Consider the following 57,671-nt stretch of genomic DNA (forward strand, 5'->3'; position numbering starts at 1 on the left):
GGTCGCGGGTTCGAGTCCCGTCCGCTCCGCCACTTATTCCAGACCTCAGCAGAAATGCTGGGGTCTTTTTGTTTTTATCCGTGTCTGTTTTTCATCGACCAACGCGTTCCGAAGACTTGCCGTCCTGACCGTCCGCCTCTGATTCACACAGCCCAGCCTGACGCTAGGCTTTGGTCGTTTTAAAAGCCCGTCGCTTACGCCACGGGCTTTTTGTGTATTAGGGGGCAGGAGTGCTTCTCGTGTGGAAATCGGGTGCGTGCTATGGATTACGTGCTTTGAGAGGGAACTAATATTCTAGTTTTTCTCTCTTCAAACAAAAAGGGTTGACGCTTTCACGTCAACCCTTCGAGCTTTTCTCTCTTCTCGCTTAAAGAATAATATCTCTCACTTCAGCATCTTTGCGCTCTAGATAGTGGATAGATTTAATACGGCGGATAGTACGACAGCGGCCACGGATTAATAGCGTCTCCGTTGTTGCGATATTACCTTGGCGTGTAATGCCTTCTAGAAGATCACCTTTAGTGATACCAGTGGCTGAGAACACGACATTGTCGCTGCGAGCCATATCTTCCATAGTGAGTACGACATTCGCCTCGACGCCCATTTCTTCACAGCGTTTAAGCTCTGCTGCGCCATAAATGCGGTTTTCTTCTGTATCCCCTTTCACTTCATGGCGAGGCAGTAGACGACCATGCATGTCGCCGTCTAGTGCGCGGATCACTGCGGCAGATACTACCCCTTCAGGTGCACCACCAATGCAGTACATGACGTCTACTTCACTGTCTGGCATACATGTAAGAATCGATGCTGCCACATCACCATCAGGGACGGCAAATACACGCACGCCCATGGCCTGCATTTCAGCGATAACGCCATCGTGACGAGGCTTAGCTAGCGTAATTACAACCAGAGTATCTAGGCTTTTACCCAGCGCTTGTGCGACGTTCTCTAGGTTTTCTTTCAGTGGCTTGTGTAAGTCGATGCAACCTTTTGCGCCTGGACCTACAACGAGCTTTTCCATATACATATCAGGTGCTTTTAAAAAGCTTCCCTTTTCGCCAGCAGCGAGCACCGCTAATGCGTTAGATTGGCCCATCGCCGTCATGCGCGTGCCTTCGATAGGGTCTACTGCGATATCGACTTCGTCGCCACCTAGACCGACATTTTCACCGATGTAGAGCATAGGAGCATCATCGATCTCGCCTTCGCCGATAACGATTTCGCCACTGATCTCAGTTTTGTTGAGTAAGCTACGCATTACTTCTACAGCGGCACCGTCGGCTGCATTCTTATCGCCACGGCCAAGCCATTTATAGCCTGCCAGTGCTGCACCCTCGGTAACTCGAGAAAATGCCATTGCTAAATCGCGTTTCATGATGACTCCAAGTAAAGGATAAAGAGAAAAAACAAAAACGGCAGGATTTTACCATATCAAAAAGGAAACGTTTGCTTTTTTGCCTATATGGTCATTGAACAGGATCAATTTAGTCGCTTAAATAGAGCACATTTCGTCGCTTTTGGCTCAGATGTAAAGCTATTGTCAATTTGCGCTGTTTTTTTAAGCGAATGATGAAAAATATCCAAGATAGGGCGTGTCTATCAGCGCTCGGCTGAGTAGAATGGAACAAAACGGGTTTGGATCATCGATGACCAAAACCTTTCCCCGAATAACAAATAGGTAGGCCAAGATGTCTTTTGAAGTATTAGAACAGCTAGAAGCAAAAATCCAAACTGCAGTTGATACTATTGCCCTTCTGCAAATGGAAGTAGAAGAGCTTAAAGAAGAGAAAGAGAAACTTGCGACAGAAGCAAACGAACTACGTAGCAGTCGTGAAGAGCTAGAGCATAAAGCACAACAAATGCAGCAAGAGCATTCAGCGTGGCAAGAGCGCATCCGCAACCTACTTGGTAAAATGGACGATGTAGAGTAATAGGATAGAACCTATACTTTTCGTAGCAGGCTGGACTAGATGTTCAGCCTTTTTTGTGTCCAACGAAAACAATAAAGGCCGATAAGATTATCGGCCTTGGGAATGGGAGTTTGGTTGTGGTTAGTTTTGAGGACGTACGCCAAGTGTATGGCACAGTGCATACGTCATTTCTGCACGATTCAGTGTGTAGAAGTGGAAATCTTTAACACCTTCACGACTTAGGATTCGAACCATATCAATTGCGTGGCTAGCGCCGACAAGCTGGCGAGTTGTTGGGTCATCGTCTAGCCCTTCAAACTGCTTTTTCATCCAACCTGGAACTTTCACTGCATTCTGTGCAGCAAAGCGAGAGGCTTGCTTGAAGTTGGACACAGGTAAGATGCCTGGAACAATTTCTACGTCGATACCCGCTGCCACACAACGGTCGCGAAAACGCAGGTAGCTCTCAACATCAAAAAAGAATTGCGTAATAGCGCGGTTTGCACCGGCATCAACTTTGCGTTTTAGGTTGAGAAGATCCGCCTGAGCACTCTTTGCTTCAGGGTGTACTTCTGGGAATGCTGCGACTGAGATGTCGAAGTCATGGCGAGCTTTTAACAACTCCACTAAGTCAGACGCATACATTTCAGGTTTACCACCACCCGGTGGGATGTCACCACGAAGTGCCACGATGTTGTGAATGCCGTTTGCCCAGTAGTCATCTGCAATTTGGATCAGTTCTTCGCGAGAGGCGTCAATACACGTCAGGTGTGGGGCTGCGACTAAGCCAGTTTCTGCCTTAATCTCTTTAATGATGGAGTGAGTTCTATCGCGTTCACCTGAGTTTGCACCGTAAGTCACAGAGACAAATTTTGGCTTAAGATTTTTTAGACGGTGTACAGAATTCCACAGTGTTTCTTCCATTTTTTCACTGCTAGGTGGAAAAAATTCAAATGAAACATTGATGTTGTCAGAAAGCTCAGCGACATTCTGATTTAAGGCGTCGATATGACTAGCGTGTGTGTATCCCATCTTACTCTCTCCCAATGGCCATCCATGCCAAAAAACTCATAATTCCCAATCGACGTTTAGACGTCTATATGTCTACAGAATGAATTGAATACGATTTAATGTCAACTCTGTAACTATGAATTTTTCTCAAGTTCATTATGAGTGGGTTTCAAGTTGATTGGCAACCCATGATTTTGTTTGCTATTTGGAATAGAGAAAGGGCGCTAAATCATTTAGCGCCCTGGAGGTTAAAGTAAACTGGATAGTAGATTTAGGTCGGATTGAATTGCGCCTGCGGTGACCTCTCGGCCTGCACCTGGTCCACGTATCACCAATGGGTTGTCTTTATACCATTTACTTTCAATGGCGAAGATGTTGTCACAAGGAAGTAAATTAGCTAACGCATGCTCTTTGTTGAGTGCCTCAACACCGACGGTTGCGGTGCCGTTTTTCTCAAGTCGAGCAACATAGCGCAGTACTTTATCTTCTCTTTGTGCCTTTTTAAGGCGTTCAGCCAGCAGTTCACTGAGTAACTGGCTTTGATCAAAAAACTCATCAATAGTTAGCCCAGTGAGCTCTTGAGGCACGAGGCTTTCGACTTTTACTGATTCTGGCTCAATGACAAGCCCTGATTCACGCGCAAGAATAACCAGTTTGCGCATGACGTCAGAGCCATCGAGATCGTGGCGAGGATCGGGCTCAGTTAACCCTTGCTGCCATGCCAGATCGACGAGCTCTGCAAAGGGTACGCTGCCATCGTACTGTTGGAAAAGCCAAGAGAGCGTGCCTGAGAAAATGCCAGACAGCGCTATGATGTCGTCACCGCTTTCACGTAAGTCTCGAACGGTGTGATTGATCGGTAATCCTGCGCCAACGGTAGCATTGTAAAGCCAGTGACGGTTGATCTTGGCAAAGGCATCTTGTACTTGATGGTAGTATTCGCTGGAAGCGGACCCTGCTACCTTATTTGCAGAGATCAAATGCATCCCTTGCTCTGCGATCTCTAAGTATCTTTCTGCCAGCGTCTTACTTGCGGTGACATCTAAGATGACAAGGTCATCATAGCCTTGAATTGAACCGAGCACCTTAATCCAATCACTGCCCTCGTGACTGATCGCTTCTTCATCAAAGTGAGTTGCGACTTGGGCTGCATCAATGCCATTTGGGTTAAACCAATAAGTCTGGCTATCGATAACAGCAACTAACTCAAAGTTCATTCCATGGCGTTTTTCTAGCTCAGTTTTCTGTTCGGAGAATAGTGCTAGCCAGCTGGAGCCGATATTGCCTTTGCCACACAGTGCAATAGCGACTCTTTTTTGCGCTTGGAAAAGCTGACTGTGAATCGATTTGACCAGTAGTTTAGTGTTTGCTTTACGTAGTACAGCAACAAGGCTAAGGCCTGATAAGGATTCAGAGATAAACTCAACTGGCGAGTTCTTTAGCTGTTGGTAGAAACCATAACAATGATTGGCATTCTTTGTCACACCGGCACCAACGGCGGCGACCATCGAATAACCTTCTTTCAGTTTGATTTCCGCTTCAAACGCTGCGTCTTGTAAATGCTCTAAAGCACCGCCAACAATTTCACTTGTATACGCTAAGCGAATAGTGTGTTGGTCTGGTTGAACCTCGTAGGTAAGAGGTTCAAGTTGGGCACGTTTGAGGCTAGCAAGTACTTCTTTTTCAATACGTTGGAAATCATGTCGAGAAGAGAAGTAAAGTTCGATCAATAGCACTTCATCGAGAGATGAAATGATTTTAGCCCCTCTTCCTGATGCCAGTACACGTTCAATACGAGTTGAACCTGACTCTGGCTGATAGCTACAGCGAAGGTGCAAATCCATTGCGCTTTGAGCGACAGGTTGTAAGGTTCTGCTGTGGAGAACTGGCGCTGCTAGTCGTGCCAACTCGCTTGCTTCGTCTAAGCGTAATAGTGGTAAGAGACAGGCGTCGGAGACCAATCTTGGATCTGCGCTATAAACGCCCGCAACATCGCTCCAGATTGTTACACGGCTTGCTTCGGCGAGAGCACCAATCACGGTGGCAGAGTAGTCAGAGCCATTTCGTCCTAAGAGAACAGTGTGTCCTTGCTTATCTTGTGCCATGAAGCCTGTAATCACGATACGGTGATGGGCATGTTGCGCAAGCACTTCTTTAATTAATGGATAAGAAGCGCCAAAATCAACTTCAGGCTGAGTTCCTGCTTCTGCACGAAGGAAGGCGCGGGCATCTTGCGCGACTGCAGGTAAATTAGTTTGGCAGAGCAAGGCGGCAAGCAGGCGAGACGACCAGACCTCTCCATGACCAAGCACCGCCGCTTTCTGTGCTTCGTTGAGAGGGAAAGTTAATTCCCCCAAGGTACTGAACTCATCCTGCAGAGTCGCGAGTAGTTGCTGTTTAGTTTCGCCTTCAATCAACTCTTCAACGAGTTCAGTTTGAAACACTCGTAAGGATTGGAGTTCTTCATGAGCAATGCGCCCATCAGTTGCGAGCCCTTCAAGAAACGCGATAAGTCGGTTAGTTGTTTTACCAGCCGCAGAGACAACGATGAGATCATCCGGTCTTGAGTACTCTTTTAAGATCCCCACCACGCGGCGATAACATTCAGGATCCGCTAAGCTACTTCCGCCAAATTTATGTAGCTGACGTTCATGAGACATTATTGAGCCTCCGCTGTTTTAGCAAATGCTTGCTCTAAATCTGCAATTAAGTCGTCTGCATCTTCAAGCCCGACAGAGATTCGTAGCAGTTGTTGTGACACCCCAGCTTCCGCTAGCGCCTCTTCTCCCATTGCTCTATGGGTCATAGATGCAGGATGGCAAATTAGGCTTTCTACGCCACCTAGAGATTCAGCCAATGAAAATAGCTCTAGCTCGCCAACAAAGTATTTAAGCTGTTCGAAAGTACCTGCAAACTCGAAACTGAGCATCGAACCGAATCCGGTTTGTTGCTTCTTAGCAATGTCATGACCTGGATGATCAGGCAGGCTAGGGTGATAAATTTTACCTACAAGTTGTTGAGTCTGAAGGTGGCTGAGAATTTTGCTAGAACTCTCTTCATGAACTTTCATTCGAGCACCGAGTGTTCGTATGCCACGTAGTGTCATGTAACTGTCGAAAGGAGTGCCGGTGGCGCCGATACAGTTACCCCACCACGCTAACTCTTCCGCATGTTGTTCACTTTTGGTAATCACCACGCCACCAATAACGTCTGAGTGACCATTGATGTATTTAGTCGTTGAGTGAATGACAAAATCCGCACCAAGCTCAAGAGGTTTCTGGAATACAGGGGTCAAAAAGGTGTTGTCGACCGCAACCAATGCGCCGACCTTTTTGGCTTTTTGGCAAACACTAGCGATGTCAACGACTCGAACCAATGGATTTGACGGTGTTTCTAAGAGGATCAGTTTAGGCTTTTGCGCCAATGCCTCTTCGAGGGCTTGCTCGTTTGATTGGTCAACAAACAGGACTTTGAAATCCCCTTTGTTGGCACGAGTGTTAAATAGGCGGTAGGTGCCCCCGTAGCAATCGTGAGGTGCGACAATGATATCGCCAGGGCTCAAGAAGGCTGACACCCATAAATTGAGGGCGGATGTCCCACAGTTAGTGACCACAGCCCCTTTTCCTGACTCAAGTTCATATAGGGCGGTTTCTAATAGGCCTCGGTTTGGGTTTCCAGAGCGAGTGTAATCGTACTTAGGCACTTCTCCGAAAGCTGGGAACCCATAGTTGGTCGAAAGGTAAATGGGTGGAACAACTGCGTGATGTTGAGTGTCAGACTCGATACCAGTACGTACCGCGATTGTGGCTGGTTTGCGGGTGCTCATAAATGTTTCCTTTCGACCTTAAATGACTTTTTCAATGGAATAGGCTATAAGCTCTTAAGAGCCATATCGTGGCCATCCCAATCCTTTATTCAATTTACTTTACTTGCCATTTTATAGGACGTCAATACTTCTAGACGTCTATATGTCTTTGCTTGTGGCTATAAATACCGCTAAAATTGGGGTTTCTATTTTCAAACATAAAAATTGATAAAAGGTGCGCAATGGCAGATTGGAATGGCGAATACATTAGCCCATATGCTGAGCATGGAAAGAAAAGCGAACAAGTAAAGAAGATTACTGTTTCTATTCCATTGAAAGTATTAAAGGTTTTAACAGATGAGCGTACACGCCGTCAGATTAATAACCTACGCCACGCAACAAATAGTGAGCTATTGTGTGAAGCATTTTTGCATGCTTATACAGGGCAACCGTTGCCTACAGATGAAGATTTACGTAAAGACCGCCCTGACGATATTCCTGCTGAAGTGAAGAAACTGATGACGGAAATGGGTATTGAGTTCGAAGCGTTTGATGACGAATAACAAAAAATATTAGCACCTTAATTTTTCGCTGAAAGCCGATAACATCATCAAAAATAAAAAAACCGCTGAATATGACAGCGGTTTTTTTGTGTTTATCACATCAGCAACAATGGATTATTGTTCCATGTAGTTTGCTGGCATTTCAATGCGAGCGACACCTGAGTCTACCGCAGCTTGAGCTACCGCTTTTGCAACGCGCGGTAGTAGGCGAGGATCCATTGGTTTAGGAATGATGTAACCTGGGCCAAAAGACAGAGCGTCAACACCTGCTGCAGTGAGTACTTCAGCCGGCACTTCTTCTTTAGCTAGCTGACGAATTGCGTCGACTGCTGCTAACTTCATCTCATCGTTGATTTCACTTGCACGCACGTCTAGTGCACCGCGGAAAATGAATGGGAAGCACAGTACGTTGTTGACCTGGTTAGGGTAGTCGCTGCGACCTGTACCCATAATTAGATCCTGACGTACTTGGTGAGCTAGTTCAGGTTTGATTTCTGGATCTGGGTTAGAACATGCAAATACCACTGGCTTGTTCGCCATTAAAGCAAGCGCTTCAGGAGAAAGTAGGTTTGGACCTGATACACCTAGGAACAGATCAGCACCTTCAATCACGTCTTCTAGAGTGCGCTTGTCAGTATTGTTAGCAAACAGTTGTTTGTATTCGTTCAAATCATCACGGCGAGTGTGGATGACGCCCTTACGGTCAAGCATGTAGATCTTCTCACGCATAGCGCCACATTTAATCAGTAGTTCCATACATGCGACAGCCGCAGCGCCTGCACCTAGACAGACAATCGTTGCGTCTTCCAGTTTCTTGCCTTGTAGCTCGATAGCGTTAAGCATGCCAGCCGCAGTAACAATCGCAGTACCGTGCTGGTCATCGTGGAAAACAGGAACATCACAGCGTTCAATCAGCTGCTTTTCAATCTCAAAACAGTCAGGTGCTTTAATGTCTTCTAGGTTGATGCCGCCAAACGTATCCGCAATGTTCGCAACCGTATCGACGAACTCTTCGATAGTGCGGTGTTTGACTTCAATATCAATAGAATCTAGTCCTGCAAAGCGTTTGAATAGAAGGGCTTTGCCTTCCATTACTGGCTTAGAGGCAAGAGGACCTAAATTACCAAGACCAAGAATCGCGGTGCCGTTAGAGATAACAGCGACCATGTTGCCTTTAGAAGTGTATTTGTAAACGTTGTCTGCATTTTGTGCGATTTCACGTACTGGCTCTGCTACGCCTGGGCTGTATGCCAAAGCAAGGTCTTTAGCAGTTTCTGCTGGCTTTGTAAGTGCAATCTCAATTTTCCCTGGAGTAGGGACTGCGTGGTAATCCAATGCTTGTTGACGAAATTGTTCTTCAGGGGATAGTTCTTGGCGATTGTCGTCTGACATAGGTGTAGGTACTCGTTAATAATTATATGGAAAGGGGGAATCCATTCTAGAGTAACTAAGTCAAGCTGCCTAGGTGAGAATGCGAGCTAAAGCAAGAAAAAGTAGTAAATGACTGGAGATAAGACCAGATGAATAGAGATATAGCTAGCGAATATCGCCAATTGTAATAGATTTGTCTGAAAAATGAGTAGCGAGCAAATAGCAGAGAACAAAAAAGGACGCCTGAGCGTCCTTTTTCTAATTCGGTAACAAGGAAGTTATTACTTCTTGCTTGATAGAGCACCGAAACGCTTGTTGAAGCGATCAACACGGCCGCCTGTATCAACGATACGTTGCTTACCAGTGTAGAATGGGTGACATTTGTCACATACGTCTAGGTGGATAGAATCTTTGTCTAGAGTTGAGTTGAACTCAAAAGAGTTACCACAAGAACAAGTCGCTTTGATTGCTTTGTATTCTGGGTGGATACCAGCTTTCATGGGAGAACCTCTGTATATAGGCCGTGTCGCCATCCGAATCTAAGCCGGACACCACACGTAGTTAATAAAAAATAATCTAGGATACCGCTGCATATCAGCAAGCCATATCTCTAAGGCGCGATATAGTAATGAATACATCGGTTAGGATCAAGCCGTTTCAACATAAAGTTGCTACTTTTTTAGCCTGATTAGGTTGAATGGTGCTGGTGTTGTTCTCTTTCAACCAATGACCTTTTCCCTTAGACTAATTAACCTCTTCTCTTACTGAGCTTTAAAGCCTATATGCGACCAACTATTGCCCGTGTAGCTCTGCCTGTTCCACTGGATAAACAGTTTGATTATCAGATTCCCAGCCATATGTTTCCAATCATAGGTGGGCGTGTATCTGTGCCATTCGGCCGTCAGACATTAGTGGGCATAGTAACGGCATTGGTTAATGAATCGGAGTTTGGTCTCGATAAGTTGAAACCGATTAAGCAAGTGCTTGATAGCCAGCCTGTTTGGTCGCAAAGCCTCTACTCTTTGCTGGTTTGGTGCAGTCAGTTTTATCAGTATCCACTTGGCGACACCCTGTTCAATGCGATGCCGAGTGCCTTGCGTAAAGGAAAAGAGGCAGACTTTGCCACGTTAGTAGAGTGGCAGCTCACGGCAAAAGGTCGCGATCAGCTAATGCAGGGGTTTGGTCGTGCAGTAAAACAAGCAAAAGTAATGCGTATGCTTGAACATGGTTCGGTGGCACATCAAAGGTTTTTGGATGAAGAAGTCTCTTCGGCTGTTTTAAAATCCTTAGCGGAAAAAGGCTGGATAGAGTCCATTGAGAACAAACCTGTGATTCGAGATTGGCGTCAAGATGTTGAGGCCAAGGTCGATAAACCCAAACTGAATTCAGAGCAAGCTATTGCAATCGCGACAGTGAATAGCGGTGAAGGCTTTGGTTGTTATCTACTTGAAGGGGTAACGGGATCGGGTAAAACCGAAGTTTATCTTAATTTGATCAAGCCAGTGCTAGAGCAAGGTAAACAAGCGCTCGTGTTGGTACCTGAAATAGGCCTGACGCCACAAACCATCAACCGCTTCAAGAAGCGATTTAATGTACCTGTAGAAGTCATTCACTCAGGTCTCAATGATACTGAACGCCTTAATGCGTGGTTGAGTGCCCGTGATAATGCATCGGGTATTGTAATTGGCACCCGCTCAGCGTTATTAACCCCTTTCGCTAACTTGGGCATTATTATTGTTGATGAGGAGCATGATGCCTCATACAAACAGCAGGATAGCTTGCGTTATCACGCTCGTGATGTGGCAGTGATGAGAGCCAATAAGGAGCAAATCCCTATCGTATTGGGGTCGGCAACACCTGCATTAGAGACACTACACAATGCATTGGCGGGTAAATACCATCACTTGATCCTCTCTTCTCGTGCTGGAAACGCGACGCCGACAACGAACAAAGTCCTCGATGTTAAGGGGCTCTATTTAGAAAGTGGATTGTCTGCTCCGCTGATTGCTGAGATGCGCAAACATCTCAAGCAAGGTAATCAAGTGATGCTGTTTCTCAATCGGCGTGGTTTTTCTCCGGCACTGATGTGCCACGAATGTGGTTGGATTGCAGAGTGTAAACGTTGTGATGCGTATTACACATATCACCAATTTAGCAACGAAATTCGCTGTCACCATTGTGGCTCACAGCAACCGATTATCCACCAGTGCCAAGGATGTGGTTCAACGCACTTAGTTACCGTTGGGGTGGGGACAGAGCAGCTAGAAAAACAATTGGCAGAACTTTTTCCTGAATACAAAACCATTCGTATCGACCGAGACAGTACACGTCGAAAAGGTAGTCTAGAAAGTGCGTTAGGTGCCATTCGCAAGGGAGAATACCAAATTCTGATTGGTACACAGATGCTCGCAAAAGGTCATCACTTTCCTGATGTGACGCTGGTGGGGCTTTTGGACGTAGATGGCTCTCTTTACTCCAGTGACTTCCGTGCCTCTGAACGTTTAGCGCAACTCTTTATACAGGTTGCCGGTCGAGCAGGGCGAGCGAGCAAACCCGGCGAGGTCGTACTGCAAACACATCATCCTGAACACAGTTTGCTGCAAGCGTTACTGACGAAAAGTTACCGCCACTTTGCGGAAACAGCGCTACAAGAACGAAAACTGGCTCAGTTACCGCCTTATTCGTTTTTAACTCTATTTCGAGCCGAAGCCAATCAATCTGAAACAGTTGAAGAATTTCTGCGTCAGGTTCGCCATACCTTAGAGGCACATCCGCTGTTTGATGATCTGTGCCAAGTGCTTGGCCCTACACCCGCTCCGCTAGCCAAAAGAGCAGGAAAGTATCGTTGGCAACTACTACTGCAAACGCAAAGTCGTCCTGTTATGCAGAAATTATTGGCCAGTGCTAAGCCGGCCATCGCACTATTGCCATTGGCCAAAAAAGTGCGTTGGAGCCTCGATATTGAACCTCAAGATTTAAGTTAGCCTGCCAGAAAGCTTTGCTCTAAATGGGCATGTTTTTGCTTAAATAGATCATTGATGAGTTATTGAGAAAAATAATATTCACACCTTTTTCATTTATTTGTGATCGAAATCTCCTCTCAGGCGCCAATTTTGTTAAATCTCCCGTAACTTTGTGTTTTGAAATGAATAAACTAGGTCGTGTGCAATGTGTTGCTCTCAAACTGTTATTTGTGAGTTAATCGTTTGCTCGAGGCATATTAATGAGAAGATAGGTATTTAGCCTACAAATCGACATCATTTTAGCCGTTGAGGCTATGAGATAAATTCCAACTAGAAGCTAAGGTGGCAACCGAGCTACCGTTGAAGGAAACGAAGAGGGTAAATTTTATATGGCGACAATGAAGGATGTTGCCCAGCTTGCGGGAGTATCAACAGCGACTGTTTCAAGGGCGTTGATGAATCCGGAAAAAGTATCATCAGCGACGAGAAAACGAGTTGAAGATGCGGTATTGGAAGCTGGTTATTCACCAAACTCGTTGGCGCGCAATTTGCGCCGCAATGAATCAAAAACAATTATCGCGATCATTCCGGATATCTGTGATCCTTACTACACCGAAATTATTCGAGGTATTGAGGATGCAGCTATGGAGCACGGTTATATCGTGCTACTTGGCGATAGTGGTCAGCAGAAAAAACGAGAAAGCTCATTTGTGAACCTTGTGTTTACTAAACAAGCTGATGGTATGTTGTTACTTGGTACCGATCTCCCCTTCGATGTCAGTAAACCTGAACAGAAGAATTTGCCGCCTATGGTGATGGCGTGTGAGTTTGCGCCAGAATTAGAACTCCCAACAGTACATATCGATAACCTGACTTCTGCTTTTGAGGCGGTAAACTATCTCACGCAGATGGGGCATAAGCGCGTCGCTCAGATCTCGGGACCGCAATCGGCGGTGTTGTGTCAATTCCGCCATCAGGGCTATCAACAAGCTCTACGTCGTGCGGGCATTACGATGAATCCTAATTACTGTACTTATGGGAATTTTTCGTTTGAGGATGGTGCCAAGGCGGTGCGTCAGCTGTTGGCGTTGTCTGAACCTCCAACAGCGGTCTTTTGTCATAATGATGCAATGGCTATCGGCGCGATTCAGGAAGCGAAAAAGCTCGGTATCCGAGTGCCACAAGATTTATCCGTGGTTGGTTTCGATGATATCCACTTTGCACAGTACTGCGATCCACCGCTAACTACCATTTCACAGCCTCGCTATGAAATCGGTCGTCAGGCGATGCTAATGATGCTTGAGTTATTGCGTGGCCATGACGTTAGAGCAGGATCGAGACTATTGGAAACGAAACTGGTTGTCCGTGAAAGTGCGGCTCCTCCGCGAGTGCTTTAAAACATACCTCTCAGCGGCACATTTTGATGTGCCGCTTCCATTTATACTCTGTCATCAAGTGGCGATCTGCATTAACATATCGGCAGTAGTAAACAAAATTATTGATGTTAAGTAGTGGCGAATCGAGATTACGTTAAAAGAGGTCGTGGCGGAAACAGCCGCAAGCCGACCAAAAAAACATCTGCACCACGTCGTAAACCATGGCGCAGTGGCCTGTTAGCTATTTTGCTGGTGGGCGTGTTTGGTTATGGTCTGTATACCCTCAGTAATGATCCTGAGCCACCACCGCCAGTTGTTGAACCGGTTAAACCAAAACCGAAGCCAGCAACGCAAGCCAAACTGCCACCACCTCCAGAAGAGAAGTGGGATTATGTCGATTCGTTGCTAAGCCGAGAAGTCGAAGTCAAAGCTAAAGAGCAGGTGGTATCTGAGATTCCATATATCATGCAGTGCGGCGCTTATAAGACCGCTCAGCAAGCTGAAGCACGTAAGTTGGATATCGCTTTTCAGGGCATCAATAGTAAGATCCGCAAAAAAGAAGACAGCAGTTGGTATCGTGTAGTGCTTGGACCTTATAAGTTCAAGCGAGATGCGGAACGAGACAAGCATAAGCTGCAACGCGCTAAAATCGAACCCTGTGCGATCTGGAAAGAAGCGCAGTAGAAGTTTTAAAAACGAACCCTATGGGTTCGTTTTTTTCGTTAAGAGAGCGGGCTGCGCGATGCTAGAACGCTTCGCTCTGAGAATGGAGACCAGACTTCGTCTTTTTAGAGGCGAGGAGGGTGGTCAGTTAATAGCACTCTTGAGATTGCAGTGGTTGGTAGGGCTTATTCTCACCTCTCGACTGCCCCTTGAATTTCCAATCCCTAAACCTCATATAATCTCTAACATTGAGATTAAAATAACTATGAGGCCCTGCTCGTGACTACCATTGTATCTGTACGTCGTAATAACAAAGTCGTCATCGCTGGTGATGGCCAAGTATCACTAGGTAATACCGTGATGAAAGGCAATGCACGGAAAGTGCGTCGTCTGTACAACAACAAAGTGCTAGCTGGCTTTGCGGGCGGTACCGCAGATGCCTTTACGCTGTTTGAAAAGTTTGAAAGTAAACTGCAAATGCATCAGGGTCATCTAACTAAAGCTGCGGTAGAGTTAGCGAAAGATTGGCGCAGTGACCGTGCCCTACGCAAACTTGAAGCTCTATTGGCTGTTGCTGATGAAACGGCTTCTTTGATCATTACTGGTAACGGTGATGTTGTTCAGCCAGAGAACGATCTGATCGCAATTGGTTCGGGCGGTAACTTTGCTCAGGCTGCGGCGACGGCTCTGCTAGAAAATACAGAATTAGATGCTCGTGAAATCGCAGAAAAGTCACTCAAGATTGCAGGTGATATCTGTGTGTTTACGAACCATTACCACACTATTGAAGAACTAGAAATTCCAGCTCAACAAGCAGCTGAATAACCAAAGATAGTGGCTAACTAATTTAAGGAAAAGATTATGTCTGAAATGACACCTCGCGAAATCGTCCATGAACTTAACCGCCATATCATTGGTCAGGACAAAGCTAAGCGATCTGTAGCGATTGCATTACGTAACCGCTGGCGTCGCATGCAGCTTGATGAAAGCCTGCGTGTAGAAGTGACGCCGAAGAACATTCTGATGATTGGCCCAACGGGTGTGGGTAAAACTGAAATTGCTCGCCGTCTTGCGAAGTTGGCGAACGCACCTTTCATTAAAGTTGAAGCGACGAAATTTACCGAAGTAGGTTATGTCGGTAAAGAAGTCGAAACCATCATCCGTGACCTAACGGACGTGGCGATTAAGATGACTCATCAACAGGCAATGGAAAAAGTGAAATTCCGTGCCGAGGAGCAGGCTGAAGAGCGTATTCTTGATGCACTGCTACCGCCAGCGCGTGATGCTTGGGGGCAAAATGAGCAGCGTGACGAAACTTCGTCTAACACGCGTCAGGTTTTCCGTAAAAAACTACGTGAAGGGCAGCTAGACGATAAAGAGATCGAAATCGATGTCGCAGCACCACAAATGGGTGTTGAAATTATGGCACCTCCTGGCATGGAAGAGATGACGAATCAGCTGCAAGGCATGTTCCAGAATCTAGCGGGTGATACGAAGAAAAAACGTAAGCTAAAAATCAAAGATGCTATGAAAGCTTTAACTGAGGAAGAAGCGGCCAAGCTTGTTAATCAAGAAGAGCTAAAAGAGCAGGCGATTTTCAACGTAGAAAACAACGGTATCGTATTTATCGATGAAATCGACAAGATCTGTAAACGTGGTGAGAGCTCGGGGCCAGATGTTTCTCGTGAAGGTGTTCAACGCGATCTCCTACCACTGATTGAAGGCAGTACGGTGTCAACTAAGCACGGTATGGTTAAGACAGACCACATTCTGTTTGTTGCTTCAGGTGCATTCCAAGTGGCAAGACCTTCAGATTTAATCCCTGAACTTCAAGGTCGTCTGCCTATTCGAGTGGAACTTGAAGCGCTGTCTAGCGATGACTTTAAACGTATCCTAACTGAGCCTAAAGCGTCTCTGACGGAGCAATACGTTGCGCTGATGAAGACAGAAGATGTCGACATTGAGTTTACGGAAGAAGGGATCATTCAAATTGCACAAGCAGCATGGACAGTGAATGAAAGAACTGAAAACATCGGTGCGCGCCGTCTGCATACTGTGATGGAGCGATTAATGGATGATATCTCATTCGAAGCGACCGATAAAGCGGGCTCTAAGCTAACAATTGATGCTGAATATGTGAAAGCGAAACTGGGTGAAACAATCGAAGATGAAGATCTAAGCCGCTTTATTCTTTAATCAAGCCACATAAAAAAGCCCGCTAACTTAGCGGGCTTTTACTTTGAGTGCTGATTAAAGCATAAAGATAAAAATGACAGCTAGAGCAGAAATAAGACCTGCAAACGCGTAGCACGCAACTTTACCAACAATACCTGTATGGAATTTAAGATCGTGCATGCCGTGGTGAACACGGTGCATCGCATGCCACATTGGTAGTGCCAGTGTCGCGATGATAAATAGCGCGCCAATGATGCTGGTTGCAAAGTCTACAACACGGTCATAGCTTAGTGCGTCAGCACTGATCACACCGAGCGGTACCAGTACACCTAGCACCAAAATTGTGATTGGTGTGATCATTGCGAACCAAGTACCGCCTGCACCAAACAGACCCCACCAGATTGGCTCATCAGAACGTTTAGGTGCTCTATCTACAGAGAAATTCGGTTTCATCGTTAAAGCTCCTTAAACTACGATCAAGACAATAAGTGAGATGAAAGCTACCGCTGCCCACTGAGTCAGTACAATGATCTTCTTGTCGACAGGTTTGCCTTTCAAGCGAATCGGCATCACTTGCGGCATCATACTGAAGAAGGTTTGAGCATGCAGTAGGCTGCCCGCTAGCGCCACGATGTTAATCGCGACCACGACTGGATTCGCCATAAAATCAAGCCAAGTTTGCCAAGCGTCAGGGCCTTTTACCAATGAACCTAAACCGACAGTTAGGAATAGAGTAAACAGGATTAGCGGTAATACTGTTGCTTCACGAAGCATGTAGAAGCGGTAAAAAGGATGATCTTTCCACCAAGTGCGTTTTACTTCACGAACGTAAGGTTTACGGTTACTCATCCTTATGCCTCCTCTGCTGTTTTCGCTGGTGTGCCATCCGGCTTCAACATCGCAATAACGAAATCCATCGAAGATTCGACTTTGCCTTGGTTCACTGCCGCGGCAGGGTCAACGCTCTTAGGACAAACCTCAGAACAATAACCAACAAAGGTACAGCCCCAAGCGCCGTTTTCACCATTGATGAGTGCCATACGTTCAGCTTTACCGTTGTCACGGCTATCGAGGTTGTAGCGGTGAGCAAGCGTTAGTGCTGCTGGACCAATGAACTCTGGATTCAGACCAAATTGAGGACACGCGGCATAACATAGACCACAGTTGATACAACCAGCGAACTGCTTGTACTTCGCCATCTGTTCAGGAGTTTGGATGTTAGTCCCATCTTCTGGCTTGCGGTCGTTACCGATAATGTATGGTTTGATCGCTTCAAGGCGCTCAATGAACGGCGTCATATCAACGATAAGATCTTTCTCAATCGGGAAGTTCGCTAGTGGCTCAATCTTCACACCGTTCGGGTAATCACGTAAGAAGCTCTTACACGCTAGCTTAGGTACACCGTTTACCATGATGCCGCATGAACCACAGATAGCCATACGACAAGACCAGCGGTATGACAGATCTTTGTCTAGGTTATCTTTGATGTAGCCTAGCGCATCAAGCGTAGACATGGTTTCATCAAACGGTACTTCAAAGGTTTGAAAGTGCGGCTCTGCGTCATGCTCAGGGTCATAGCGCAGAATCTCGACTTTTTGGATGCGATTGCCTGACATTATGCTTGCTCCTCTGCATTCTTCTCTGCTGCTTTAGCAGCTTCTTCAGCCGCTGCTTTCTCTGCTGCTTCACCGTATAGACGAGCTTTTGGCTGTGACTTAGTGATTGTCACTGTGCTGTAGTCGATCTCAGGTGCTGCATCTTCTTTGTAGAAGGCCAGAGAGTGCTTGAGGAAGTTCACATCGTCACGCTCCGTACAACCGTCATCTAGACGCTGGTGAGCACCACGAGACTCTTTACGTAAGATTGCTGAGTGAACCATAGCTTCTGCTACTTCTAGGCCATAACCCACTTCGATAGCGTATAGAAGGTCAGTGTTAAACACTTTGCCCTTATCTTTGATGCTGATGCGCTTGTAACGCTCTTTTAGTTCAGTGATTTTTTCGATCGTCGCTTGCATCAGATCTTCTTGGCGGTAGATACCACAGCCCGCTTCCATGGTGTGACCCATCTCAGTACGGATTGTTGCCCAGTTCTCATCACCTTCTTGGTTCATCAGAGCGGCAATACGTTCTTCAACCGCTTTAACTTGAGCTGCGATGGACTCTTCGTTCCAGCCTTTGAATTCAGCCGCACGTTTCACGGCTTGCTCACCCGCAACACGACCGAATACCACAAACTCAGCCAGTGAGTTTGAGCCTAAACGGTTCGCACCATGCAGACCTACAGACGCACATTCACCAACTGCAAACAGACCTTTAATGCGTGTTTCACATTCGCCGTTCGTCTCAATACCACCCATGGTGTAGTGCACGGTTGGACGAATTGGGATTGGTTCTTTTGCTGGGTCTACGTTTACGTAAGCTTTAGCCAGTTCACAGATGAACGGTAGACGTTCTTGAAGGTACTCTTCACCCAAGTGGCGAAGGTCTAGGTGCACCACGTCACCCAGAGGGTGCTTGATGGTGTTGCCTTTTTGTTGTTCATGCCAGAAAGCTTGAGAAACTTTGTCACGTGGACCCAGTTCCATGTATTTGTTCTTCGGTTGACCAACTGGAGTCTCAGGTCCCATACCGTAATCTTGTAGGTAACGGTAGCCGTTCTTGTTAACGATAATACCGCCTTCACCACGACAGCCTTCCGTCATTAGGATCCCTGTACCCGGTAGACCGGTTGGGTGGTATTGAACGAACTCCATATCACGTAGAGGTACGCCGTGGCGGTAAGCCATTGCCATACCATCACCCGTAACGATACCGCCGTTCGTATTACAGTGGTAAACGCGGCCAGCACCACCAGTTGCTAGAACAACCGATTTGGCTTTGATCGTAACCAATTCACCTTCTGACATGTGAATCGCGATAAGACCTTGAACCTCGCCTTCATCGACAAGAAGGTCTACCACAAAATATTCATCAAAACGTTTGATGTTTTGGTACTTCATCGAGGTTTGGAACAAAGTGTGAAGCATATGGAAGCCGGTCTTATCCGCAGCGAACCATGTACGTTCAACCTTCATACCGCCAAAGCGACGAACGTTAACTTCACCGTTCTCTTTACGGCTCCATGGGCAGCCCCACTGTTCCATTTGAATCATTTCGCGAGTTGCGTTCTTCACGAAGTACTCAACAACATCCTGTTCACAAAGCCAGTCACCACCACCAACGGTATCGTTGAAATGGTTGTCTAGGCTATCTTCATCCTTGATAACTGCGGCTGAGCCACCTTCTGCAGCGACCGTATGGGAACGCATTGGATAAACTTTAGAAATCAGTGCAACTTCTAAGTCAGGGTTTGCTTCAGCTGCTGCAATAGCAGTGCGAAGACCAGCGCCGCCTGCGCCGATCACTGCGATATCTGTGGTGATAATTTGCACAGTTATCCTCCAGTGTGAAAATGCGGAATAGTCCGCTTGTTATAATTAATTGGGGAATGCCCCAAAAGTGGTAGGGCTAGTGTAGAAGAGCTACATGGCAGAAAAATTGATGTATTTGGGTTTTTGCTCCGGTAATGCATATAAGAGCATAAAATTTATAGGTTATGTGATTGCAATCACGGCAAAGAAGGTTTGCTCTTCTTAGATTGCACCGCGTTTTGTTAAGTGACTGTTGCGTAACATTTGTTTGATTGATAACAGGCTGGTGGCGGATGTTTTCTGTGCTGTAATACGATAAATGCTTGCTTCAAAAATAGACAGAGTGGTGTGTTGTGCAGAATATATATGCTCACGTTTATTGCTAGGAAAAGTTGGATAAACTTGATACTTTCTCGCCAGATTAACCCAAAGAGAGTTTTCCAATGAACCACGACTGGCAGCCAACTGCTTCAATTGAACAGCTTCGTCAACGTGCTGACCTAGTGAGTCAGATTCGTCAATTCTTTAGTGTTCGAGATGTATTGGAAGTCGATACACCCGCGATGAGTCATGCCACCGTCACCGATATTCATCTGCATACTTTTCAAACAGAGTTTGTCGGCCCTGGCTATGCCGATGGTAGCAAACTCTATTTTATGACCAGCCCAGAATTTCACATGAAGCGCCTGTTGGCCGCGGGCAGTGGCTGTATCTATCAGATTAATAAAGCGTTTCGCAATGAAGAAAACGGTCGTTACCATAATCCGGAGTTTACTATGCTGGAGTGGTATCGCGTTGGTTTTGACCACCATAAATTGATGGATGAGATGGACGATCTGCTACAACTTGTTCTCAAGTGTGGACAAGCTGAGCGTCTGACCTACCAGCAAGCCTTCATCAACGTACTTGGAGTATGCCCTTTAGAAAGTACAATGGGTGAGTTGAAGGAGGTTGCAGCCAAGTTGGGTTTAAGGGATATCGCAGAACCAGAACAAGATAGAGATACGCTTCTCCAACTGCTGTTCAGTGTGGGTGTGGAAGCTAAGATTGGCCAAAATGTCCCTGCTTTTGTTTACGACTTTCCTGCGTCACAAGCGGCATTGGCAAAAATCAATGCGAAAGATCCAAGAGTGGCGGATCGTTTCGAGGTTTACTTTAAAGGCATCGAACTGGCGAATGGCTTCCATGAACTCGATAATCCGAGTGAACAACTAAAACGCTTCGAATCAGACAATGCTAAGCGAATAGAGATGGGGCTCAGTCCACAGCCGATCGACTACCATCTTATTGCCGCTCTGAAATCGGGGCTGCCAGAATGTGCTGGAGTCGCCTTAGGCATTGATCGCTTAATTATGCTTGCGATCGGCTGTGATCATATTGATCAGGTGACGGCATTTCCGTTTCCAATTGCGTAGCGAAAAGTGCAACAGATTCTTATTCTGAGTGTAATTGGCTCGCTTAGGCATCTTAACCTCGCTATACTTCCAATCTGAATTTTTAGCCTAGGGCAGTCACACATTGTTGGAAATGTGGGCGGTTCTATCATCAAAGAGCACAGGACATGCAAGAGTACATCGCATTTTTTCAAGAGAACATGATTCTATCTTTGGTATGGGTGGGTCTATTAGTCGCCCTTATCATGAACATTGTTAAATCATCTACTGCCGCTTACAAAGAGATTACAGCTGCACAAACGACACAACTTATGAACCGTGAAAATGGTGTAGTTGTTGATATTCGTAGTAAAGATGAGTACCGCAAAGGGCATATTACAGATGCAGTTCACATTTTGCCGTCTGATATCAAGGCTGGTAACTTGGGTAGCCTTGAAAACCACAAATCAGCCCCAATCATTGTAGTATGCAAGACAGGTCAAACGGCTCAAGAGAGTGCTAATCTTCTTGCCAAAGCAGGCTTTGAAAACGTCAACCTGCTTAAAAATGGTTTGATTGCTTGGAGTGAAGCAAACATGCCTTTGGTTAAAGGTAAAAAGTAAATTAACTCGCTAATACCTTAAACGCTGATTGAAAAATCAGCGTTTGTCTTAGAGAGATGTGAAGAGTTCCACGAAAATCATTGGAAACCTAGTCATTCCCAACTCTCTCGGTTAACCTCCAAGCAGATATTTTATTGCAGGATTAAAGGATTTTTAAAATGGCTGAAGCAGCACCACAACAAGAAGCGCAAAACTTCGCAATCCAACGCATCTTCCTTAAAGATGTTTCTTTTGAAGCTCCAAACTCACCTAGCATGTTCCAAAAAGACTGGAACCCAGATGTTAAACTGGATCTAGATACTCAAAGCCGTGAACTTGGTGAAGGTGTTTATGAAGTGGTTCTTCGTCTAACAGTGACTGTGAAGAACGCAGAAGAAACAGCGTTCCTATGTGAAGTTCAGCAAGGTGGTATTTTCACTGCTGAGAAAATGGAAGCAGGCCAGCTAGCACATTGTTTAGGTGCATTCTGCCCGAACATCCTATTCCCATACGCGCGTGAGACTATCTCAAGCCTAGTCGTTAAAGGTACGTTCCCTCAACTAAACTTAGCACCAGTTAACTTTGACGCTCTGTTTATGAACTACCTACAGCAGCAAGCTCAGCAAGAAGGCCAAGCTGAAGCATAATCAGTGATACCTCTGATCAGTCAGAGGTATGGTATAAAATGCACAGAGTGTCTTGCACAAGATACGATGTGCATTTTTTGTTTTAAGTGCGAGTTACTGGGCTTTTGTTACTGATTTCTAAACGCTAGAGAGTAGTAACAAGATTCTAGTCAACCTAATGACAATCAGGCGGAACAATGAAAGACAACACCAACAATGCTTACGGTAAAGAAATTGCAATGACAGTCCTAGGTGCTGGCTCATACGGCACTTCACTTGCAATCTCACTCGCGCGAAATGGTGCGAACGTAATCATTTGGGGCCACGAACCAGAACATATGGCTCGTCTAGAAGCCGACCGAGCTAATCACGAGTTTTTACCTGGGATTGAATTTCCAGATTCACTGATCGTTGAATCCGATTTAGAAAAAGCGGTTCAAGCGAGTCGCGATCTTTTGGTGGTCGTTCCAAGCCATGTGTTTGGTATTGTGCTGAATAACGTCAAGCCATACCTGCGTGAAGACTCGCGAATTTGCTGGGCGACGAAAGGTTTGGAGCCAGAAACAGGTCGACTACTTAAAGATGTAGCAAATGAAGCGCTTGGTGAAGGGTACTCGTTAGCGGTCCTTTCAGGTCCTACCTTTGCTAAAGAATTGGCGATGGGGATGCCGACTGCCATTTCTGTGGCTTCTCCTGATGCTAATTTTGTTGCCGATCTTCAAGAGAAAATTCACTGCAGTAAAACGTTTCGAGTTTATGCCAACAGCGACTTTATCGGCATGCAATTAGGTGGTGCGGTTAAGAACGTGATTGCGATTGGTGCTGGCATGTCTGATGGTATCGGCTTTGGTGCCAATGCGCGTACAGCACTCATCACCCGTGGTCTTGCTGAAATGACACGTCTTGGTGCAGCGTTAGGCGCTCAACCAGAAACCTTTATGGGTATGGCTGGTCTTGGTGACCTTGTGCTGACCTGTACTGATAATCAGTCGCGCAACCGTCGCTTTGGTTTAGCGTTAGGTCAGGGTAAAGATGTCGATACGGCACAGCAAGAAATTGGTCAAGTAGTGGAAGGTTACCGCAATACCAAAGAGGTCTACTTACTGGCTGAGCGTATGGGCGTAGAGATGCCGATTGTTGACCAAATTTATCAAGTATTGTATCAAGGAAAGGATGCCAACTTGGCGGCAAAAGATTTACTTGCCCGAGATAAGAAAGCGGAAGCATAAGAGAACGACAGCAACACTGGATTTGTATCTAGATACTAGGGATTCAGTTCTAGGAAACGACATGAAACAATGTGAGAAACAGAAGGTATGGCACACCATTGTGAAGGAAGCTCGTGAGCTTTCTGAGCAAGAGCCAATGTTAGCCAGCTTTTATCATGCGACCATCATCAAGCATGACAGCCTAAGCGCAGCGCTTAGCTATATTTTGGCTAACAAGCTAAATACGGCTTCTATGCCAGCAATGGCGGTTAGGGAAGTGGTAGAAGAAGCTTTGAATGCTGATCCGAGTATCAGCTCAGCAGCGGCCTGTGATATCTGCGCTACTGTTACTCGAGATCCTGCTGTTGCTATGTACTCAATGCCACTGCTTTATTTAAAAGGCTACCATGCGCTTCAGGGGTACCGAGTTGCCAACTGGCTGTGGAAGCAGGGGCGTATCGCTTTAGCAACCTATCTACAAAATCAAATTTCTGTTGCGTGTCAGGTTGATATCCACCCAGCGGCTAAGATAGGCCATGGCATCATGCTTGACCATGCCACGGGGATCGTCATTGGTGAAACTGCGGTTGTTGAGAACGATGTGTCGATTCTTCAGGATGTAACCTTGGGCGGTACCGGTAAAGAGTGTGGCGATCGCCATCCTAAAATCCGTGAAGGTGTTATGATTGGCGCGGGTGCCAAAATACTGGGTAATATTGAAGTGGGCGAAGGGGCGAAGATTGGTTCTTGCTCGGTCGTGCTTCAACCAGTGCCAGCCCATACAACCGTTGCAGGTGTACCTGCTAAGATTGTGGGTCGCCCAACAACCGATAAACCGTCGCTGGATATGGATCAGCAATTTAACGGCAGGTCGCAAAGTTTTATCGGTGGCGATGGGATATAGCGTTAAGAACGTTTCGTTCCGAGTTTGGGCTTGATTAATTAAAATATAAAAAAGGGTTGGCACTAGGTGCCAACCCTTAAATTTTTCTAACTTCTCGGTTACGCTAGCGAATCCAATTCAGTCAGTACTTCTTGAGCCCACTCAACCCATGCTTGGCGAATCAGTAGGTTTCTGCGAAGCGTTAGACGCTCTAGACGTTGCTGCTTATCAAGTGTTGATGGTGTTGAGTAGTAAGCGTTTTCAATCTCTTGATAGTGAGCTACGAGCTTACGTGACTCTTCAACAAGTTCACCTAACTGGGTACGGAATGGCGCAGAAGGTTGCACGGCACAAGCCATCAGCTTTGCAGAGAACTCGTCACGAACCGTTGGGTGTGCGGTTGGTTGGTCGAACCATTCACCAAGAGCGGTGCGGCCCGAATCAGTAATTGAGTAAACCTTACGGTCTGGTTTTCCTTCTTGGGGTTCAAGAACACAAGTAACAAGATTGTTCTGAGCCATCTTATTAAGCTCACGATACACTTGCTGGTGGCTTGCCTTCCAGAAGTAACCAATAGTCGCTGAAAATTCTTTAGTGATATCGTATCCAGTAGCGTCGCGCGTGCTTAATACGGTCAAGATAACGTGTGGTAATGACATGTCTTCAATCCAAATGGTCAATAAACTACAAAACGTAACCACTTCTTACTGTCGTGCTTCTAAAGGCACTCATTATCAGTATTTAAAGTGGCACCAACAAAGTTGGTCATGTCACCTAAAAAAGCCGTTTATCACCTAGGATCGATAAAAAGATTATCGAAAGCTGCAGTCTGTAGATTATATATAGTTAACCGCAGCGATTGAGTAGTATATCTAAATAATAAGCATAAAGTAGAATAGAAGGACAAAATATCCCAAAAAAGTTACAAATGACTGATCTGAGTTTGTTTTGTGGAATATTTATCTTTGTTGTGGTTTCTAATGTCTCTCGGGTGACATTATTTACTACCAAAGAGAAAGGTTGGTGTGATAACACCAACCTTTAACTGTGAGGGTTAGCCCGTGTTTCGCATACCCGCAGCAATACCCGCTATCGTAACCATCAGCGCTTCTTCCAGTTCTGGAGCGGCTTCTTGATCTTGACGAGTGCGGTAAAGCAATTCTGCTTGCAACATGTTCAATGGTTCAACATAGATGTTACGTAAGCGGATGGACTCTTGTCCCCAAGGGTCACTTTGCATCAGGTTCTCGTTGTTTTCTACATTAAGCACTGCTTTGATATCTTTTTGCAGTTGTTCACGCAGACGATCACCCAGCGGCAGTAGTTTAGGGTCTACCAAGCGTTCATCATAGTAGCGAGAAATTTCCATATTGCACTTAGTGTAAACCATCTCAAGCATACCAAGACGTGTAGAGAAGAATGGCCATTCGCGACACATTTCCTCTAATAGCGCTTGATGTCCTTTGTCTACGGAGTATTGAATTGCCTCACCTGCGCCTAGCCATGCAGGAAGAACAAGACGGTTTTGACTCCAAGAGAAAATCCATGGAATCGCACGTAGGCTTTCTACGCCACCGTTAGGATTACGTTTAGCTGGTCGAGAGCCAAGCGGTAGCTTACCAAGTTCCAACTCTGGCGTTGCTTGACGGAAGTAAGGCACAAAATCTGGCTCGCCACGAACGATGTTTCGGTATGCCTCACAGCTGACCTCTGACAAGACGTTCATCAAATCACGCCATTCTTGTTTTGGCTCTGGTGGTGGCAGTAGGTTCGCCTCAAGGATTGCACTTGCATAGAGGCTAAAGCTATTGACTGCAACTTCTGGAAGTCCAAGCTTGAAGCGAATCATTTCGCCTTGCTCTGTCACACGCAGGCCGCCTTTTAGACTCTTTGGTGGCTGAGAAAGTAGTGCTGCATGCGCTGGTGCGCCACCGCGACCAATAGTACCGCCTCGGCCATGGAATAGGGTCAGTTCGACGCCCTCATCTTCAGCCACTTTTACAAGAGATTCCATGGCATGGTATTGAGCCCAGCCAGCAGACATAACACCTGCGTCTTTAGCCGAATCTGAATAACCGATCATGACCATTTGATGGTTTTGAATAAAGCCACGGTATAGGTCGATGCCCATCAATTGTTTGATGACATACTCTGCGTTGTTTAAGTCGTCTAAAGTTTCAAACAATGGACAAACGTCCATACGGTAAGGACAACCCGATTCTTGTAGCAACAGGTGAACGGCGAGTACATCGGAAGCGGTACGAGCCATCGAAATAACATAGGCACCGAAGGCTTCACGAGGTTGAAGGGCGATGATATTACAGGTGTCCAAAACCTCTTGAACGGCTTCAGACGGCTGCCAATCGCGTGGTAGTAGTGGACGTTTAGAGGCTAACTCGTTAGTTAGAAAAGCAATCTTGTCTTGCTCGCTCCAATGGTTGTAATCACCAATGCCTAGGTAGCGAGTCAGCTCAGACAATACATCTGAATGACGGGTACTTTCTTGACGAATATCGAGACGAACTAGATGGACACCAAAAGCTTTGATTCGGCGTAGGGTATCGAGTAATGAACCGTCAGCAATGATACCCATGCCACATTCGTGTAGTGATTGGTAACACGCGTAGAGAGGTTCCCACAACTGTTCGACACGTTGCAGCGGCGCTTTGACGGCCAGTTTTTGACCATGAATCTTGGCGTCGAGAATCTCTTTGGTTTCGTTTAACAGCTCTCGAAGTTGCTTCAGTACAGCACGGTAAGGTTCATGTTCATCATCACCCGCGAGTGCACGAACCGCGTCGTTGCATTTGGTCATCGATAATTCGCTAACCAGTTCGTTGATATCGCCTAGGTAGAGATCGGCCGCTTTCCAACGCGAGAGCAGTAATACTTCACGAGTAATGGTATGGGTGACAAATGGGTTACCATCTCGGTCACCACCCATCCATGATGAGAAGTGAACTGGTCGCGCATCAATAGGTAGCCCTTCGCCTAGATAGCCTTCCAAACGTTGGTCTAGTTCTCTTAAGAAATCAGGTACCGCTTCCCATAATGAGTTCTCAACCACAGCAAAGCCCCATTTGGCCTCATCAAGTGGTGTTGGGCGCTGTTGGCGGATGGTATCCGAGTGCCAGCTTTGTGCGATTAGCTGCTCAAGACGACGTTCCGTTTTTTGGCGCTCTTTAACGGATAGATCACTCAGTTCAAGTTTAGAAAGGCACTTGTTGATCTTAATCAGCTTGTGAATCATGGTTCGACGAGTGATTTCAGTTGGATGCGCGGTTAGTACCAACTCAATGTTTAGATCGCGTACAGCTTGGGCTGTATCAAGTTTACTGATGTCGTTTTGAGCCAGCTTTGAGAAAAGCGTATTAATAGCGTCTGGTTCGCACACATGAGCATCGCAGTGACGTGAAATCGTATGGTACTGCTCTGCCATGTTAGTTAGGTTTAGAAATTGGTTGAATGCATGAGCAACTGGAGTCAGTTGATCATTTGGCAGGCTTTTTATTTCATCAATCAAGCTTTTTCTATCTTGTTGATTGCCTGCGAGGGCGGACTTGGAAAGTTTACGAATGGTTTCTACTTTCTCTAGAAGTACGTCACCATGTGCGTCCTTGATGGTGTTGCCGAGCAAGTGTCCTAGCATGCTCACATTGCTTCTGAGCGCAGAGTATTTCTCGTTCATTATCTTCCTGCCTTGTAAAAAAATTACATCCAATGTTTCTTTGTTAGGTAGACAATCTAGCGAAAAATATCGCTGCGAGTCAAATACTGTAGGCTAAGTTTGCAAATATTGTGCAAATGAATGTAACGCCCAAAGATGCATGCTATTGACTAATTATGTTGAAAATTTATTACAAAAACGGACTTTCTCCTTTAAATTGCTAGAACGCTTCGCTCCGATAATCCGGTTCGAAGCGTTCACAAACAAAAAGAGTTGGCGTAACACGCCAACTCTTCAATTTATCCGCATCCATCATTCAATCGCGATGGTTTCTGCTCTGCCTCTAAAAACAATACTTATGCATCGCTTTTGACAAAACATCGATCGTTGGATCAATAAACTCGAACGCGAGGAACTCATCCGGTTGGTGCGCTTGATCGATTGACCCTGGCCCTAGAACGAGAGTTGGGCAGAGTTGTTGCAGGAAAGGTGCTTCTGTGCAGTAGTTGACAGTTTGAGATTCGAGCCCACAGATCTCTTCCACACCACCAATAAATGGGTGGTCATGCTGACATTCATAACCCGGAATGGGTTCATGAAGTGGAGTAATGCTGATTCGACCAGGCCACTTAGCTTCAACCTCTTTAAGTGCGCCGCGCAACATGTTGTCCAAACCGTCTAAACTGATGCCCGGTAAAGGGCGAACATCATAATGCAGTTCGCAACAACCACAGATACGGTTCGCACTGTCGCCACCATGAATATGACCAAGGTTAAGAGTGGGACTAGGAATAGCAAAACCTGGGTGGTGGTACTCTTTGATCAATTTATCGCGTAGCTGCATTAATGCAAACAGAACTTCATGCATGATCTCAATCGCATTCACGCCTAATGAAGGATCTGAAGAGTGCCCAGATTTCCCCGTAACTCGCACGGCATTAGCGACATGGCCTTTGTGACCACGAATAGGCACTAAGCTGGTTGGCTCACCAATAATGCAGTAGTCCGGTTTAAACGGTGCATTCTCAGTAAAGTGGCGTGCACCCAGCATGGTTGTCTCTTCATCGCAGGTTGCCAGTATATAAAGAGGCTTGGTCTGTTTACTCCAATCGACTTTTTTTACGGCTTCTATAATAAAGGCGAAAAAGCCCTTCATATCTGCCGTACCTAAACCATAGAAGCGATTGTTTGCTTCAGTTAATGCGTGAGGTTCAAAATTCCATCTCCCTTGATCGAATGGCACGGTATCGCTGTGACCCGCGAGTAGCAGTCCACCTTCTCCACTGCCTTTCTTGGCAATTAGATTGAGTTTACCTTCTTCGACGGTTGTGACTTCGACGCTGAAGCCGACATCCTTTAGCCATCCTGCTAATTTTTCAATGACTTTGGCGTTGCCTTCATCCCAACTTGGGTCTGTCGAGCTAATAGAAGAGGTGGAAATCAGGCCGCTGTAGACCTCAAGAAAACTTGGTAATTTCATATTTAGTTTACATTCCCTGTTGACAGAGTACGGTTAAGAAGGTAAAACACATATTAAATCACTTTTATTGAATAAAAAACCAATAAAAGCGAAATTAATTAAATTTATAGTCACTCGTTGAGTGGTGATTTTAGGTCGAATTGGATGTCTCAGATGCTTAAAACCACAATCATAGGCGCAAGCGGTTATACCGGAGCAGAGCTTGCTCTGATGGTGCACAAACACCCTGAACTTACGCTATCAGGTTTGTATGTTTCCGCCAATAGCTTAGATGCGGGGAAATGTATCTCGCAATTACACGGTAAGTTAGCTGGGATTATTAGTCAGTCTGTGCTTCCTCTTACTGATGTTGAAGCTGTCGCAAGTGAAAGTGATGTGGTGTTTTTAGCTACCGCGCATGAAGTCAGCCACGACCTAGCCCCTCTTTTTCTTGCTCAAGGCTGTCAGGTCTTCGACTTGTCTGGCGCTTTCCGTGTAAAGAAAGAAGGGTTCTATAACCAGTTTTACGGTTTTGAGCATCAGCATGAATCTTGGCTAGATAACTCGGTTTATGGCTTAGCGGAATGGAACGATGACGGAATCAAGCAGTGTCAGCTTATCGCTGTTCCTGGTTGTTACCCAACAGCGTCTCAATTGGCAATTAAACCGTTATTGGAAGCGGGTCTTGTTGATGAAAGTCAGTGGCCGGTGATCAATGCGACTAGCGGTGTCTCCGGAGCGGGTAGAAAGGCTACCATGACCAATAGCTACTGTGAGGTGAGCTTACAGCCTTACGGTGTATTTAATCATCGTCATCAGCCAGAAATTGCTAGCCACTTGGGTCGTGAGGTGATTTTCACACCGCACCTTGGCAACTTTAAACGCGGGATACTTGCCACGATCACGCTCAAACTTGCTCAAGATGTGACAGAGCAGCAGGTCGCTCAAGCATTTCATTCAGCTTATGAAAATAAGCCGGCAGTGCGTCTCACCGTTGACGTGCTACCAAGTATTCAAAATGTAGAAAATACACCTTTCTGCGATATCGGCTGGAAGGTTCAAGGTGAGCATATCATCGTAGTCTCTGCGATTGATAACTTACTGAAAGGTGCATCAAGTCAAGCGATGCAATGTTTAAACATCCACTACGGATTTCCAGAGTTAACTGCCCTTATTTAGGCAAATACGCTTAAGCAAGTAGGTAAAGGGACGAGTAATGACAGATAACAAATCAACTCCATTAGTGATCAAATTAGGCGGTGCTGCACTGTCTTGTACTGAGACTCTTAGCCAGGTATTTGGCGCAATTGCGAATTATCAAAAGCAGGCTCAGCGACGAATTGTGATCGTCCACGGAGGGAGTTATCTGGTGGACGATCTAATGGCTGCCCTACAACTTAAAACAGTGAAAAAGGACGGTCTAAGAGTCACTCCTTACGATCAAATTGGAGTGATTACCGGTGCTTTAGCAGGCACGGCAAACAAGATGCTACAAGGTCAGGCGATTAAAGATGGGCTGAATGCGGTCGGTCTAAGCCTTGCGGATGGCGGGCTATGCCATGTTGAAGAGCTCGATCCTGAGTTGGGTGCGGTTGGTAAAGCAACCCCAGGTGACTCAACCGTGCTTCAAGCTGTTCTTGCCGCTGGCGCTTTGCCAATCATTAGCTCGATCGGCTTAACAGCAAATGGTCAGATGATGAATGTGAATGCAGACCAAGCGGCAGTGGCTGTCGCAGGTGCTCTCGACGCTGAGTTAGTTCTGCTATCAGACGTGAGTGGTGTTCTCGATGGAAAAGGCCATTTGATCAAGAGCCTCGATGAAAAGCAAGCACAGAGCTTAATTCAAGGGCATGTGATCACTGACGGTATGATCGTCAAAGTGAACGCTGCACTTGAAGCTGCGAACGATTTAGGTCGCCCGATTCAAGTTGCGACTTGGCGTTACCCAGACAAGCTGGTTGATCTGTTTGCCGGACAAAGCATCGGAACTCAGTTCTTACCTAAGCAATAAACCAATGAATTAGCTGCAACGCATGTAGCGGTGCAGCCAAAAAAACAATCAGGATGTAACCCGTAGCACTGACCGCCAAGCGCAGAGCCGGGATTTTGGAGAAAAGAAAGATGAGCAAAGTTCAAGTAAATAAAGTCGTTGTCGCATACTCTGGCGGTCTGGATACTTCAGTCATTATTCCGTGGCTAAAAGAGAACTATGACTGTGAAGTTATCGCATTTGTTGCAGATGTTGGCCAAGGTGCAGAAGAGCTAGAAGGTATCGAAGCAAAAGCAAAAGCTTCTGGTGCATCTGAGTGTTATATCGCGGATCTAAAAGAAGAGATGGTCGCGGAATACATTTATCCAACGCTTAAAACGGGCGCTTACTACGAAGGTAAGTACTTACTAGGAACCTCAATGGCGCGTCCGATCATTGCTAAGGCTCAGGTAGAAGTAGCACGTAAAGTAGGTGCGGATGCACTGTGTCACGGTTGTACTGGTAAAGGCAATGACCAAGTTCGTTTTGAAGGAGCATTTGCCGCTCTAGCACCGGATTTGCACGTTATCGCTCCTTGGCGTGAGTGGGATCTTGTTAGCCGTGAAGAGTGTCTTGACTACCTTGCTGAGCGTAATATTCCGTGTACCGCATCATTAACGAAAATTTATTCACGTGATGCAAACGCATGGCATATCTCAACCGAAGGTGGTGTTCTTGAAGAGACTTGGAATGCGCCGAATGAAGATTGCTGGGTTTGGACCGTTGATCCAGAGCAAGCGCCAAACGAAGCGGAATATGTCACGCTAAAAGTTGAAAAAGGCGAAGTGGTTGCTGTTGATGGTGAAACAATGACACCATACAACGCACTGGTTTACCTAAATGAAAAAGGTGCTAAACACGGTGTTGGGCGTATTGATATTGTCGAGAACCGTTTAGTTGGTATGAAGTCGCGTGGTTGTTACGAAACTCCAGGGGGCACTATCATGATGGAAGCACTACGTGCAGTAGAGCAACTGGTGCTGGATAAAACATCATTTGAGTTCCGTGAAGAGCTAGGTCTAAAAGCATCTCATCTAGTGTACGACGGCCGTTGGTTCACACCGCTATGTAAATCGATTCTCGCTGCATCAGAAGAGCTGGCTCAGGACGTGAACGGTGAAGTAGTGGTTAAACTCTACAAAGGTCAAGCGACAGTGACTCAAAAACGTTCAGACAATAGCCTATACTGTGAGAAATTTGCGACCTTCGGTGAAGACGAAGTGTACGATCAAAGCCACGCGGAAGGCTTCATTCGTCTTTACTCGCTATCAAGCCGTATTCGTGCGTTGAATAGCCAGAAAAAATAATTGAGATATGCATTAACAGTTAGAGCCCATTTGGTATCCAAATGGGCTTTTTACGTATATGTTCATCGCAGATGAGTGATAGATTTATCTGTGAATAAATATGTAAAAATAATGAATTAATACTTTATTTTTATCGGATTTTGCCGTAACTTTGATTCATCATAAAAACTGAATCAGATTCAGAGTCATTTTAAGCAATATAGCTACTAGCACAAATAGTGAGCAAGGTAATCAGGAGAAACGCGATGGCATTATGGGGCGGAAGATTTACCCAAGCGGCAGATACGAGATTCAAAGACTTTAACGACTCATTGCGCTTCGATTACCGACTAGCTGAACAAGATATTGTAGGGTCAATCGCTTGGTCTAAGGCTCTGATGTCTGTTGACGTGCTGAGTGAAGAAGAGCAGCAGAAACTCGAACTGGCATTGAATGAACTCAAGCTAGAGGTGATGGAAGACCCACACCAAATTTTGCGCTCAGATGCGGAAGATATCCACTCTTGGGTTGAGCAACAGTTGATTGGCAAAGTGGGAGACTTAGGTAAAAAGCTCCACACTGGTCGTTCGCGTAATGATCAGGTCGCAACCGACTTAAAGCTTTGGTGTCGTCAACAAGGGCAACAGCTGCTTATGGCGCTTGATCGTCTTCAAGCCCAGATGGTATCGGTAGCGAAACAGCATCAGGATACGGTTCTTCCTGGCTATACCCATCTGCAACGTGCTCAGCCAGTGACCTTTGCTCATTGGTGTTTGGCGTATGTTGAAATGTTCGAGCGTGACTACTCGCGCTTGCATGATGCGATTACCCGTCTTGATACCTGTCCATTAGGTTCAGGTGCGCTAGCAGGGACGGCTTATCCGATCGATCGTGAAGTGTTAGCACATAATCTGGGTTTCCGCAGAGCGACACGTAACTCTCTCGATTCAGTTTCCGATCGTGACCATGTTATGGAGCTGATGTCTGTCGCCTCTATTTCGATGCTGCATTTGTCTCGCCTTGCTGAAGATATGATCTTTTACAACTCGGGTGAGTCTAACTTTATCGAATTGGCTGATACCGTCACCTCTGGCTCATCACTGATGCCACAGAAGAAAAACCCTGATGCTCTTGAACTGATTCGTGGCAAAACTGGTCGTGTTTACGGTTCATTGGCAGGCATGATGATGACGGTTAAAGCTCTGCCTCTTGCGTACAACAAAGATATGCAGGAAGACAAAGAAGGCTTGTTCGATGCGCTCGATACGTGGAACGATTGTATGGAGATGGCTGCACTCTGCTTTGACGGTATTAAAGTAAATAAAGAACGTACGCTTGAAGCGGCCAAGCAAGGCTATGCTAATGCGACTGAGTTAGCTGACTATTTGGTCGCGAAAGGGATCCCATTCCGTGAAGCTCACCATATCGTTGGTGTGGCTGTCGTGGGTGCGATCGCTAAAGGCAGTGCTCTAGAAGAGCTTTCTATCGCTGAGCTCAAGGAGTTTTCAGACGTTATCGAAGAGGACGTATACAGCATTCTGACCATCGAATCGTGCTTAGAAAAACGCAGCGCTTTAGGTGGGGTTTCACCTAAGCAGGTTGCCTATGCGGTTGAGCAGGCCGAAGGACGTTTGATTAAACGTGATACCTCCGCGGTTAAGGTTAGACCGGCACGTCTAACGGATATTGAAGCATTGGAAGGTATGGTGGCTTACTGGGCGAATATGGGTGAAAACTTACCGCGTTCACGTAGCGAGCTTGTGCGTGATATTGGCTCATTTGCTGTCGCGGAACATCATGGGGAAGTGACCGGTTGTGCATCCCTTTATGTGTATGACTCGGGTTTAGCTGAAATTCGCTCATTAGGTGTTGAAGCTGGTTGGCAAAAACAGGGACAAGGCAGTGCGATTGTTCAGTATTTGGTAGAAAAAGCCCGCTTGATGGCAATCAAAAAAGTGTTTGTTCTAACGAGAACACCAGAGTTCTTTATGAAGCAGGCCTTCTTACCGACATCTAAGTCACTATTGCCTGAGAAGGTACTAAAAGATTGCGATCAATGTCCAAGGCAACACGCTTGTGACGAAGTGGCACTTGAAGTCAATCTGGTTGAGCAAGCCATTGCACGTGTCAGCGTCGCGTAAGTGATTGAATCTGAATGTATCAAAAAAAGATCAAAAAAGATCGTTCTTTTTTGGAACTAATAAGATTAAGCAGAGTCTATAAAAGTACCACTGCTTTTTCTTAGAAGAATCTAAGAAGGCCCCAAACCAGATATTGGTTTTGGGGCTTTTTCTTTTTTAGCGTCTCACTAAATTTGATTGGCTCGAACACTTCGCTGTTATGGCGCTACTCTTTGCCATTTCGTTTTCGCCATGGAAGGATCACAAAGCGCATCCAAAGGTGTAGGAAGAGTAGGCCGTTGAAAGCAAAACCAGCCAAAATAAGCGCGATCGATTCGATAGTTTTCGGGTTATCTTTAAACGCAAACCACCATACAATCCAACATAAAACAGAAAGCACAGTGAGTTGATCCATACATCTTTGGCAGCGGCCAAGTTTTTTCCAAAACCATTGGCTGTTTTTACAATACTGGCATGTCATGCTGGTGGCTTATTAGTGAGCGCATTGAGTGGTTTATATCCTAACCTAGAGAGAACGTTCTCTTCCACAACCTGATACAAAAAAGCGAGCTATTTGGGCTCGCTTTTGATTTTGGATTAGCAGCCTGGGCCGCAATCTAGACAGTGTTTAATCATCTCTGGACCTAGATGTAGTTTAGCGTTTAGGTCACGTAAGGCTGTGCGTACACCCTCTTCGATCACCGGATGATAGAAAGGCATATCTAACATCTCAGACACAGTCATTTTATTCTGGTGTGCCCAGGCTAGCAGGTGAGCTAGGTGCTCTGCATTCGGTCCCATCATCTCTGCACCGAGGAAGCGACCCGTACCCTGTTCACCGTATACGTGAAGGATGCCTTTATTGCGCAACATAACGCGAGATCGACCTTGGTTTTCAAATGAAACTTCACCCGTCGCGAAACAGCCACAATTACCTAAACGTGTGGTTAGCTGCTTATAGGTCTCACCAACCATTGCGATTTGCGGGTCAGAGAAGACGGCTGATATTGGCGAACGACGCAGGCCTGCACGAATATCTGGGAAACGACCTGCGTTATCCCCAGCGATACGCGCTTGATCTGCAGCTTCGTGTAGCAGCGGAATTTGATTGCTGGCATCTCCGGCAATAAAGATGCTCTCTACTGACGTTTGCAGCGTGTAATATTCAGCGGTTGGAACGCCGCGCTCATCAAGCTCTAGAGAGGTATTCTCCAAGCCTAGTTTATCAACGTTTGGTCGACGTCCAGTGGCTGCCAATACATAGTCAACGATAAAGCTTTCCAATTCACCATCTTGATTAATAAAGAGAATTTCAACTTTGTCAGTGCCGTCAATACGCTTCATGCTTTCGATTTTAACGTCCGCATCCAAGTAGAACTCTTGCTTGAAGGCTTTATCTGCGTAAGCCATGACTTCAGGGTCTGTGATTGGGCCTACTTGACCACCAAGGCCAAACAGCTTCACATTTACACCTAAACGATGCAGCGCTTGTCCAAGTTCAAGGCCAATAACACCAGGGCCAAATACGGCAACAGATTCAGGAAGATCATCCCAGTCAAACACATCGTCATTAATGATGAGACGATCACCGAGTTCGTTCCAAACCGCAGGGTACGCTGGACGCGAACCCGTCGCAATAACAATACGTTTAGCGTGGATCTGAGTATGGTCATCCACAATCAAGGTGTTGTTGTCGATAAATTTTGCGTAACCAGCAATCTTGTCTTCTGCTGGGATCTCATCGACACCTTCCAGTACAAAACCTACAAAACGGTCACGTTCACGTTTAACACGATCCATTACTTCGCGGCCGTTAATCACGATTTCGCCTTGAGGATGAACACCAAAACCTGGTGCTTTTTCGATGTGGTGAACGCTTTCAGCCGCAGCAATCAATAGCTTCGAAGGCATACAACCTACGCGAGCACAAGTGGTGCCGTATGGGCCACCTTCAATCATCACAACACTGTTTGTATGTGCTTTTGCTGCGCGATATGCGCCTAAACCTGCTGTACCACCACCAATAACGGCAACATCGACATTTAACTGTTTCATAACTGGGTCTCGCTGTTTACTCCAAGCGTTTCCGAGTGAGAAAGCTTGAGGATTTGAATCTATGTTTGTATCAATCTGGATAAGTCGTGGGACTGCCCTGAGACAACGACTTATCAAGACTGGGGAGGAGTAGAATTTAGGTGTCCCCCGCACCGCAGTGGCACGGGAGACTGAGGGTTTATTAGCCTAGGTAAGCTTCTAGCTCTTCGCTGCCACCGATGTGTTTACCACCGATGAAAACTTGAGGAACTGTAGAACGACCAGTGACTGCACGTAGACTTACTGTTGTCGCATCTTTACCCAGAACCACTTCTTCATACTGAAGACCGTGGTCAATCAGGTTTTGTTTCGCTTTCGCACAGAATGGGCAGCCTGGTTTAGTAAACACAGTGATAGATTCTTGTGTTTTGTAATCAGGAGCGATGTACGCAAGCATAGTGTCAGCGTCAGATACTTTGAACGGGTCACCTGGTTCGTTTGGTTCGATGAACATTTTTTCTACTACGCCATCTTTAACTAGCATGCTGTAGCGCCATGAACGTTTGCCGAAACCAAGGTCGTTTTTGTCAACGAGCATACCCATACCGTCAGTGAACTCGCCGTTACCGTCAGGAATGAAGGTAATGTTTTCTGCTTCCTGATCCTGTTTCCATGCGTTCATAACGAATGTGTCATTGACCGATACACATAGGATTTCATCAACACCATGCTCTTTGAATACAGGGAACAACTCATTGTAACGAGGTAGGTGGCTTGATGAACAAGTCGGAGTAAACGCACCAGGTAGGCTGAATACTAAAACAGTCTTACCTTTAAACAGCTCATCAGTGGTTACGTTAACCCATGCATCACCTTGACGAGTTGGGAAAGTAACTTGTGGTACGTTTTGACCTTCTTTAGATGCAAACATATTTGTTTCCTTTTGATTTTATGTAATTTGGTGGTGAGTCTTATCAGTGCTTTCACTGTGCTCCGTTTCGATGAAGCTATTATTAAAAAAATCCTTTGATAGCTCTAATCGTTTAATGCTATGGTTTTGATAGATGATTTCTATCTACTAGGGTGGGGAAACAACCAATTATGAATATTCGAGATTTTGAGTATTTAGTCGCGCTCGCTGAGCACAAACATTTTCGTAAAGCTGCTGAGGCGTGTTTCGTCAGTCAACCTACGTTGAGTGGTCAGATCCGCAAACTAGAAGATGAATTAGGAACGGCCCTACTGGAAAGAAGCAGCCGCAGGGTACTGTTTACCGACGCGGGGTTGCAGTTGGTGGATCAGGCAAAACGAATTCTCGCAGAGGTGAAAACCTTTAGAGATATGGCCAGTGGTCAAGCTGGTGAGATGGTCGGGCCAATGCATATCGGTTTTATTCCGACAGTAGGACCTTATCTGCTCCCTAAAATCGTCCCTATGCTAAAAGAGCGTTTTCCGGATTTAGAACTGTTTCTGCATGAGGCTCAAACGCATCAATTGGTGCGCCAGTTAGAGGATGGCAAACTTGATTGCCTTGTTCTGGCGGCGGTGACAGAAACGGCGCCTTTCAAGGAGATTGAGATCTACAATGAGCCACTGAGTGTCGCTGTTCCTTATGGCCATGAATGGGCTAATCTTGATGAGCTCGATATGTTGGAACTCAATGGCAAAACTGTACTGGCATTAGGCGATGGCCATTGTCTTCGTGATCAGGCCTTGGGCTTTTGTTTTGCTGCAGGCGCGAAAGATGATGAGCGCTTTAAAGCAACCAGCTTGGAGACTCTGCGAAACATGGTTGCCGCAGGTGCGGGAATTACACTCTTGCCTGAGCTGTCATTGCCAAAAGAGAAGCAGAAAGATGGCGTTTGCTACGTTAAGGCGATCAATCCTGTGCCTTCACGTAGTATCGTCTTGGCTTACCGCCCAGGATCTCCCTTAAGAGCTCGTTTCGAGCAGCTTGCTGAAGCCATCTCGCATCAGTTAGCGCAATCGCAAGAGTAGAATATTGAGATAAAAAAAGAGGTTGATGTCTGCACATCAACCTCTTTTTTATTGGTTAGAACAACTCTTCACCACCATCTTCTGAGGTATAGATGCTGTTTGAGATCTCATTGGTGACAAACTCTGTTGGTTCTGTTCCTTCAAGGAAATATTCGAACATGGAGCTTGAATCAAACTTATTGGTAAGTAGACCTGAGTCTCTGTCGATGCGAACACGGACAATGTTTTCAGGGATGACTTTCGCTTGTTCAGGTACCCCAACTAAAGCGGTGTGCATAAAGTCTACCCACGCTGGTTGAGCGGTTTTGGCTCCGGCTTCTGCACCTGAAATCTGATTTTTGTCCAAGTTGCTGTTTGGCTTGGTTGTCCCTAGATTACGATTGTGGTCATCAAACCCAACCCAAGCGATTGCAACCATACCTGGGCCATAGCCGTTGTACCAAGCATCCTTAGAGTCGTTTGTGGTACCGGTTTTACCACCTATATCACGACGTTCTAACGATTGAGCTCGCCAGCCAGTGCCGTTCCAGCCAGTACCGTCACGCCAGTTACCGCCACCCCAAATATTGCTGTACATCATTTCGCGCATTAAGAATGCAGTCTGCTCAGAAATAACTTGAGGTGCATACTGAGGTTGCTGTTGTTCAGTTACGTCTTGCTCAGCAAATTGGCCGCTAATGCTTTCCGCTGACTCACAGCCCTGACGGCAGATGGTTTTAGGGGCGGCTTCGAATTCTAGGTCTCCGAATGGTCCTTCTACGCGACTAATATAGAAAGGTTCCACATAGTAACCACCGTTGGCGAAAACAGAATAGCCTTGCGCCATTTTGATTGGCGTTAAGCTGCCAGCGCCGAGTGCAATTGTTTCCGAGCGTGGTAACTGATCAAGTTCAAAACCAAAGCGCGTTAGGTACTCACGGGTCTCATCAAGGCCGACTTCACGCAGTACGCGCACTGCCATGACGTTTTTCGATTGAGCTAAACCAATACGTAGACGAGTAGGACCAATGTAGGTTGGTGGTGAGTTCTTAGGACGCCACGCTGTTCCCTGACTTTGATCCCATTGGTTAATCGGTGCGTCATTGACCAGCGATGCTAGGGTCATTCCTTTATCGATCGCGGCAGAGTAGATAAATGGTTTAATACTTGAACCTACCTGACGTACCGATTGTGTCGCACGGTTAAATTTGTTGTGGACAAAGTTGAAGCCACCCACGAGGGAAAGTACCGCGCCATTTTCAGGATTCATAGCAACGAAAGCCGTGTTGGCATTTGGAACCTGACTTAGGTGCCATGCAAATGTTGCTTCATCGTTATCTGAGTTGATTTTGACTTGGCGTACCCAGATTTGTTCACCAGCTTTGAGCACATCTTTTGCGTTTGATGGTGACTGACCTTGGCGATCATCCGTTAGGAACTTACGTGCCCATTTGATGTTATCCCAAGTTAAGGTTTGAATGCCTTGCCCTTTTACTGAGATGGTTGCTTGCTTGTTTTCCACCTTAGTCACAACAGCAGGGATGAGTTCACCGTAGCTTGGTACATCGTTGAGAGTTTTATCTATTTGGGCTTGTTCAAACGCTGTTTGGTCTTCTTTCCACAATACTTTCTCAGCACCACGGTAACCGTGACGCTCATCGTAAGCGAGTAGGTTGTTAATCGCAGAGTCGTTTGCTGCTGCTTGCAGTTTTGAATCGACCGTGGTGTAGATCTTCATACCAGAGGTGTATGCCTCTTCTTCACCGTAGCGTGCAACCATCCAAGCACGAGCAAGTTCAGCCACATAAGGTGCGCTTAGTTCAATTTCAGCGCCATGGTATTGAGAAATGATTGGTTCTTCACGAGCTTGGTCGTACTCATCTTGTGTGATGTATTTTTCATCGAGCATACGAAGTAAAACAACATTGCGTCGATGAGTGGCACGTTCTAATGAGTAAATTGGGTTCATTGTCGACGGAGCTTTAGGCATGCCCGCTAAAATGGCAATCTCACTTAGGCTTAAATCTTTAAGCTCTTTGCCAAAATAGGTTTGTGCAGCAGCACCAAAGCCATATGAACGGTAGCCCAAGAAAATCTTGTTGACGTACAGCTCCATGATCTCTTCTTTGCTTAGAAGCTGTTCAATATGGATAGCAATGAATATCTCTTTGATTTTACGCATTATCTTCTTCTCGTTGGAGAGGAAGAAGTTACGCGCTAGCTGCTGCGTAATGGTACTCGCACCTTGTTTCGCTGAGCCTGACAGTGCCACCACAACCGCCGCTCGAGTAATACCAATCGGGTCAATACCTGGGTGGTCATAGAAACGGCTATCTTCGGTTGCGATAAGCGCTTCAATAAGATGTTGGGGAATGTCGTCATAGGCGACAGGTATGCGACGTTTTTCGCCGAACTGAGAGATCAGTTTGCCATCTTGACTAAATACCTGCATCGGAGTTTGCAGTTTAACGTCTTTTAGGGTGGCTACATCTGGTAGCTCGGGTTTGACATATAAATAGAAACCGAAAATAGTTCCGATTCCAAGAAATATGCAAATCAGTGTGAAAATAAACAATCGCTTTATGAACTTCACCGGAGATTCCCTGAATAATTGGGTTCACTATATGCAAACCCTTGTATTTTAAGCTAACAGTTAGCTCAATCATTTATGTGCTTATTGAACCCTTCACTTACGCATAAGAGCTTAGCAACTATAAGGCACTAGCAGCATGGGTAAATCAGTAGTTTCAGGTATTGATATCGGCCACCACAGTATAAAAGTGGTCGTACTTAAACCATACAAGGGCAGATACGCACTGGTAGGTTACCAAGAGTTACCGATTGAAGCTGGTATTTTCTCTGATAACCACATGTTAAATTATCAGAAAATTGTAAAGAAACTCAAAGAACTAAGGAAGACTTTACCAAGAATTAGTCGCAAAGTAGCGCTTACTCTCGCTGATAATTCAGTAATAAGTAAAGTATTACAGATAGATAGTGCCATTAGTCGGCATGAAATAGAATTTGCTCTTCTCGATGCTTTTTCGTCTCAGTCCCCCTTTCCTGTAGAGGAGCTGTGCTTAGATTTCGTGGAGTTGGAGGAGCAAAACAACGAACAAGTCCGATTGTTTCAAGTTTTCGCGACCAAAAAGGGTGTCGTGAATAATCGAATTGAAGTGTTGCGAGCCGCAGGAATGTCCCCGCTGCTGATAGACCTTCGTTTACACAGCCTCGCCCGAGTTTGGCAACTGGCGGCAAGTCAGTTAGGTCGCGATGACTGGATGCTCATCAATATCGAACGGCATCTATCGACAGTGTGTATTGATTTTCCTCTCCATGCTCCTTATTGCAAGGATATTCATGTCGGCAATGAAGATGAGCATAAGCCAACCTTATCACCGTGCGAGTTCAAGGCATTCGCGGAAGGATTTGTCGATAAGCTAAAGCGACAAATTCAACTCATTGCATCCATCTACAATGTCAACATTCAGGGAATTTGGTTATGCGGAGAGGCAGGGCTGCTGTCAAAACTCTCTAAATGGCTACACATTTACCTAAAGCTAGAATGTCAGGTACTGAATCCCTTTGAACTATTAGAGTGTTCGTCTTGTCGCGTGCAAAAGAGTGAGGTAATGGGAGGGGCATTTGCGATCGCCACCGGAGCGGCGTTGCGAGGAGTTAGCTGGTTGGAGTCGAAGGGTGCTGTATAACGTTAATTTACTTCCTTGGAGAGAGTGGCGCAGGTACGAACAAAAGCAGCGCTTGAAGTGGTTAGTTAACTCAGGTGTTATGGTGGCCCTCGCTATTCAAGGTTTGGCGGGTATCTATATTGATCACCAAATTGATATCAAGCTATTTCACTTGGCATTATTGAACTCAGAGTTAGCACAGACAAAACAGCAACAAGGAGAGTTGGACAATGTGAGGCGAGAGCTGAATAACGTACGTGGGTATCATGAAGAATTAGCAGAGCTCAAGCAACGAACCTACACCGTCGTTCAGTTTATTGAATCACTTCCCGCCTATATCCCGTTAAGTGTTTATCTGGTTAGCCTTCAGATGGTGGGGAATAAGGTTGAAATGGTGGCGATCAGCAGAGAGATCGCCAATATCAGAGCACTACTAGACTCACTCGATAATTGCCAATGGTGCCAACAGGTCCGAATTCATTCGATAACCAATGACAGTTACTTTTCTGGTCTCCTTTACCATAAAGCGGAGCTCTCATTTTCGCTAGAGCTTACTCATCGCAGTAAGGGACTCCCAAATGGCTAAGCTAGCGTTCAACATTGAACAATGGTCACAATGGCCATTGCGTTACCAACTACTCATCACTTTACTCTTTTTCGTGTTTATACAATGCATTGGTTATCAATGGTATCTATCCCCAAAACTAGCCCAAGCCGTCGCCACTGAAAAACAGCAAAAACAACTGCAATTGCTGATTGATGAGAGTTTGTTGAAACTGGCTGAATTGACAGATATTAAAGCGAACTATCGTCTGGCACTGGAACAAAAGAGGCAGATCTCAGAACCCTTCTTATCTCAACCTGATATCACGGATGTGGTGGTTGAAATGAACCAGCTTGGTGTAGAGCGGAACCTGACATTCACTCGTATCGAAGTGCAAGAGCAAGACACGGATCGATTATTCAATCGCCAGCTTATCAATATAGAGCTGAGTGGGCGCTATTTTGATATCGGAGCATTTGTCCGCGATCTCGCTCAATTCCCTCAAGTGATCGTCGTTGAAGAGGTTTATTGGCAAAGTAGCGGAGAGGCAAATTCGCCATTGAATCTCCGACTGCGTGTCTATCTTTATCAGTTGTTGATTGGAGAGAATAATGAAGACTAAGGTTCTCTCTGCCTTAATGGTTGGCTTGATGGCCAAAGGATGCCTAGCCAAGCAAGAACTCGTGGCATCTGAGATGGAGCATCTCACAGAGGTGTCGGAACCTGTTTTATTGACTAGGAATGCACAAGGTCTTAGTGCTAAACGGGCAGTTCGAGATCCGTTTGAGCTGCCAGCCATCGAGATTCAGACTCAAAATAATAGCGTTGAGAACCACTTATCAACGTGCCAGCCCACGATCAATTGTCCGCTCAACAACTGGTTACTCAAAGGGACCATCATTGGTGCTAAAGCAGCCTCTGCCTTTCTCCAAACACCTCAAGGAGAGATAAAACGTGCGACGACAGAGCAATCTCTCGATTCGGGAACAATGGTTGTTGAGCAGATAACGGTTGACTCAGTCGTGATGCGCGAAGTGTTTTCTGAACCAGAAAGTCGGTCAGTTCGACATTCTCTCAAACTGCGTTGAGTAAACAAAAGGTATTTATGAGTAAGTCTTGGCCGAGGAAAATGAGTAACAACATCCACTCTCTATCTCTGTGGTTGCTTGTCACGATGCTATGTATATGGACAAGTGATACCACTGCTGATGCGCTGGAGTCTACAGGTAGCGACGAATACCGCGACCAGCAAAGGAATGGGGTAGAGGTGGACGGAGACGAACTGTCGATTAACTTCCAAGATATTCCAGTGAGAACCGTATTGCAGTTATTAGCGGAACACAGCGATTTTAACATTGTGGTGTCTGATTCGGTGAGTGGGAATCTGACTTTACGACTCACTAAGGTCTCTTGGCAGCAGGTGTTTAATACCATTCTCAAGTCAAAACGACTGGGGAAGTGGGTCGAAGATGGGGTGATCATCGTTGCGCCATTATCTGAAGCTCAGGAGCGGAAAAAACAGAGTCTAAATAGCACTCGATCGGAGAGCGAACGACAACAGGCGGTCTCGGAGGTTATTTGGGTCAAGTATGCTAAGGCTGCCGACTTGTTGCTGATGCTAAGTAACAATGAAAGTGGCAGTAACCCGTATCTATCAGAGAGAGGCACCCTTAGTGTTGATGAGCGAACTAACGCTCTACTTATTCATGATTTAGCACCTAATGTGATAGGCGTTAGAAACATCGTACGTTCGCTGGATATTCCCCTCAAGCAGGTGCAGATAGAGGCTCGTATTGTCACAGTGGATGAGGGGCAATTGGAAGAGTTGGGTGTCCGATGGGGATTAGATCGCACAAACCGAAAAACGGTGATAGGTGGTAGTGTTGAGGAAAATACACTTGAAGAATTTACCCTCGACCAAATGCTGAATGTCAACCTTGGTTCTACTTCAGTTAATGCCGCCAATATCGCTTTTCAGCTTGCTACGTTAGGCTCGGATGTATTACTCGATCTCGAGTTGTCAGCAATGCAATCAGAAGCGAAGGCGGAGGTCATATCAAGGCCTAGACTCATGACCACCAATAAACAGGCGGCCTACATAGAGCAAGGAACAGAAATTCCCTATTTTGAAACATCGGATAAAGGTGTGGTTAGTGTTGAGTTCAAAAAGGCGGTACTGAGCTTAGAGGTCACACCGCAGATTTTGTCTGAAGATAAGCTGATACTCGATTTGAACGTGACTCAAGACCGACCAGGTAATGTGGTCAAAGCGGGGAAAAACGAAGCGCTGGCGATCAATACTCAGAGACTTGAGACGCAAGTTTTGGTCAACGATGGTCAAACCGTCGTTCTGGGAGGGATCTATCAATACAGTGTGACTGATTCTATAGATAAGGTTCCTATGCTGGGTGATATTCCCATTCTGGGAACGCTGTTTCGTCGTACTTACCAAAATATCGCCAAGAGCGAGTTGCTGATTTTCGTCACTCCAACCATAGTCACTGAGTCAGATTTCTCTGAGGTGCGAAAATAAATTTGCATTAATGGCACCTTATCTAGATAATTTCGGGTCTTATCACGAATTATCTGTGAGGAATCGGTGCCACGAGCTTTTCCATCGCTAGTACTATACTGGCTTTTCTTGTGGCGATGTCATTGAATTAACGTTGTAAATTACTGCTAAACATGGCTGAGAAACGCAATATTTTCCTTGTTGGCCCTATGGGTGCCGGCAAAAGCACAATTGGTAGACATCTAGCTCAACAGCTTCATATGGAGTTTGTTGACTCAGATACTGTCATCGAAGAACGCACAGGCGCAGATATCGCTTGGGTATTTGACGTAGAAGGTGAAGAAGGCTTCCGCGTTCGCGAGGAAAAAGTGATTAATGACCTCACTGAAGAGCAAGGTATCGTACTTGCAACAGGTGGTGGTTCAATCAAGAGCAAAGAAAACCGCAATCGCCTTTCTGCTCGCGGTATTGTTGTTTACCTAGAGACAACAATTGAGAAGCAACTTGCGCGTACTAACCGCGACAAGAAGCGCCCATTATTACAAACTGATAGTCCACGTGAAGTGTTGGAATCCCTAGCGGGTGAACGTAACCCTCTTTACGAAGAAATTGCGGACTACACAGTACGTACAGACGATCAAAGTGCAAAAGTGGTAGCCAACCAGATCGTAAAAATGCTAGAAGAAAGTTAAGACTTTTAGCAACTGGAGAATACCCATGGAACGGATTACGGTCAGCTTAGGTGAACGTAGCTATCCAATCTCAATTGGCGCCGGATTATTTAATGATCCGGCCCACCTTTCTTTCTTATCCGCAAAACAAAAAGTTGTCGTCATCACCAATGTGACGGTTGCTCCTCTATACGCGGATAAAATCCTCTCTCTTTTAGAACAGCTTGGCTGTCAAGCCTCTGTGTTAGAGCTACCAGATGGAGAGCAATACAAATCACTTGATACCTTTAACACTGTCATGAGTTACTTGCTTGAAGGCAACTATGCCCGTGATGTCGTGGTTATTGCGTTAGGCGGTGGGGTAATTGGTGATTTGGTCGGTTTTTCTGCGGCTTGTTATCAGCGTGGTGTCGACTTTATTCAGATCCCAACAACGCTACTCTCTCAGGTTGATTCCTCTGTGGGAGGAAAAACAGCAGTAAACCATAAGCTGGGCAAGAACATGATTGGGGCTTTTTACCAGCCTAAAGCGGTCGTGATTGATACTGATTGTTTGAAAACATTGCCGAGTCGTGAGTTTGCAGCGGGGATGGCTGAAGTAATCAAGTATGGCATCATCTACGACCCTGAATTTTTTGTTTGGCTAGAAGAGAACCTCGACAGATTATATCAACTGGATGAGCAAGCACTGACTTACGCTATTGCACGTTGCTGTGAAATCAAAGCGGAAGTGGTTGCACAGGATGAGAAAGAGTCGGGAATTCGCGCATTGCTGAACCTAGGTCATACATTTGGTCATGCGATTGAAGCCGAGTTAGGTTATGGTAATTGGCTACACGGAGAAGCCGTTTCGTCAGGTACCGTGATGGCTGCAAAAACTGCACAGCTTCAAGGGCTTATCACTGAGCAGCAAGTTGAACGAATTATTTCTATACTGAAGAGAGCACAACTACCAGTCCATACACCTGAGCAAATGTCATTTGCTGATTTTATCAAGCACATGATGCGCGATAAGAAAGTATTGTCTGGTGAACTTCGACTGGTTTTGCCTACCAGTATAGGAACAGCCGAAGTAGTAAAAGGTGTTCCTGAGTCGGTACTTGAGCAAGCGATCGACTTCGCACGCACCGTATAATTCTTCTAGTCTGTAATACCAAGCTGGCATCAATGATGTTGGTTTGGTACTACTCATATTGTCATTAGGATAACGCAAATGAGCTTGGCGCATGATCCACGTGTGTTGGAATTAGACTCTCAGACAGAACTGCTGGAACGATTGCAGCTGTTAACTAATTTTGGCTCAAACTTGGTGACATTAGGAGGAGCTCCGGGAGCTGGAAAAACTTGGCTAGCGCAATGCTATCTCGAAGCGTGGGCTCAAGACAAAAACCAGTCTCTACTCATGTGTCATGCCAACCAAGGTGATGACCAGCGTCGTTCGACAATCTTAACTCAGCTCGTTTCCGAGCCGCTATTTAACCCATCTGACTCTCTTGTAGAATCTTTTACGCGCTTAATGGAAGGTGAAAGCTGTGATGTGGTTATCGCAGTGGATGATGCTCATCTGCTGAGTGAGTCTTTTGTGTCTGAGCTTTGGATGTTAGTGCTTGAAGCGCAAACCAACCCGAGCTGGACGGTTAATGTGCTGTTGTTTGCAGAGTCTAACAGTATGGATGCGCTCCTGACTCGTTTAAGTTATGGTCAGGAACACAAACCAATTGATCTTGAAATTGAACCACTTAGCCAGCAGGAAGCGGATCGTTTTTTTGAACATTTGGTGATTCGATTTGTCGAAGATGACATGGAAAAACGGGTACGCAACGCGTATCGGACGGTCGCTCGCCGCCCTGGCGAGATCATGGCGTTAGGGGATTATAAAGTGGAAAAAAGGATTATTATCCGCTCGATAGTGGGTTCTCCGGTGAATATTGCATTACTGGTTATTACTCTGCTGGTGTTAATCGGTGGCGGGTACTGGTGGATGATGATGCAACCATCTGCAGACGACAAAGCACAGCAAATTACCCAGTCGATGGAGCAGACGGTAATTCCTACTCTCTCTGAAAGCGAAGCCGGAACAGAAGCTAGCGCAGTGATCATTGAACCAGAGCCCGTTATAGATCAGACCTTGGTGAATGCGGTTGATGACTCTATGGCTTTGCCACCCGATGTCACCGAGCAGGTAACAAGTGTCGGTACTGCTGATGATGCACAACAGCGGGTAGTAATCACCTCAGACGTTGTTGATGCGTTGATGGAAGGTAAACCTGAACAAGTGGATACCAGCGTGATCGATGAGGTGGTTGAACAATCTATGGTCGAAGAGCCGACTCCGGTTGAAGAAGCGGTATCGCCTCAAGAGCAGACGCCATCAGCAACAGAAACGGTCATTAAGTTCTCCTTTACTAAAGATGAACTTAAGAGTTTTTCTTCACGCAGCTATACTTTACAGCTTGCCGCAGTTAGCTCGCTTCAAGAAGTTCAGAAATTTATCGATCAGCATCAACTTGCTAACCAAGTCTTTATTTATCCAACGGAACGCAATGGTGTTGAATGGTACATTATCACCTATCAAAACTACCCAACGATTCAGGTTGCGCGTGATGCAGTGGCTGGATTATCGAGTGAGTTGCAAAAACTGGATCCGTGGGCAAAGTCGTTGAATCAAGTTCAACGCGAGATAGATCGTGGCAGCCAAGAGAACTAGATTGTTTTTCACCGCAAAATAGCCTGAGATTAATTACAAAATATGTTACATTCCGCAGCCTTAATTTGTGGTTGATAGATAGAGCACTAGATGAAGAAGCAGCGAGCCTTCCTGAAATGGGCAGGGGGTAAATACGGACTTGTCGAAGATATCCAGCGTCACTTGCCTGAAGCTCGTAAACTGGTAGAGCCGTTCGTAGGTGCTGGTTCTGTTTTCCTCAATACGGACTACGAGCAATACCTGCTGGCAGATATTAATCCGGATCTGATCAATCTGTACAACCTTCTTAAAGTAAATCCACAAGAGTACATCTCGGAAGCGAAGCGTTGGTTCTGTGCTGAGAATAATCGTAAAGAAGCTTATCTCGATATTCGTCAGCAGTTTAATGCCACTGACGATGTCATGTATCGCTCCTTAGCATTTCTTTATATGAACCGTTTTGGTTTTAATGGCTTATGTCGTTACAACAAGAAGGGTGGGTTTAATGTCCCTTTCGGTTCGTATAAGAAGCCGTACTTCCCTGAAGCTGAGCTAGAGTTCTTTGCGGAAAAATCAAAGAAGGCGACTTTCGTATGTGAAGGCTACCATGAGACCTTCAAGCGTGCGCGAAAGGGCAGTGTGGTTTATTGTGATCCTCCTTATGCACCGTTATCTAACACAGCGAACTTTACCTCATACGCAGGCAATGGGTTTAGCTTAGATGATCAGGCCGCTTTGGCTGATGTTGCCGAGCGAGCTGCAGTAGAACGTGGAATCCCAGTTCTTATCTCTAACCACGATACAACACTCACTCGCCGCTTATATCATGGCGCAGAGCTTAATGTGGTTAAGGTGAAGCGTACTATAAGCCGCAATGGTGCTGGGCGAAATAAAGTCGATGAACTGCTAGCGCTATTTAAGCCAACAGACAGTGAATAATCACATTTCATCAAGCTTTCCTATCTTCTGACCTTTAGCTTAGGTAGAATTGCGCGCAAAATGCTCTGTAATTCAGAGAATCTGTTTTGAATGCAATGATGCCAATTACTACTAGAGGTCAGGTATGAAAGATTTCCTTATCGCTCCATCGATTTTGTCTGCAGACTTTGCTCGCTTGGGTGAAGACGTTGAAAAAGTGCTCGCAGCAGGTGCTGACGTGGTTCACTTCGACGTAATGGATAACCACTACGTACCAAACCTGACTTTTGGCGCACCTATCTGTAAAGCATTACGTGATTACGGTATTACCGCACCGATTGATGTTCACCTCATGGTTAAGCCAGTTGATAGCATCGTTCCAGATTTCGCCAAAGCTGGCGCATCTATGATCACATTCCATATCGAAGCATCAGAGCACGTTGATCGTACGTTGCAACTGATTAAAGAGCACGGCTGTAAAGCGGGTGTTGTACTCAACCCTGCGACCCCTCTGTCACACCTTGAGTACATCATGGACAAAGTGGATATGATTCTACTGATGTCTGTGAACCCAGGCTTTGGTGGTCAGTCTTTCATTCCAAATACCCTTGATAAGTTACGTGCAGTGCGCAAGATGATTGACGAATCGGGTCGCGATATCCGTTTGGAAATCGATGGTGGCGTAAAAGTAGATAACATCAAAGAGATCGCGGAAGCTGGCGCGGATATGTTCGTAGCAGGTTCTGCAATCTTTAACGAGCCTGATTACAAACAAGTGATCGACCAAATGCGCGCAGAACTGGCTCAGGTGAAGTAATTCGATGAATAAGCGTATTAAACTGATTGCCTTCGATTTGGATGGTACTTTGCTTGATAGTGTGCCTGATCTCGCGGTAGCGGCTGATCAAGCCGTTCAAGCATTGGGCTTTCCCGCAGTCACTGAAGAGCAAGTTCGAGACTATGTGGGTAACGGTGCTGATATTCTGATCGGTCGTTCACTTAGCCGTAGTTTGACCGTGTCACCGGATCTTGACCCAGAATTGCATGCGAAGGCTCGTGTGTTATTTGATGATTATTACCAACAAGGCGGGCACAAGTTAAGTCATTTATACCCTGCGGTAAAAGAGACTTTGGCTGAACTGCACCGCGCTGGCTTTACGATGGCGTTGGTGACCAACAAACCTTCCAAGTTTGTTCCTGAAGTGTTGGCTCAGCATAACATTGGTCAATATTTTGTTGATGTGATTGGTGGTGATACTTTCCCTGAAAGAAAGCCTAACCCTATCGCACTTAACTGGCTGCTTGAGAAGCACAACTGCCAGCCTCAAGAAATGTTGATGGTTGGCGATTCGAGCAATGACATCAAAGCGGCGAAGAATGCAGGTTGTTACTCATTTGGTCTTACTTATGGCTACAACCACGGTGAGCCAATCTCAGACTCTGAGCCAGATTACGTCGCGGACACCATCGCAGATTTAGTCGATGCTGTAACGGTTTGCGCGTAAGCGCAATAAAATATCTTCCAAAATACTCGTTAATGAGTACACTGAGTAAACCGTGTCACTAGGTGATTGATAACCTGAATCGACACGGTTTTTTCATATATTTAGATTAAGAAGTCAAAGGAATCATTCCCATGAGCAAACCCATTGTATTGAGTGGTGTTCAACCATCAGGTGAACTAAGTATCGGTAACTACTTGGGTGCTCTACGTCAATGGCAACAAATGCAGGACGATTATGATTGCCAATACTGTGTTGTAGACCTTCATGCAATTACTGTCCGCCAAGATCCCAAGGCACTGCATGAAGCGACGCTTGACGCATTAGCAATCTGTCTTGCCGTTGGTGTTGATCCGAAAAAGAGCACGCTATTTGTTCAGTCACATGTACCAGAGCATGCTCAACTTGGTTGGCTTCTTAACTGCTATACCCAGATGGGTGAACTTGGTCGTATGACTCAGTTTAAAGATAAGTCTGCTCGTTATTCAAAAGATACCTCTAGCCAGTTCGGTGATGTGAATGTGGGTCTGTTTGATTACCCTGTATTGATGGCCGCTGACATTCTGCTTTATGGTGCGCACCAAGTGCCAGTAGGTAGTGACCAGAAGCAGCACTTGGAGCTAGCACGCGATATTGCTAACCGTTTTAACAACATCTACTCGCCAGAGCAGCCTATCTTCCAGGTACCAGAACCGTATATTCCAACAGTGAATGCACGCGTGATGAGCCTTCAAGATGCGACTAAGAAGATGTCAAAGTCAGACGATAACCGTAAAAACGTGATTACTCTGTTAGAAGAGCCTAAGTCAATCATTAAGAAGATTAACAAAGCTCAGACAGACGCAGAGACACCACCACGTATCGCTCATGACTGGGACAACAAAGCCGGTATTTCTAACTTGATGGGTCTTTACTCGGCAGCGACGGGTTTAAGCTTTGAAGAGATTGAAGCTAAGTACCAAGGTGTTGAAATGTATGGTCCGTTCAAGAAAGATGTCGGCGAAGCGCTTGTCGCAATGCTTGAGCCTATCCAAGCTGAATACCATCGTATCCGCGCTGATCGTGCGTACATGGATGAAGTGATGAGACAGGGTGCGGAAAAAGCATCTGCTCGTGCAGCTGAAACATTGAAGAAAGCATACCAAGCGGTAGGTTTCGTTACGCGCCCGTAGTGACCTAAAGTGCTTTTCGCTGCTGGATAACTAGATAGCGAGTTTTATAACAGCCGATGTGAATGCATCGGCTTTTTTGATCTGGTGGATTCGGACTTCACTCTTGCAAGAGATTACCATCCCTTTCTCCAGCTACAGCGCCCCTTCAAAGCCCATTTGACGCCACGCTTCAAAAGCAATGATCGCCACGGCATTAGAGAGGTTAAGACTGCGTGCATCAGGCATCATTGGAATGCGGATGCGCTGTTCCATAGGCATACTTTCAATCAAATCAGCGGGTAGGCCGCGAGTTTCTGGGCCGAATAACAGCACGTCACCTTTTTGGAATTGAGCGTCGACATGATGACCTGTGGTTTTCGTTGTGCAGGCAAAGATGCGATAGTCACCGCGCTCTTTCTCTAAGTATTCCACAAATGCCTGATAGTTTTTGTGTCGAGTAACGCGAGCAAGATCATGATAGTCGAGCCCTGCGCGACGTACTTTCTTCTCTTCCAAATCAAACCCTAGTGGCTCAATCAAATGTAAGTTGGCACCACAGTTGGCACATAGACGAATAATGTTACCAGTATTAGGTGCGATCTCAGGCTCATATAGGGCGATATCAAACATATTGTGATTCTTTAATTACTGACAGGATTGAGGCCTGAAAGTATAAGGCGGCTTGCCACAGCCGCCAAGTCTGACGTTGTGAGTTTTTGTTAGTTGTTTTGTGCTAGCGCTTGCCTGTAATGCTCGCTAACTGCATCCCAATTGACAACATTCCACCAAGCATCAATGTAATCAGGGCGTCGGTTCTGGTAGCTGATGTAATAGGCATGCTCCCACACATCCAGAGCAAGTATGGGTTCACCTTGAACGTCAGCAATGTCCATCAGTGGATTGTCCTGATTGGTGGTTGAAGTGATGTGAAGCTGACCCTCTTTGACCACGAGCCAAGCAAACCCTGAACCGAATGTGTTGATAGCTGCTTGAGCAAACTGTGCCTGAAATTCTGTAAAGCTACCAAAGCGGTCGTTTATCGCTTGAGCTAAATCGCCGCTAGGAGTACCACCGCCGTTTGGTCTCATACAATTCCAGTACAAGATATGGTTGTAGTAACCACCACCATTGTTCCTGACTGCTGGGGTATGCTGTGATATTTTCGCAAAAATTGCTTTCAGGCTGTTGGTTTCTAGCTCACTACCTTCAATGGCTGCGATAAACTTATCGTAATAGGTTCGGTGATGTTTGCTGTAATGCACTTCCATTGTTTTTGCATCAATGTATGGCTCTAGAGAGTCGTAAGCATAAGGAAGCTCTGGGAAAATATGCGACATAGTAAATCCTCCGTAATCGAAGGATTTACTTTAAATGATAATGAGATCTATTATCAACTGTGATTTTGTAGGGATATTTAGTGATGGAGAGGCAGTGTGATCGTCACGCACAGTCCTCCTAGTTTACTGCGCGTTGCACTCACGGTTCCGCTGTGCTGCCTTACTGCACTTTCGGTGATGGTCAATCCTAGTCCGGTACCACCACTGTGCCTATCACGAGCCGTTGATACGCGATAGAAAGGTCTGAAGATCGCATCGAGTTCATGGTCAGGTACCCCCTCACCATTGTCATCAACAGTGATCGTAATGTACTGGTTGGATTCTACCACTTGAACTTCGATACGATCCTTTCCGTAGTAGATGGCGTTGCGGACGATATTGTCTACCGCACTCATCAGCAGCTTGGGATTACCTGATATTGCACAACTTGGCAAGGTAGTGAAAATCAGTTCTTTATCCATTTGCTCTGCTTCAAATTGAGCATCAGAAAGGATGGCTTCCCATAGACTACTGACGGGCTGTAGCTCTCGATTTAAGTGGCTGTCGACTTGCATTCGTGACAGCTCAAGAAGTTCAGCAATCATCTGCTCTAAGCGTTGCGCTTCGGTATCTATGCGAGTTAATTCCGCGCTCTCCCCTTGTTTTCTGGTGGCAAGTGCATTTGCCATGCGCAGACGAGTGAGGGGGGAACGAAGCTCATGGGATATGTCGGACAGCAATCTCTGTTGACCTGAGATCATTTGGTTCACGGCTTCAACCATTTGGTTGAAACTAGCTCCTGCTTGGCGGAATTCACTGGTGCCTTTTTCCAAGCTAGGGTCGACAACAAACTCACCTTTCGCGACACGCTTTGCCGCTCGTTCAAGCTTACGAGCGGGTTGACTTAATGCCCACGCTAACCAGAGCAGTAAAGGCGTACTTACGATCATTACCGCAAATAGTAGCTGGAACGGTCGGTCAAACATTCGTAGCAAGAAAGGAGGTGGCTGGTTCCACTTTACACCAACAAACAGTAATAGATCCTGTTTTGCTAATGTCACAGGTAGGGGACCGGCAAACATGTAGTGACCGTATAGTTTTTGTTTTGGCTTTCCTGAAAGTTCGACACTCGTGATGAAGTTTTGCAGCGCTTTCGATCTATGTTCTCTTGAGTCTTGTGAGGTTAGCAGGCTGCCGTCGAGGTCGGTAACAAAAAAGCGCGGCCGAGTATCGCGAGGTGAGCGAGAAGGACCTTCAAGTTTGAATAGAATATTGGCAAGGTTTTCCTCGTTGGCGAACTGCTTCTCAATCGTCATTTTGAGTTCGATCAGACGATCATATTGATCGGCGGGAATATCACGAGCTTTCCTTGGATCAAGGTGAGGCAGAGACAGTACCGCCATCAGTACCAGAAACATGGTAAACCAGAAGATCGCAAAGATACGACCGTACAGACTGGTGATTTTTGGAAGTCGCATTAGTCCTCCTCAACCAGTAGATAGCCACGGCCACGAAGCGTTTTGATACGTGATTTGCCATCTTCTCTATCCGGAAGTTTTTTCCTCAAGTTAGATACATGCATATCGATAGCGCGATCAAAAGCGGCTAGACGTTTGCCCAGTACATCGAGGCTAAGGGTCTCTTTGGTTAGTGTCTGTCCCGGATTCTGAACAAAGTGGCTCAGCAACGCGAACTCCGTGGTGGTGAGATCAAGCAGTTGGCCCTGACAGTAAGCCTCCTGCTTGCCGGGATAGATTTGAATATCTTGGTATTCGACACAGTCTGAGTTTTTACTTTGCTTGCCATTGGCTGAGCTTTGAGTGCGACGTAAGATTGCTCGGATTCGCGCGAGTAATTCACGATCGCTGAACGGTTTAGGTAGGTAGTCATCAGCACCCAGTTCGAGACCAATGACACGGTCAATCTCTTCACCTTTGGCGGTGAGCATCAATACTGGGGTTTGCCAATCTTCTCGTAGACGTTTGAGAGTTTCCATCCCATTGAGTTTAGGCATCATGACATCGAGCAGAATTAAATCAATATCGTCGCTAAGTTGTGCTAGTCCTTCTTCACCATTGTTTGCTTCCGATACGTCGAACCCCTCAAAAGAGAGAACTTCTTTCAACAGGCTTGTGAGTTCTGTATCGTCGTCAATTAACAGTATATGTGGCATAGCAAGGTCTCAACTTAGTTTGGTTACCGTTAGTTTACTGGGAAAACGTCCATTGATTTAGTGTCATTATTGTTCTTTACGATTCTTTACGCTCTATAGACGTTGCTTTACGCTGCAAGTCGTATTCTACACTTAACCGCTGTGAAGACAGCTCATTCAACAGATTAACGTGAAGGGTACGATTATGAAATTAGCAAAAAAAGTAGTATTGGCAGCCGCTGTTCTTCCTCTAGCATTAGGTACAGCAAGTGCATATGCATTTGGTGGTAAAGATCACAAGAAGGGTGGCCATGGCGAATGTGGCGGCGGTTTTGACCGCGGTATTATGCGCCAACTGGATCTCACTGACGCACAGAAAGACCAGCTTCAAGAGATGCGTGAAACTGGTAAGAAAGAGATGAAAGCGGCATTCAAAGATAACTTCGAAACGCGCCATGCTGAAAATCAAGCACAGCATGCGAAAATGCAGCAGTTAGTATTGGCGGACAACTTTGACCAAGCGGCTGCGAATGAATTAGCGAAAGCTATGGTTGTTCAACAAACTGAGCACAAAGTTAAGATGCTGGAGAGACAGCACAAGATGCTAAGCATTTTGACTCCTGAGCAGAAAGCGAAGTTTGTTGAACTGCAACAAGAGCGCGCTACTGAGTGTGCTGAAAAAATGCAAAAGCGTTTTGACTAACCTTGTTAAGTAACGCATTCGAAGGCGGCCGAAAGGTCGCCTTTTTTTATGTCATTTTTATTCAACTTGTGAAGCGTTATACTTAGGGCATGTTTGCTTACTAATCAAAGTACTATGAAACAGGAATACGCTCGCCTTGTCACCATGGCAGCTTGGACAGCTACGATAGTGGCTACGCTTTTACTTATTGTTAAAGTCGCAGCTTGGTGGGTCACGGGATCGGTCAGTCTTCTCGCGTCATTGATTGACTCGATGCTTGATATTGCCGCCTCACTGGTCAATTTGGTTGTCGTTCGGTACTCATTACAACCGGCAGATCGAGAGCACACCTTTGGTCACGGTAAAGCAGAGTCTTTAGCTGCCTTAGCCCAGGCGATGTTCATTTCAGGTTCGGCGGTCTTTCTTATTCTTAACGGCATAGAGCGTTTCTTCAGGCCTCATGCTCTCCAGTCACCAGAGTATGGCGTATATGTCAGTTTGTTTGCCATTGCGGTGACATTGGGTTTGGTTACCTTCCAAAAACAAGTTGTCAAAAAAACGGGCAGCCAAGCGATCGCCGCCGACTCACTTCACTATCAGTCCGATCTCTATATGAACGCGGCGATTATGTTGGCGCTGGGTTTAAGTTGGTTTGGTATCACACAGGCAGATGCGGTGTTTGCTGTCGGGATCGGTGTGTTTATCCTATACAGCGCATTCAAGATGGTTCAAGAAGCCATTCAAACACTACTGGATAGAAAGCTTCCGGATGATGAACTTAAAGCCATTCGACAGTGTTGCTTGAATGTGAAGGGAGTACTGGGCGTTCATCAACTAAGAACGCGGATGTCTGGCCCTACACGTTTTATTCAGCTTCATTTGGAATTGGAAGATAATATGCCATTGCTTGAGGCGCATCGAATCTCTGATCAAGTTGAGGATAAATTGCTTGAGCTTTTTCCACAATCGGATGTACTAATTCATCAGGATCCCTATTCTGTGGTATTGGGAGCGGAGAAAGTCCAGAAGTCTCAAGATTGGTAAGAGTAACAACGCAGACAAACCGTCAACTATTGACTATCTTTTCAGCGATACCACTTTTAACTGTGATCCTGATGTGTATCAAGTAAGTCAATGTGCAAAGCTGTAATACTCTTACATAAGTAGAAAACTTACATAATTTGATGCAAATAAAAGTAGTATTCCTTTCTAGGAAAGGTAACATATTGCACAGTTAAAGGAATTTTGTTGGTGGCTTGTTTGAAAGCGGCTGACGTAAAAATTGAAATAAGATTCCCAAAAATCGAGGGTGAGCATGATTAAGAAGATCGGTGT

General features: G+C 45.8%; 53 protein-coding genes (1 of these 53 running past the window's edge). 32 read left to right on the forward strand and 21 right to left on the reverse strand.

All coding sequences use genetic code 11. The features are described 5' to 3' along the window. Window positions 1–367: 367 nt before the first annotated feature. Window positions 368–1,375, reverse strand: a complete 1,008-nt coding sequence (gene glpX / locus ACQEXP_RS17535; RefSeq protein ID WP_138973560.1) for a class II fructose-bisphosphatase — start codon at window positions 1,373–1,375, stop codon at window positions 368–370. 313 nt (window positions 1,376–1,688) lie between these two features. On the opposite strand from glpX, the gene zapB reads away from it, so the two are divergent. After that, entirely contained in the window at window positions 1,689–1,931 is a 243-nt protein-coding gene (zapB, locus tag ACQEXP_RS17540; RefSeq protein WP_138973559.1) for a cell division protein ZapB, read from the forward strand. Between the two features lie 120 nt (window positions 1,932–2,051). Here zapB and metF read toward each other — a convergent pair whose 3' ends face one another. From metF to ACQEXP_RS17555, 3 genes are all read right to left on the reverse strand, one after another. Next, entirely contained in the window at window positions 2,052–2,942 is an 891-nt protein-coding gene (metF, locus tag ACQEXP_RS17545; RefSeq protein ID WP_269378385.1) for a methylenetetrahydrofolate reductase, read from the reverse strand. 227 nt (window positions 2,943–3,169) lie between these two features. Beyond that, window positions 3,170–5,581, reverse strand: coding sequence for a bifunctional aspartate kinase/homoserine dehydrogenase II (locus ACQEXP_RS17550; RefSeq protein ID WP_426971107.1), 2,412 nt, complete (start codon window positions 5,579–5,581; stop codon window positions 3,170–3,172). Continuing rightward, window positions 5,581–6,747, reverse strand: a complete 1,167-nt coding sequence (locus ACQEXP_RS17555; RefSeq protein WP_269378383.1) for an O-succinylhomoserine (thiol)-lyase — start codon at window positions 6,745–6,747, stop codon at window positions 5,581–5,583. The genes ACQEXP_RS17550 and ACQEXP_RS17555 overlap by 1 nt, the downstream gene beginning before the upstream one ends. A gap of 221 nt (window positions 6,748–6,968) precedes the next feature. Between ACQEXP_RS17555 and metJ the strand changes: the two genes are divergently transcribed. Further along, on the forward strand, window positions 6,969–7,289 hold the full coding sequence (metJ, locus tag ACQEXP_RS17560) for a met regulon transcriptional regulator MetJ (protein ID WP_138973555.1): 321 nt from the start codon (window positions 6,969–6,971) through the stop codon (window positions 7,287–7,289). A gap of 114 nt (window positions 7,290–7,403) precedes the next feature. Here the strand turns inward: metJ and ACQEXP_RS17565 are convergent, their stop codons facing one another. Both ACQEXP_RS17565 and rpmE read right to left on the reverse strand, forming a co-directional pair. Continuing rightward, window positions 7,404–8,681 carry a malic enzyme-like NAD(P)-binding protein gene (locus ACQEXP_RS17565; RefSeq protein ID WP_269378382.1) on the reverse strand — a complete coding sequence of 426 codons (1,278 nt, stop codon included), beginning with the start codon at window positions 8,679–8,681 and terminating at the stop codon, window positions 7,404–7,406. A gap of 260 nt (window positions 8,682–8,941) precedes the next feature. Beyond that, window positions 8,942–9,160 carry a 50S ribosomal protein L31 gene (gene rpmE, locus ACQEXP_RS17570; protein ID WP_138973553.1) on the reverse strand — a complete coding sequence of 73 codons (219 nt, stop codon included), beginning with the start codon at window positions 9,158–9,160 and terminating at the stop codon, window positions 8,942–8,944. Between the two features lie 282 nt (window positions 9,161–9,442). Between rpmE and priA the strand changes: the two genes are divergently transcribed. The 5 genes from priA to hslU all read left to right on the forward strand — a co-directional run bounded on the left by priA (window position 9,443) and on the right by hslU (window position 15,858). Then, window positions 9,443–11,644, forward strand: coding sequence for a primosomal protein N' (gene priA, locus ACQEXP_RS17575; RefSeq protein ID WP_426971108.1), 2,202 nt, complete (start codon window positions 9,443–9,445; stop codon window positions 11,642–11,644). Between the two features lie 368 nt (window positions 11,645–12,012). Then, a complete protein-coding gene (gene cytR, locus ACQEXP_RS17580; protein ID WP_269378380.1) occupies window positions 12,013–13,020 on the forward strand; it encodes a DNA-binding transcriptional regulator CytR in 1,008 nt (335 codons plus the stop codon). 114 nt (window positions 13,021–13,134) lie between these two features. Next, complete coding sequence (ftsN, locus tag ACQEXP_RS17585; protein ID WP_426971109.1) at window positions 13,135–13,683, forward strand: cell division protein FtsN; 549 nt, start codon at window positions 13,135–13,137, stop codon at window positions 13,681–13,683. Between the two features lie 258 nt (window positions 13,684–13,941). After that, a complete protein-coding gene (gene hslV, locus ACQEXP_RS17590) occupies window positions 13,942–14,487 on the forward strand; it encodes an ATP-dependent protease subunit HslV (RefSeq protein WP_269378378.1) in 546 nt (181 codons plus the stop codon). Window positions 14,488–14,523: 36 nt separating this feature from the next. Continuing rightward, on the forward strand, window positions 14,524–15,858 hold the full coding sequence (gene hslU / locus ACQEXP_RS17595; protein WP_426971110.1) for an HslU--HslV peptidase ATPase subunit: 1,335 nt from the start codon (window positions 14,524–14,526) through the stop codon (window positions 15,856–15,858). Window positions 15,859–15,912: 54 nt separating this feature from the next. Here hslU and frdD read toward each other — a convergent pair whose 3' ends face one another. The 4 genes from frdD to frdA are packed head-to-tail and all read right to left on the reverse strand — an operon-like array spanning window position 15,913 to window position 19,270. Next, window positions 15,913–16,290, reverse strand: a complete 378-nt coding sequence (gene frdD, locus ACQEXP_RS17600; protein WP_269378376.1) for a fumarate reductase subunit FrdD — start codon at window positions 16,288–16,290, stop codon at window positions 15,913–15,915. Between the two features lie 12 nt (window positions 16,291–16,302). Further along, the gene (frdC, locus tag ACQEXP_RS17605; protein WP_269378375.1) at window positions 16,303–16,686 is read right to left on the reverse strand and encodes a fumarate reductase subunit FrdC; all 384 of its coding nucleotides are present in this window, start codon (window positions 16,684–16,686) and stop codon (window positions 16,303–16,305) included. Between the two features lie 2 nt (window positions 16,687–16,688). Further along, a complete protein-coding gene (locus ACQEXP_RS17610) occupies window positions 16,689–17,453 on the reverse strand; it encodes a succinate dehydrogenase/fumarate reductase iron-sulfur subunit (protein WP_138973545.1) in 765 nt (254 codons plus the stop codon). Beyond that, the gene (gene frdA, locus ACQEXP_RS17615) at window positions 17,453–19,270 is read right to left on the reverse strand and encodes a fumarate reductase (quinol) flavoprotein subunit (RefSeq protein ID WP_269378374.1); all 1,818 of its coding nucleotides are present in this window, start codon (window positions 19,268–19,270) and stop codon (window positions 17,453–17,455) included. The genes ACQEXP_RS17610 and frdA overlap by 1 nt, the downstream gene beginning before the upstream one ends. Window positions 19,271–19,692: 422 nt before the next feature. On the opposite strand from frdA, the gene epmA reads away from it, so the two are divergent. The 5 genes from epmA (at window position 19,693) to cysE (ending at window position 23,962) form a co-directional block, all read left to right on the forward strand. Further along, window positions 19,693–20,664: an elongation factor P--(R)-beta-lysine ligase gene (epmA, locus tag ACQEXP_RS17620; RefSeq protein WP_426971111.1), complete on the forward strand. Its 972-nt coding sequence runs from the start codon at window positions 19,693–19,695 to the stop codon at window positions 20,662–20,664. A gap of 146 nt (window positions 20,665–20,810) precedes the next feature. Further along, on the forward strand, window positions 20,811–21,245 hold the full coding sequence (locus ACQEXP_RS17625; RefSeq protein WP_138971082.1) for a rhodanese-like domain-containing protein: 435 nt from the start codon (window positions 20,811–20,813) through the stop codon (window positions 21,243–21,245). Window positions 21,246–21,403: 158 nt separating this feature from the next. Beyond that, the gene (gene secB, locus ACQEXP_RS17630) at window positions 21,404–21,871 is read left to right on the forward strand and encodes a protein-export chaperone SecB (protein WP_138971081.1); all 468 of its coding nucleotides are present in this window, start codon (window positions 21,404–21,406) and stop codon (window positions 21,869–21,871) included. Between the two features lie 176 nt (window positions 21,872–22,047). Further along, window positions 22,048–23,079 (forward strand): NAD(P)H-dependent glycerol-3-phosphate dehydrogenase, encoded by a 1,032-nt coding sequence (gene gpsA, locus ACQEXP_RS17635; protein ID WP_269378372.1) that lies wholly within the window; start codon window positions 22,048–22,050, stop codon window positions 23,077–23,079. Between the two features lie 61 nt (window positions 23,080–23,140). Then, window positions 23,141–23,962, forward strand: coding sequence for a serine O-acetyltransferase (gene cysE, locus ACQEXP_RS17640; RefSeq protein WP_269378371.1), 822 nt, complete (start codon window positions 23,141–23,143; stop codon window positions 23,960–23,962). Window positions 23,963–24,060: 98 nt separating this feature from the next. Here the strand turns inward: cysE and ACQEXP_RS17645 are convergent, their stop codons facing one another. The 3 genes from ACQEXP_RS17645 to argE form a co-directional block, all read right to left on the reverse strand. Further along, window positions 24,061–24,600: a PadR family transcriptional regulator gene (locus tag ACQEXP_RS17645; RefSeq protein WP_269378370.1), complete on the reverse strand. Its 540-nt coding sequence runs from the start codon at window positions 24,598–24,600 to the stop codon at window positions 24,061–24,063. Window positions 24,601–24,995: 395 nt separating this feature from the next. Then, window positions 24,996–27,629, reverse strand: coding sequence for a phosphoenolpyruvate carboxylase (gene ppc / locus ACQEXP_RS17650; RefSeq protein WP_426971112.1), 2,634 nt, complete (start codon window positions 27,627–27,629; stop codon window positions 24,996–24,998). Window positions 27,630–27,951: 322 nt separating this feature from the next. Then, window positions 27,952–29,088: an acetylornithine deacetylase gene (gene argE / locus ACQEXP_RS17655; RefSeq protein ID WP_138971077.1), complete on the reverse strand. Its 1,137-nt coding sequence runs from the start codon at window positions 29,086–29,088 to the stop codon at window positions 27,952–27,954. Window positions 29,089–29,241: 153 nt separating this feature from the next. Between argE and argC the strand changes: the two genes are divergently transcribed. The 4 genes from argC (at window position 29,242) to argH (ending at window position 34,523) form a co-directional block, all read left to right on the forward strand. Then, the gene (gene argC / locus ACQEXP_RS17660) at window positions 29,242–30,246 is read left to right on the forward strand and encodes an N-acetyl-gamma-glutamyl-phosphate reductase (protein ID WP_269378367.1); all 1,005 of its coding nucleotides are present in this window, start codon (window positions 29,242–29,244) and stop codon (window positions 30,244–30,246) included. Window positions 30,247–30,283: 37 nt separating this feature from the next. Then, window positions 30,284–31,078 (forward strand): acetylglutamate kinase, encoded by a 795-nt coding sequence (gene argB, locus ACQEXP_RS17665; RefSeq protein WP_426971113.1) that lies wholly within the window; start codon window positions 30,284–30,286, stop codon window positions 31,076–31,078. A 110-nt stretch (window positions 31,079–31,188) separates the two neighbouring features. Beyond that, entirely contained in the window at window positions 31,189–32,403 is a 1,215-nt protein-coding gene (locus ACQEXP_RS17670; protein ID WP_138971075.1) for an argininosuccinate synthase, read from the forward strand. Window positions 32,404–32,648: 245 nt separating this feature from the next. After that, window positions 32,649–34,523, forward strand: coding sequence for an argininosuccinate lyase (gene argH, locus ACQEXP_RS17675; RefSeq protein WP_426971114.1), 1,875 nt, complete (start codon window positions 32,649–32,651; stop codon window positions 34,521–34,523). A 205-nt stretch (window positions 34,524–34,728) separates the two neighbouring features. On the opposite strand, the gene ACQEXP_RS17680 is transcribed toward argH, so the two are convergent. From ACQEXP_RS17680 to ACQEXP_RS17690, 3 genes are all read right to left on the reverse strand, one after another. Continuing rightward, window positions 34,729–34,983 carry a DUF3624 domain-containing protein gene (locus ACQEXP_RS17680; RefSeq protein WP_269378364.1) on the reverse strand — a complete coding sequence of 85 codons (255 nt, stop codon included), beginning with the start codon at window positions 34,981–34,983 and terminating at the stop codon, window positions 34,729–34,731. A 116-nt stretch (window positions 34,984–35,099) separates the two neighbouring features. Continuing rightward, complete coding sequence (locus tag ACQEXP_RS17685) at window positions 35,100–36,557, reverse strand: dihydrolipoyl dehydrogenase (protein ID WP_426971115.1); 1,458 nt, start codon at window positions 36,555–36,557, stop codon at window positions 35,100–35,102. Between the two features lie 181 nt (window positions 36,558–36,738). Continuing rightward, a complete protein-coding gene (locus tag ACQEXP_RS17690; RefSeq protein ID WP_269378362.1) occupies window positions 36,739–37,467 on the reverse strand; it encodes a redoxin family protein in 729 nt (242 codons plus the stop codon). 170 nt (window positions 37,468–37,637) lie between these two features. Here ACQEXP_RS17690 and oxyR point away from each other — a divergent pair, with 170 nt between their 5' ends. Next, window positions 37,638–38,534, forward strand: a complete 897-nt coding sequence (gene oxyR, locus ACQEXP_RS17695; protein WP_426971116.1) for a DNA-binding transcriptional regulator OxyR — start codon at window positions 37,638–37,640, stop codon at window positions 38,532–38,534. A 55-nt stretch (window positions 38,535–38,589) separates the two neighbouring features. Here the strand turns inward: oxyR and ACQEXP_RS17700 are convergent, their stop codons facing one another. After that, window positions 38,590–41,106 carry a penicillin-binding protein 1A gene (locus ACQEXP_RS17700; RefSeq protein WP_426971117.1) on the reverse strand — a complete coding sequence of 839 codons (2,517 nt, stop codon included), beginning with the start codon at window positions 41,104–41,106 and terminating at the stop codon, window positions 38,590–38,592. Between the two features lie 136 nt (window positions 41,107–41,242). Between ACQEXP_RS17700 and pilM the strand changes: the two genes are divergently transcribed. The 12 genes from pilM (at window position 41,243) to trpS (ending at window position 52,207) form a co-directional block, all read left to right on the forward strand. Beyond that, window positions 41,243–42,223, forward strand: coding sequence for a type IV pilus assembly protein PilM (gene pilM, locus ACQEXP_RS17705; protein WP_426971118.1), 981 nt, complete (start codon window positions 41,243–41,245; stop codon window positions 42,221–42,223). After that, window positions 42,213–42,788 (forward strand): PilN domain-containing protein, encoded by a 576-nt coding sequence (locus ACQEXP_RS17710; RefSeq protein WP_426971119.1) that lies wholly within the window; start codon window positions 42,213–42,215, stop codon window positions 42,786–42,788. The genes pilM and ACQEXP_RS17710 overlap by 11 nt, the downstream gene beginning before the upstream one ends. Then, a complete protein-coding gene (locus ACQEXP_RS17715) occupies window positions 42,781–43,368 on the forward strand; it encodes a type 4a pilus biogenesis protein PilO (protein ID WP_426971120.1) in 588 nt (195 codons plus the stop codon). Before ACQEXP_RS17710 ends, ACQEXP_RS17715 begins: the two co-directional genes overlap by 8 nt. Then, on the forward strand, window positions 43,358–43,834 hold the full coding sequence (locus ACQEXP_RS17720; protein WP_426971121.1) for a hypothetical protein: 477 nt from the start codon (window positions 43,358–43,360) through the stop codon (window positions 43,832–43,834). The genes ACQEXP_RS17715 and ACQEXP_RS17720 overlap by 11 nt, the downstream gene beginning before the upstream one ends. Before the next feature lie 41 nt (window positions 43,835–43,875). Continuing rightward, window positions 43,876–45,279, forward strand: a complete 1,404-nt coding sequence (locus ACQEXP_RS17725; protein ID WP_426971122.1) for a type IV pilus secretin PilQ — start codon at window positions 43,876–43,878, stop codon at window positions 45,277–45,279. Between the two features lie 152 nt (window positions 45,280–45,431). Continuing rightward, window positions 45,432–45,950 carry a shikimate kinase AroK gene (aroK, locus tag ACQEXP_RS17730; protein ID WP_138971063.1) on the forward strand — a complete coding sequence of 173 codons (519 nt, stop codon included), beginning with the start codon at window positions 45,432–45,434 and terminating at the stop codon, window positions 45,948–45,950. A 25-nt stretch (window positions 45,951–45,975) separates the two neighbouring features. Beyond that, window positions 45,976–47,064 carry a 3-dehydroquinate synthase gene (aroB, locus tag ACQEXP_RS17735; RefSeq protein WP_269378354.1) on the forward strand — a complete coding sequence of 363 codons (1,089 nt, stop codon included), beginning with the start codon at window positions 45,976–45,978 and terminating at the stop codon, window positions 47,062–47,064. A gap of 78 nt (window positions 47,065–47,142) precedes the next feature. Next, on the forward strand, window positions 47,143–48,636 hold the full coding sequence (locus tag ACQEXP_RS17740) for an SPOR domain-containing protein (protein ID WP_269378353.1): 1,494 nt from the start codon (window positions 47,143–47,145) through the stop codon (window positions 48,634–48,636). A gap of 90 nt (window positions 48,637–48,726) precedes the next feature. Further along, window positions 48,727–49,554, forward strand: coding sequence for a Dam family site-specific DNA-(adenine-N6)-methyltransferase (locus ACQEXP_RS17745; protein WP_269378352.1), 828 nt, complete (start codon window positions 48,727–48,729; stop codon window positions 49,552–49,554). 124 nt (window positions 49,555–49,678) lie between these two features. Further along, a complete protein-coding gene (gene rpe / locus ACQEXP_RS17750; protein WP_138971059.1) occupies window positions 49,679–50,350 on the forward strand; it encodes a ribulose-phosphate 3-epimerase in 672 nt (223 codons plus the stop codon). A gap of 4 nt (window positions 50,351–50,354) precedes the next feature. Next, on the forward strand, window positions 50,355–51,038 hold the full coding sequence (locus ACQEXP_RS17755; RefSeq protein WP_426971123.1) for a phosphoglycolate phosphatase: 684 nt from the start codon (window positions 50,355–50,357) through the stop codon (window positions 51,036–51,038). Between the two features lie 131 nt (window positions 51,039–51,169). Continuing rightward, window positions 51,170–52,207, forward strand: coding sequence for a tryptophan--tRNA ligase (gene trpS / locus ACQEXP_RS17760; protein WP_269378350.1), 1,038 nt, complete (start codon window positions 51,170–51,172; stop codon window positions 52,205–52,207). A gap of 132 nt (window positions 52,208–52,339) precedes the next feature. Here trpS and trmL read toward each other — a convergent pair whose 3' ends face one another. From trmL to ACQEXP_RS17780, 4 genes are all read right to left on the reverse strand, one after another. Continuing rightward, a complete protein-coding gene (trmL, locus tag ACQEXP_RS17765; protein WP_269378349.1) occupies window positions 52,340–52,816 on the reverse strand; it encodes a tRNA (uridine(34)/cytosine(34)/5-carboxymethylaminomethyluridine(34)-2'-O)-methyltransferase TrmL in 477 nt (158 codons plus the stop codon). An 89-nt stretch (window positions 52,817–52,905) separates the two neighbouring features. Next, window positions 52,906–53,523 (reverse strand): superoxide dismutase, encoded by a 618-nt coding sequence (locus ACQEXP_RS17770; protein ID WP_426971124.1) that lies wholly within the window; start codon window positions 53,521–53,523, stop codon window positions 52,906–52,908. A gap of 77 nt (window positions 53,524–53,600) precedes the next feature. Continuing rightward, complete coding sequence (gene cpxA / locus ACQEXP_RS17775; protein WP_426971125.1) at window positions 53,601–54,980, reverse strand: envelope stress sensor histidine kinase CpxA; 1,380 nt, start codon at window positions 54,978–54,980, stop codon at window positions 53,601–53,603. Continuing rightward, entirely contained in the window at window positions 54,980–55,675 is a 696-nt protein-coding gene (locus ACQEXP_RS17780; protein ID WP_269378346.1) for a response regulator, read from the reverse strand. Before ACQEXP_RS17780 ends, cpxA begins: the two co-directional genes overlap by 1 nt. Before the next feature lie 184 nt (window positions 55,676–55,859). On the opposite strand from ACQEXP_RS17780, the gene ACQEXP_RS17785 reads away from it, so the two are divergent. From ACQEXP_RS17785 to pfkA, 3 genes are all read left to right on the forward strand, one after another. After that, a complete protein-coding gene (locus tag ACQEXP_RS17785; protein ID WP_269378345.1) occupies window positions 55,860–56,357 on the forward strand; it encodes a CpxP family protein in 498 nt (165 codons plus the stop codon). Between the two features lie 114 nt (window positions 56,358–56,471). Then, a complete protein-coding gene (fieF, locus tag ACQEXP_RS17790; protein WP_269378344.1) occupies window positions 56,472–57,380 on the forward strand; it encodes a CDF family cation-efflux transporter FieF in 909 nt (302 codons plus the stop codon). Between the two features lie 271 nt (window positions 57,381–57,651). Then, window positions 57,652–57,671 carry the 5' portion of a 6-phosphofructokinase gene (gene pfkA, locus ACQEXP_RS17795; protein WP_138971051.1) on the forward strand. It continues 943 nt past the right edge of the window, so the window shows 20 of its 963 coding nt (coding positions 1–20); it begins with the start codon at window positions 57,652–57,654; its stop codon lies beyond the right edge, outside the window.

The organism is Vibrio sp. TRT 1302, assembly GCF_050113875.1.
Classification (GTDB): Bacteria; Pseudomonadota; Gammaproteobacteria; order Enterobacterales; family Vibrionaceae; genus Vibrio.

Bases quoted from the DNA above. Each gene is read 5' to 3' on its own strand.
- ACQEXP_RS17785 (WP_269378345.1), top strand. From the start codon at position 55,860: ATGAAATTAGCAAAAAAAGTAGTATTGGCAGCCGCTGTTCTTCCTCTA.
- trmL (WP_269378349.1), bottom strand. From the start codon at position 52,816: ATGTTTGATATCGCCCTATATGAGCCTGAGATCGCACCTAATACTGGT.
- ACQEXP_RS17780 (WP_269378346.1), bottom strand. From the start codon at position 55,675: ATGCCACATATACTGTTAATTGACGACGATACAGAACTCACAAGCCTG.
- oxyR (WP_426971116.1), top strand. From the start codon at position 37,638: ATGAATATTCGAGATTTTGAGTATTTAGTCGCGCTCGCTGAGCACAAA.
- hslU (WP_426971110.1), top strand. From the start codon at position 14,524: ATGTCTGAAATGACACCTCGCGAAATCGTCCATGAACTTAACCGCCAT.
- ACQEXP_RS17625 (WP_138971082.1), top strand. From the start codon at position 20,811: ATGCAAGAGTACATCGCATTTTTTCAAGAGAACATGATTCTATCTTTG.
- epmA (WP_426971111.1), top strand. From the start codon at position 19,693: ATGAACCACGACTGGCAGCCAACTGCTTCAATTGAACAGCTTCGTCAA.
- ACQEXP_RS17555 (WP_269378383.1), bottom strand. From the start codon at position 6,747: ATGAGCACCCGCAAACCAGCCACAATCGCGGTACGTACTGGTATCGAG.
- ACQEXP_RS17565 (WP_269378382.1), bottom strand. From the start codon at position 8,681: ATGTCAGACGACAATCGCCAAGAACTATCCCCTGAAGAACAATTTCGT.
- aroK (WP_138971063.1), top strand. From the start codon at position 45,432: ATGGCTGAGAAACGCAATATTTTCCTTGTTGGCCCTATGGGTGCCGGC.
- rpmE (WP_138973553.1), bottom strand. From the start codon at position 9,160: ATGAAAGCTGGTATCCACCCAGAATACAAAGCAATCAAAGCGACTTGT.
- argB (WP_426971113.1), top strand. From the start codon at position 30,284: ATGACAGATAACAAATCAACTCCATTAGTGATCAAATTAGGCGGTGCT.
- argE (WP_138971077.1), bottom strand. From the start codon at position 29,088: ATGAAATTACCAAGTTTTCTTGAGGTCTACAGCGGCCTGATTTCCACC.
- argH (WP_426971114.1), top strand. From the start codon at position 32,649: ATGGCATTATGGGGCGGAAGATTTACCCAAGCGGCAGATACGAGATTC.
- ACQEXP_RS17645 (WP_269378370.1), bottom strand. From the start codon at position 24,600: ATGTCATTACCACACGTTATCTTGACCGTATTAAGCACGCGCGACGCT.
- ACQEXP_RS17670 (WP_138971075.1), top strand. From the start codon at position 31,189: ATGAGCAAAGTTCAAGTAAATAAAGTCGTTGTCGCATACTCTGGCGGT.
- aroB (WP_269378354.1), top strand. From the start codon at position 45,976: ATGGAACGGATTACGGTCAGCTTAGGTGAACGTAGCTATCCAATCTCA.
- frdC (WP_269378375.1), bottom strand. From the start codon at position 16,686: ATGAGTAACCGTAAACCTTACGTTCGTGAAGTAAAACGCACTTGGTGG.
- ACQEXP_RS17715 (WP_426971120.1), top strand. From the start codon at position 42,781: ATGGCTAAGCTAGCGTTCAACATTGAACAATGGTCACAATGGCCATTG.
- ACQEXP_RS17610 (WP_138973545.1), bottom strand. From the start codon at position 17,453: ATGTCAGGCAATCGCATCCAAAAAGTCGAGATTCTGCGCTATGACCCT.
- ACQEXP_RS17745 (WP_269378352.1), top strand. From the start codon at position 48,727: ATGAAGAAGCAGCGAGCCTTCCTGAAATGGGCAGGGGGTAAATACGGA.
- rpe (WP_138971059.1), top strand. From the start codon at position 49,679: ATGAAAGATTTCCTTATCGCTCCATCGATTTTGTCTGCAGACTTTGCT.
- argC (WP_269378367.1), top strand. From the start codon at position 29,242: ATGCTTAAAACCACAATCATAGGCGCAAGCGGTTATACCGGAGCAGAG.
- glpX (WP_138973560.1), bottom strand. From the start codon at position 1,375: ATGAAACGCGATTTAGCAATGGCATTTTCTCGAGTTACCGAGGGTGCA.
- priA (WP_426971108.1), top strand. From the start codon at position 9,443: ATGCGACCAACTATTGCCCGTGTAGCTCTGCCTGTTCCACTGGATAAA.
- ACQEXP_RS17690 (WP_269378362.1), bottom strand. From the start codon at position 37,467: ATGTTTGCATCTAAAGAAGGTCAAAACGTACCACAAGTTACTTTCCCA.
- cpxA (WP_426971125.1), bottom strand. From the start codon at position 54,980: ATGCGACTTCCAAAAATCACCAGTCTGTACGGTCGTATCTTTGCGATC.
- ACQEXP_RS17550 (WP_426971107.1), bottom strand. From the start codon at position 5,581: ATGTCTCATGAACGTCAGCTACATAAATTTGGCGGAAGTAGCTTAGCG.
- ACQEXP_RS17755 (WP_426971123.1), top strand. From the start codon at position 50,355: ATGAATAAGCGTATTAAACTGATTGCCTTCGATTTGGATGGTACTTTG.
- cytR (WP_269378380.1), top strand. From the start codon at position 12,013: ATGGCGACAATGAAGGATGTTGCCCAGCTTGCGGGAGTATCAACAGCG.
- ACQEXP_RS17725 (WP_426971122.1), top strand. From the start codon at position 43,876: ATGAGTAACAACATCCACTCTCTATCTCTGTGGTTGCTTGTCACGATG.
- cysE (WP_269378371.1), top strand. From the start codon at position 23,141: ATGAAACAATGTGAGAAACAGAAGGTATGGCACACCATTGTGAAGGAA.
- pilM (WP_426971118.1), top strand. From the start codon at position 41,243: ATGGGTAAATCAGTAGTTTCAGGTATTGATATCGGCCACCACAGTATA.
- ACQEXP_RS17720 (WP_426971121.1), top strand. From the start codon at position 43,358: ATGAAGACTAAGGTTCTCTCTGCCTTAATGGTTGGCTTGATGGCCAAA.
- ppc (WP_426971112.1), bottom strand. From the start codon at position 27,629: ATGAACGAGAAATACTCTGCGCTCAGAAGCAATGTGAGCATGCTAGGA.
- ACQEXP_RS17740 (WP_269378353.1), top strand. From the start codon at position 47,143: ATGAGCTTGGCGCATGATCCACGTGTGTTGGAATTAGACTCTCAGACA.
- ACQEXP_RS17680 (WP_269378364.1), bottom strand. From the start codon at position 34,983: ATGACATGCCAGTATTGTAAAAACAGCCAATGGTTTTGGAAAAAACTT.
- gpsA (WP_269378372.1), top strand. From the start codon at position 22,048: ATGAAAGACAACACCAACAATGCTTACGGTAAAGAAATTGCAATGACA.
- trpS (WP_269378350.1), top strand. From the start codon at position 51,170: ATGAGCAAACCCATTGTATTGAGTGGTGTTCAACCATCAGGTGAACTA.
- metJ (WP_138973555.1), top strand. From the start codon at position 6,969: ATGGCAGATTGGAATGGCGAATACATTAGCCCATATGCTGAGCATGGA.
- ACQEXP_RS17685 (WP_426971115.1), bottom strand. From the start codon at position 36,557: ATGAAACAGTTAAATGTCGATGTTGCCGTTATTGGTGGTGGTACAGCA.
- fieF (WP_269378344.1), top strand. From the start codon at position 56,472: ATGAAACAGGAATACGCTCGCCTTGTCACCATGGCAGCTTGGACAGCT.
- zapB (WP_138973559.1), top strand. From the start codon at position 1,689: ATGTCTTTTGAAGTATTAGAACAGCTAGAAGCAAAAATCCAAACTGCA.
- secB (WP_138971081.1), top strand. From the start codon at position 21,404: ATGGCTGAAGCAGCACCACAACAAGAAGCGCAAAACTTCGCAATCCAA.
- ACQEXP_RS17770 (WP_426971124.1), bottom strand. From the start codon at position 53,523: ATGTCGCATATTTTCCCAGAGCTTCCTTATGCTTACGACTCTCTAGAG.
- metF (WP_269378385.1), bottom strand. From the start codon at position 2,942: ATGGGATACACACACGCTAGTCATATCGACGCCTTAAATCAGAATGTC.
- frdD (WP_269378376.1), bottom strand. From the start codon at position 16,290: ATGAAACCGAATTTCTCTGTAGATAGAGCACCTAAACGTTCTGATGAG.